Here is a 55,280-nt window from a genome sequence, read left to right on the forward strand (position 1 = left end):
GGTGTAGAACCTGTCCCATAGCGCATCCTTTGATTCGGACGGCAATGATGCGCCATTAAAGTCCGGGATCAAACACCTAGGATCCATGCGGTAACATCAGCCGAAGAGCGCAACGGCGCTTTACGAAGCGGACCGGCAAAGCGCGCGAAGGCCTCCGGAATCTTTCTACCATTGGCAGTAGACTCAACCCCTCCGACAGGGTCTTCTAGGCACATCCAACGCCCCTCGGAGAACGGCCATGCACCACACCCGCCGAACGTTGATCGCCGTCAGTCTTTCCCTCACCTTGACCTTTGCGCCGCTGGTGGCCGCATTCGCCGCCTCGCCACAGCCGGCGAAGGGCGAGCATGGCATGGTGGTGACCGCCCAGCATCTTGCGTCGGAAGTCGGCGTCGAGGTGCTGAAGAAAGGCGGCAACGCCGTCGATGCGGCGGTCGCCGTCGGCTACGCACTGGCCGTGGTCTACCCGAACGCCGGCAATATCGGCGGCGGCGGCTTCATGACCGTCCGCTTCAAGGACGGCCGCTCGACGTTCCTCGATTTCCGCGAGCGTGCGCCGCTCGCCTCGACGAAGACCATGTATCTCGACAATGATGGCAAGCCGGTGAAGGGCGCCAGCCTGGACGGCTATCTCGCGGTCGGCGTGCCGGGCTCGGTGGCCGGCTTCGAGATGGCACGGGAGAAGTACGGCACGCTGACGCGGCAGGACCTGATGGCGCCGGCGATCGGCTATGCCAAGGACGGCTTCGTGCTAGAGCAGGGCGATGTCGCCTCGCTCGAAGGCGGCGCCGAGCGGCTGGCCAAGGACCCAGCGGCCGCTGCCATCTTCCTGAAGCCGGACGGCAAGCCGTATGCCATCGGCGAGCGCCTTGTTCAGGCCGACCTCGCCGCGTCGCTTTCAGCCATTTCGGAGCAAGGTCGCGATGCCTTCTACAAAGGACCGATCGCCGACGGCATCGTTAGGGCGAGCGCGGAGAAGGGCGGCATTCTGGCCAAGGCGGATTTCGAAACCTACGCGGTCCGCGAGCTCGAGCCGGTGACCTGCAACTACCGTGGCTACGAGATCACCTCCTCGCCGCCGCCGAGCTCGGGCGGCGTCATCATCTGCGAGATCCTCAACGTGCTGGAAGGTTACCCGCTGTCCTATCTCGGCGCCGGTTCCGCCGAAACCGTCAAAGTCATGGTCGAGGCGATGCGCTATGCCTATGTCGATCGCAACTCGGCGCTCGGCGACCCCGACTTCGTCGACAATCCGGTCGAAAAGCTGCTCGACAAGAACTATGCGAAAGAAATCCGCGAAAAGATCGATCCGTTCCGGGCTGGCGTGTCGCAGGAATTGATGCCGGAGGGTTTTGGCGAGAGCCAGGAAACGACGCATTATTCGATCGTCGACAATGACGGCAACGCCGTCGCGGTGACCTATACGCTGAACGGCTCGTTCGGCGCCGCCGTTGTCGCCGACGGCACCGGCATCCTGCTCAACAACGAGATGGACGACTTTACCCAGAAACCGGGCGTGCCCAACCTCTACGGCCTCGTCCAGGGTGAGGCGAATGCGATCGAGCCGAGAAAGACGCCGTTGTCGTCGATGAGCCCGACCATCGTCGCCAAAGACGGCAAGCCGTTCATGGTCATCGGCAGCCCCGGCGGCTCGCGCATCATCACCATCACGCTAGAAGCGATCGTCAATGTCGTCGATCATGGCATGAACATCCAGGAGGCGATCGACGCGCCGCGCATCCACCACCAGTGGCTGCCCGACACGGTCTACATCGAGCCGTTTGGCCTGTCGCCGGACACCGAAAAAATGCTTGCCGGCATGGGCTACCACCTCGATGTCACCGAGGCGACCTGGGGCCAGGCGGCCGGCATCCTGGTCGGCGGCAAGAGCCTAGCCGAGATCGAAAAGGGCGGCGGCGCCCGCTACAATGGCGCTATCGATAGCCGCGCCGCATCCGGCGAGGCAATCGGATATTAGGTTTCGTGCGCCCCGGGGTCTGTTGAGATTCAGGTCAGGCCGGCATCACCTGAATATCGGCAGACCCGTCAGATGACCAAGGTGACGGTGGACGCAATCAGCATCACCGCCGCCACGCCGACGAACAAGGCATAGATACGCGGCCGATCGAGCAGAAGCGCATTTCCGGATATCCACGCCGCGGTGGCGCCGCCAAGCGCGTACAGGAAGCCGTTGCGGTGCCCCAAGGCCAGGGATGCGGCCATCAGCCCACCGATGATAAGGGCGCCGAACACGATGATCACGGCGACCGCGTATTTCTCGAAATCGTTGCTGGCCACACCCGGACCCATTGCGTTCAACGTCGACAGGTCGTCCGGGTCGAAGGGGTTGGCCGACCCATATTCGTCTTGACCGACAGGCTCGCGCATCATTCATTCTCCTTGAAGCGGCAACAAATCATCAAGCCTTGCCGAGCGCAACTGGATCGCGCCGCGTGGAATACGATCGGCACGGTCTTCAACACTTTCTGGCGGCGGCTTGCTACCGGTTTTTTGGATTTATGTCGGGTCGTCCTGCCGTTCCAGGCGATCTGCCCGGCTGGAATCGCAGGTCGGAGCCGTTTCAGCATGCAATGCGTTCATGGAGGAAAAATGATGCTGGAGGCCGCCGCCGCTGCCCCTAGAACCTCATGCTGAGGCTGCCCTTGATGACGCGGCCTTCGCCATAGATGCAGCTGAGGTCTTCATTGCTGCCGGCCCTATAGCAAGTCGAGTAGTAGGTCTTGTCGAACAGGTTGGAGACATTGATCGCGGCCTGCCAGCCGTTCTTCTGGTAGCGCAGTGCCGCATCGACCAGCGTGTGGCCGGGCACGTTGGTTGCGTTCGCGTTGTCGCCGAAGCTTGCGCCGATGTAACGCACGCCGGCGCCGACGCTCAAGCCCTCAAGCATACCGTTGCCGACCTCGTAATTGGCCCACAGCGACGCCTGATGTTCAGGCACCAGCGACGGGCGGTTGCCGACGACGGCGGGGGCATCCTTGGTTATCTCGGCGTCGAGATAGGTGTAGGCCGCAGTCATGCTCAGGCCGGACGCGAGGTCGGCATTGGCCTCGATCTCGAGGCCGCGATGCCGGACTTCTCCGGTTTGAACTTGAAACTGACCGATAGAGGTCACAACATTGGTCTTGCGCAGGTCGAACAGCGAAGCAGTGATGAAACCAGGGAAGAAGCTCGGTTCGTACTTCACGCCGACTTCGTATTGCTTTCCCAACGAAGGCTGGAACGCGTCTCCGGACTGGGACTGGCCGATATTGGTTGTGAAGGATTCGGCATAACTGGCATAGGGCGTCAGGCCATTGTCGAAAAGATAACCGACGCCGGCATTGCCGGTGAAGGCATGGTCGTTCTGGTCGTAGCTGCCCCCGTTGCCGCTGCGGTCCTCATTGGTGTGGTCTATCCAGGCCTGTCGGCCGCCGAAAGTCAGCACCCAGTGGTCGGCGATCCTGGACTGGTTCTGCGCATAGAGGCCGACCTGGCCGATCGTCTCCACGCGATCCACAAGGATGCCGGCGGGTGGCGTGATCGGGATCGAGTAATCCGGGTTCAGGATGTCGAGGACTGGCCCTTGCCCATAGTGGTTTATACCATCGACGGACTGCCTGTTGTAATCGAGACCGAACAGCAGCTTGTTTTCGACCAGCCCGAAGTCAGCCTTGTATTCGGCCTGGTTGTCGACGCTGAACAGCCGTGCCGTCTCGTCCACCGTGAACAGGGTGCGCGCCATCGTGTGGTCGTCGATCATCGCCGGGCCGCCGAGCCAGTCTCCAAAATAGAGCTGCCGGTAGTCGGTATCCTGCTGGGAGTAGCGCAGGTTCTGCCGCACCGTCCAATGGTCGTCGAACTCGTGACTGAACTGGTAGCCGATCGAGCCGTGGTTGGCGTCGAAGCGGTCGAAGTCAGGCGAGCCGGTGAAGAAGCTCCGCGGCAGGCCATAGCCCACGGGAAGGAACTGACCGGGCGCCAGCCTGTCCCACTGGTAGTTGGCGAGGATGGTGAGCGAGGTCTGCGCGTCCGGCTGCCATGTCAGCGCCGGTGCGACGAAGATGCGGTCGTTGCGCGAATAGTCGGTTTCGATCGCGCCGTTGCGCACCAGCCCGGTCAGCCGGTAGGACCACACGCCGGCGTCGTCGACCGGCCCGCCGATGTCGAGCCCGGCCTCGACCGTGTCGAAGCTGCCATAGCTGAGGAAGCCGTCATAGATCGGCGTGTCCGTCGGTCGCTTGCTGATGGCGTTGACCATGCCGCCGGCTTCGTTCTCGCCATAGAGCACCGAGGACGGTCCCTTCAGCACCTCGACACGCTCCAGCCCGTAGGGCTCGATCTTGAAGCCGGAGAAGTCGATCACCTTCTGCGGCAGCCCGTCGCGGTAGATCGCCGAGGTGCAGAGGTCGAAACCGCGGATCAGGCACTGGTCGAAGCGGTTGTCGACGCCCCAAGGCGAGGTGGTGACGCCGGCAAGATAGGATAGCGCGTCCTCAAGCTGCCCGGGCTGGCGGTCGTCGAGTTGCTTGCGGGTCACCACCGACACCGACTGCAGAATTTCCCTCAGCGGCGTGTCGGTCTTCGAGCCGGTGGTGGTGTTCTTGGCGATATAGCCGTCATCCGGGCCGATCGGGCTGTCGGTCTGTCCCTCGATATTGATAGGGTTGAGCTCGACCGTATTTTCCTGCGCGAAGGCCTGGGTGCAGAGCAGGGTCAAGAGGCATGTCGCAGCGATCAGGGAGCCTTGGCTTGGAATGCCGTTTCGCCGACCTGCCGCACGATATGCGCTCAACCTCATCTCGATCACCCTCACTGTCTGCGAAGCGCGGCATCGATTCGGCCGGCCAATAAATGTTGACTCTTTTAGTCATCTTCAATGTTGACTATTAAAATCATGTTTCATAGTCAACCGGTATCGACCGCCGGCAGCCAAATTCCGGAAATGCCCACACCTCGATTGAGGAGAGACCAGGGACCGTGCCTGAGCGTCACATCCAGACGGCCATCCGCTCTCGCAACCGAATGACCCGGCGCGCGGCGCTCGGACTTTTCGCGCTGCCCTTCGCCGGCATTGTGCCCTCGACGGTCGAGGCGAAGCCGCTGCGCATCGTCTGCCTGGATGACGGGCTGGCCGAGACCTTGCTCACGCTCGGCGTCAACCCGGTGGCCATTGCCGGTCGCGATGTCTGGGAGAACTGGGTGGTCGAACCGCCGCTGCCGCCGGAGATCGCCGATGTCGGCACGTTGCTGGAACCTAATCTCGAACTACTGCAGCAGCTTGCCCCGGACATCATCCTGTCCATGCCGTATCTCGACGGCATCAAGCCGCTGCTCGAACGCGTGGCGCCGGTAACGACGATCGGGCTCTATACCGAAGCGGGACAGCCCTATCAGCGCGCCATAGAGGCAACCCGCCAGCTGGCCAAGCTTGTCGGCAAGGAAACGGAAGGCGAAGCGCTGATCACAGCGACGGACGCCTATTTTTCAGAAGTTCGCCGGGAGCTGGCGCCGCTTTCGGCGCGGCCGATCTATATCGTCAGCTTCTTGGATCCGCGCAATGTGCGCGTCTACGGCAGGAAAAGCCTGTTTCAAGAGGTGTTCGACCGTATCGGACTGCGCAATGCCTGGGCGGGCGAGACCAATTATTGGGGGTTTTCGACCGTCGGCATCGACGGCTTGGCGACGTCGAGCGACGCGCGCCTTGCCTATCTCGAACCCTTGCCCGAGGGCGCCGGCGGCACGCTGACCGAAAGCCCGGTCTGGAATGCGATGCCCTTCGTGCGCAACCGCTCGATCATACGTCTTCCCGCCGTCCTGATGTTCGGCGCGCTGCCGTCCGCCACCCGTTTTGCCCGCGTCCTGGCCAAGGCGATGACTGGGGAAGCTGCCCGTGGCTGAGGACGCAACAGCCTTGGCGGAAGACGGCAGCCTGACTGGCCGGAGAGGGTCGCGCCGCATGTTGGGCAAACAGCCGGCGGCCGCGATCCTGCTCTGTGCGGTGCTGTCAGCGGCAGCGGCGGCGGCAACTGCCTCCAATCTCACCGTGCAGCTGCCTTCGGCACTTTGGCTGCAATCGCTCACCGCCCCTGATATCGACGACATGCGGCAGGTTCTCGTTCACTATGCCTTCCTGCCCAGGCTTACGGTCAGCCTTTTGTGCGGTGCCGCCCTTGGCCTTGCCGGAACCGTTCTGCAGCAGGTCTTGCGCAACCCGCTGGCCTCGCCGGAAACCGTCGGCGTCTCGGCCGGCGCCTATCTGGCTCTGGCATTGGCGACGCTTCTGGCACCCTCCCTGCTTGCCTACGGCCGCGAATGGGTGGCGCTTGCCGGCGCTTTTGTCGCCATATCGGCCGTCTTCGCCCTGTCCTGGCATAAGGGCCTGTCGCCGCTTTCCGTCGTGTTGGCAGGGCTGGTCGTCAGCCTCTATGCCGGCGCGGTTGGAGCAGCCCTCATCGTGCTCCGGCACGAATGGCTGACCAGCCTGTTCATCTGGGGCGCCGGGTCGCTCGGCCAGCAGGACTGGACGACGACGCTTTGGCTGTTGCCGCGCATCGGCGCTGCGGCTTTGGTGATCGGCCTCATGGTGCGGCCGCTCACCCTGCTTGGCCTCGACGATGAAGGCGCGCGCAGCCTCGGCGTTCCGCTTGGCGTGTATCGTTTCGCCGGGCTGGCTGCTTCCGTCGCGCTCATCGCTTTCGTCGTCGCTGCCGTCGGCGTGGTCGGCTTCGTCGGCCTGGCGGCGGCGTCCCTTGCCCGCATCGGCGGTGCGCGCCGGCTTAGCCAGCGGCTGGTCATGGCGCCGCTCATAGGTGCAGCGCTTCTGTGGGCCGCCGACCAGGCGGTGCAATTGGCGACCAGGGCGCAGGGCGACCTGCTGCCGACCGGCGCGATCACAGCCCTTCTCGGCGCACCGCTGCTGCTGTGGCTGCTGCCACGCCTGGCGCTTGGCCTGGAGATTCCGGCGCTCACCGAGGAGCGCCTGCCCAGAACAGGCCGGCCCGGCCTAGTGCTGGCGACGATTGGCCTGTCCCTGCTTCTGTTGCTTGGGCTGGCCTTGCTCTATGGACCGGGGCCGGACGGTTGGACGTTCGCCTTCGGCGACCAGTTGCAGCCCTTGTTGTCGTGGCGCTGGCCCCGCGTGTCCGCCGCGCTGGCAGCCGGCGCTATGCTGGCGCTTGCCGGGCTGATGATGCAGCGGCTGACCGGCAATCCGATGGCCAGTCCCGAGGTGCTCGGCATCAGCGCCGGTGCGGCGCTCGGCATGATGGTGGCGCTGTTTTCGCTCGACGATGCGGGCCGCCCGGCCCAGACCGCGGCGGCGACCGTAGGCGCATTTGCCGCTCTGCTGGTGACGCTGGCGATGGGGCGACGCGCCGCCTATGCGCCGGAGCGCCTTCTGCTCGCCGGCGTGGCCTTGACGGCGCTGTTCGACGCGCTGATCTTGGTGCTGACCGCCACAGGCGATCCGCGCGCCGTGAAGCTCCTCAACTGGCTCACCGGCTCGACCTATGGCGTCGATGCCGGTGCCGCGCTTCTGACCGGCGCCATCGCTTTTTGCCTGTTGCTGCTCGCGCCGCTTTTCCTGCGCTGGCTGGATATGCTGCCGCTTGGGTCCTCCGCCGTCCAGTCGCTTGGCGTCGATGTGCCCAAGACCCGGCTTCTCGTGCTGCTGATGGTTGCTGCTCTCACCGCCGCATCGACGCTGATCGTCGGCCCGCTGACCTTCATCGGCCTGATGGCGCCGCATCTCACCCGCCGCCTTGGGCTCGCCCGTGCGCTGCCGCAAGCCGCCGGCGCGGTGCTGGTCGGGGCTTTGATCATGGTCGCCGCCGACTGGATCGGCCGCACCGTCATCTTCCCGCGCCAGGTTCCGGCCGGGCTCGTCGCCACGCTGATCGGCGGCCCGATGCTGATGTGGTTGCTGCGCCGCCGCTGATCCCGATGCAAGAGGCACCCATGTCCGAACGACTGATTTCGACACCCGCATTGATCGCCGACACCACAGTCCACGATCTGGCTCCCGCGCATGGCGGCGATCCCTACCGGATATTCCTGCACGTGCCGGCAAAGCCAGAACCGCCGACCGGCTGGCCGGTTCTCTACATGACCGACGGCAACGCCGTGATCGGCACCGCCGTCGACGCCATGCGCGCCCAGGCGGGTTACCCGCTCGGCACCAATGTCGAGGACGGCGTGATCGTCGCCATCGGCTATCCCGTGGCAGGCGCCTACGACCCGCTCAGGCGCTCATGGGATCTCGGTCCGCCGCCGGGCAAGACCTACCCGCCATTCCATGATGGCGGCCCAGAGGTCAGGACCGGCGGGGCGGAAGAGTTCCTTGCCTTCATAGAGGACGAATTGAAGCCATGGGTGGCGAGCCGCGCCAGGATCGACAGCGACCGGCAGGCGCTTTACGGCCACTCCTTTGGTGGGCTGTTCGCGCTCTATGCCCTGTTCACTCGCCCGCTCGCCTTCCAGACCTGGATTGCTGCCAGCCCGGCCATCTATTGGGAGGATCGCCTCATCGACCGCTTTCTGCAGACGTTCGAAGCCGCCGTGCCGGATGGCTTGAGGATGCAGGTGATCCTGTCGGCCGGCGAATACGAGACGGAAAAGCTGGCGCCGTTCCAGATCGGTGCTGCGGACGAAGCAAAGCGCCTGGAGCACAAGAAACTGACGCGCACCGACGAATTCGCGCGGCAGATGGCGGAGCGTCTCGGCACGATCCCTGGCCTGAGCGCCGGTTTCGAACTGCATGCCGGCGAAAACCACATGTCCATCCTGCCGGTCACGGTCAACCGTGCCGTTCAGGCGGCGTTCGCGGTGCATCATCCCTGAACACAAGTGCTCAGGCGCGCCAATGCGGCGCCGAGGGCGCCTCTGCCGATCACAGATCCAGTCAGCTTGAGGTGACCATCGGACCTGGCGCGGGTAAGCTTCGCGGGGTTTGCTAGAGATGTCGGTCGAGAAGATTGGCCGGCGCCACTTGGGGGGGCGTTGGGGTAGATTGCCTGATGGGCGCCGGCCAGGCGGAAATCAGGTCCACCGCAAGGAAATATAGCAGGCGTGGCGAGCAATGGCAGTGGTGTGATCGCGGAAGGTCGTTCGCGCTTCCCGAATGCGTTGACCCATTATGGGTCAACACGTCTGGCACCTGAATTGCACCGCAGGCAATGCCGGGTAGCACCCCGGCATCGTCCCCGAGTATGGGGCCTCGCCGCTTCGCAAATGGAGCGGCGGGCCTTTTCGGCTAAGGCAACAGCTGCGAATTGCAAAATCACACTTCAGTTGGATTCAACCATCCGCGCGCCGCTGTGAGCGCGTCGCCACCGGATCTCCAAGGTAGCGTTTGTTATTCGGCGCGAGCCGGCGGTAGTTCGAACAGGTTGGCGCCATTCTCCTGGCCTCGCTCGACATAGCCGATTATTCGAAACCATTTTGCGACATCCGGTCTCTGGAGCCAGCTGCGCGAGTGAATGGGGAGGTTACCGGCGAGCGCCTGGATATGGCGAATGTGCCGCTTACAGAAGCGAACCGTTGCGGCGCTGAAGAAATCCTCCTGTGCGGCGAATAGCGTATCGGCGGCGTCGCTATGCTCGTGCCACGCGATGATCGCCACGGTCTTTTCACCCTGGACAAGCGCATGAGCACGGCCCTCTTTCAAATTCATCATCAGATTGTCGTACGCGATCTTGCTGTCCTTGCCGGCCGCGGCGTACTCGTCCGATATCCGCTTGGACAGATCACGGAAAAGAGCTTCCAGATCTCCAACCGTTGCTGCGCGTGCTCTCATTTCTCCTCCTAGAGCCCAGAGGTAGTTTGCCCTAAGGATAGGGGATCACCAAGCAAATCAAATCCGTCATCGGCCCAAAGCGAGCAAAGATGTTTCGTCGGGCGAGGCCGGCTGTGTTGGAAAATGGTGCCCTGAGGTGGAATCGAACCACCTCCGGGGTCAAATTTCTCCAGGCAGCGAGGGATATGACGCGCCAGGGGCCAGCTTGGGATCCGTCACGCACGCCGCGGTTCGTCCTTTGCACGCGGGGCGTTGCCCTCAGCCTTTGCGCCGCTTGGACTTATCTTCTTCCGACATGGGCTTTCCTTGTTCGGTGCTCTCGCCAATCCCGGACTTGGCTGCCAAACTATAAAGAAGGCCTGCCACGACAAGCACCAAAAGCGTGCCGAGGGCCGCCACCTGCCACAGACCGAGCCCGCACGCCACGCCAATTGCGCCGGACAGCCACATGCCTGCACCGGTCGTCAGCCCGTGGATCTCGCCTCTCGAAAACAAAATCGATCCGGCGGCAAGGAACGCGACGCCAGCGGTAACCGCTTCGACAACACGAATCGGATCCACCTTCACCGATTCCTGCAGAAACATCGGCGCGTGAACGATTTCAATCGTCAGAATACCGAAAGTAGCCGCTGCCACGCAGATCAGGATATGGGTGCGAAGGCCAGCAGGCCGATTTCGCCATTCGCGTTCGAAACCGATCGCAGCACCGAAGATCGACGCCAGTAGAAGCCTGGCCGCAATAACCGGAAACGGGACGTATGTCGGATGGCCGAATTCTTGGAGGAGTTGTTGCATGAGTAACCCGGGCTGACCGGACACAACGTGCTCGGACCGGCCAGGTTCCCCAAGGTTTGCCGGAGGGAGCGCCGGCCTCCACCTTATGGCGCACGAACCGATCGACACGCTGGGAAAGGCCCGGCACAATATGCTCATCAAGGCGGAATGCAGTTGCGGCAATGTCCGCTATTGCCGTTCGGCCGACCTGACGATGGTGTATGGCGGCGGGTTCGGTCCGCTAAAGCTGGAGTTCGATTGCAGCCGGTGCAAGCCGGAGATCAAAGTCACGCTGCTCGAAGTTCATCCCGAACCACAGCTTTTTCATAAGTTTCTGAATTTATTTGGGAAAAATTGGTGCCCAGAGGCGGATTCGAACCACCGACACGCGGATTTTCAGTCCGCTGCTCTACCAACTGAGCTATCTGGGCCTGTTCCGGCACGCGGGCAGTGTTGCACACCGGATTTCTTGAAAGCGCCGCAGGCGCCCCTTGAAAGCGCGTGGGTTATAGCACGGGAATCCGGCCTGTCCAGCGCTTAAGCGTTGATTTCGAGCGGGAGACCAGCAGTTGTTCGACAGGCTGATTCATGGGCCACGGTCGGGACCAGCGGACTGCTCTGAACGGGCCTCATTTGGGAGGGTCACCGTCCGTTTCGTCCTCGTCGTCGCGGGCCGAAATGACGTAGGCGCCCTTGAGCCAGCGGTTGAGGTCGATGTCCTTGCAGCGTGTCGAGCAGAATGGATAGGTCTCGCGCGCCGACGGCTTGCCGCATTCGGGGCAGGGCCGCTTGGGGCGCAGCGGTGTGACCTTGTCGTCCGAGCTCATGGTCGCCTCGAAATCATGGCCGAGCTGATAGCCAGTTGGCGTGCACCTTGAACCCCTCGCCGGTCAGAAGCGCCACCGTCTCATAGAGCGGCAGGCCGACGACGTTGGTGTAGGAGCCGACAAGCTTGACGACGAAGGCGCCGGCCAGTCCCTGGACGGCATAGCCGCCGGCCTTGCCGCGCCATTCGCCCGAGGCCACATAGGCGTCGATCTCGGCGCGCGGCAGCCGCTTGAAACGCACCCTGGTCTCGACCAGCCGCTGGCGCAGCTTGCCGGCCGGCGTGATCAGGCAGATGCCGGAATAGACCCGATGCGAACGGCCGGACAGCAGCCCGAGGCAATTGGCGACGTCGTCGAACGTTTCGGCCTTGGGCAGGATGCGCCGGCCGACGGCGACCACCGTGTCGGCGGCCAGCACGAAGCTGGGCGCATAGTCCTCTTCCGTCTGCAGTGAGGCCAGCGCCTTCTCGGCCTTTTCCTTCGACAGGCGCTTGGCCAGCGAGCGCGGATGCTCGGCGCGCAGCGGCGTCTCGTCGACACCGGCCGGCAGCACGCGATCCGGCTCGATGCCGGCCTGCTGCAATAGCTCGATCCGGCGCAGCGAACCCGAGGCAAGCACGAGCTTCTGCAAAATGCTCATCGCGATCCCGGCCGAACTCTGACGATCTTACTTGAAACGGTAGGTGATACGGCCCTTGGTCAGGTCGTATGGTGTCATCTCGACCAAGACCTTGTCGCCGGTCAGCACGCGGATGCGGTTCTTGCGCATGCGGCCGGCCGTGTGGGCGATGATCTCGTGTTCGTTTTCAAGCTTCACCCTGAACATCGCGTTGGGCAACAATTCCGTGACGACACCTGGAAACTCGAGGACTTCTTCCTTCGGCATTCGATACCTTTGCTTGGATGGGGATTCCCAGCGCCCCGGCCGGAATTTGGGCGGAACCTATATGATAATCGTGCGCTTGTGAACATGCTTAATCAGCGCGGTTTTTTTGCTTCCGGCGCCAGAAAACGGCCGCCGATCCGCGCCTTCAGCCGTTCGCGCACTTCGCGATAGGCTGCCATGATTTGCTCACGCGTGCCGCCCACGCCGGTCGGGTCGGGCATCGGCCAGTATTCGACGTCGACGGCAAGCGATCGGGTAAGCTCGAGCGCGGTGTGATGCGCCTCCGGCGACAGCGTGACGATCAGGTCGAAATAGTTGTCCTCGAGATCGTCCAATGTCCTCGGGTGCCGTTCACCCAGCGAAAGCCCGTCCTCGGCCAGCACGGCGTCGACGAATGGGTCGCGTTCGCCGCCGCGCACCCCGGCCGACGCCACGAAAGTGGTCGCCGGAAGCACCTGGCGCGCCAGCAGTTCGGCCATCGGCGAGCGCACGGCGTTCATGCCGCAGACAAACAGGATCGAGCGGGGCAGGATCGAGCGGGGCAGAGGGGCTGGCAGTTTCAGCCTCGCCAGTGCAGCACGCATACCAGCGTGAACAGCCGGCGCGCCGTGTCGAAATCGATCTCGATCTTGCCAGCCAGCCGGTCCATCAAGGTCTGTGAGCCCTCATTGTGCAGACCGCGCCGGCCCATATCGATCGCCTCGATCTGGCTGGGGGTCGAGGTGCGGATGGCGTCGTAGTAGCTTTCGCAGATCATGTAATAGTCCTTGACGATGCGCCGCAGCGGCGTCAGCGAAAGGATGTGGGTGACGACCGCCGCGCCGTCCTCGCGCGTCACCGCGAAGACCAGGCGGGATTCGGCCAGCGACAGTTTTAGCCGGTAAGGCCCGGCGCCGTCGTCATTGACCGGCTGGAAGCGGTTTTCCTCGATCAGATCGAAGATCGCCACCGCCCGCTCATGCTCGACATCGGGCGTCGAACGGCCGATCGACTCGTCGAGTTCGACATCGATCAGCCTGGCATGGGTTCGATCGTAGTCGGACATGTCAGTCTACATGTTCAGCCGTATGGCGACCGAGCGTCCATGCGCGTCGAGGCCTTCCGCCTTGGCCAGCGCGATGGCCGCCGGCGCCAGCGCCCGCAACTGCTCCGGCCCGAGCTTCAGGATCGAGGTGCGCTTGACGAAATCGAGCACCGACAGCCCGGATGAGAAGCGCGCCGAGCGCGCCGTCGGCAGCACGTGGTTGGAGCCGCCGACATAGTCGCCGATGGCTTCCGGCGTGTGGCGGCCGAGAAAAACGGCACCTGCATTGCGCATCCGCGCCAGGAAGGCTTCCGGCTCGTCGATCGCAAGCTCGACATGTTCGGCCGCGATGCGGTCGACCAGCGGCAGTGCTGCCCCGATTCGGGGAACGAGGATGACCGCGCCGAAGTCGCGCCAGCTCGCGGCCGCCGTCGCGGCGCGCGGCAGGCTTTTCAACTGGCGCTCGACCGCCTGTTCGACCGCCGCGCCAAAGGCGGGATCGTCGGTGATCAGGATCGACTGCGCCGACACGTCATGCTCGGCCTGGGCAAGCAGGTCGGCGGCGATCCAGTCCGGATCGTTGCTGCCGTCGGCCACAACAAGCACTTCCGAAGGCCCGGCGATCATGTCGATGCCGACCGTGCCGAATACCTGGCGCTTGGCCGCGGCGACATAGGCATTGCCAGGGCCGACGATCTTGGCGACCGGCTTTATCGTCTCGGTGCCATAGGCCAGCGCCGCGATCGCCTGCGCGCCGCCGACGCGGTAGATTTCGGAGACGCCGGCGAGGTCGGCGGCCACCAGCACCAGCGGCGGCACCCCGCCGCCGGAGGCAGGCACAACCATGGCGATGCGCTCGACGCCGGCGACCTTGGCTGGGATGGCGTTCATCAGCACCGAGCTCGGGTAGCTCGCTGTGCCGCCCGGCACATAGAGCCCGACCGCTTCGACCGCCGTCCAGCGCGAGCCGAGCTCGACGCCGGCGGCGTCCGTATAGCGGTCATCCTGCGGCAGTTGCCGCTGGTGATGGGCGCGGATGCGCTCGCGCGCGAATTTCAGCGCTTCGATCGTCTGCGGATCCGCTGCGTCGTACGCCTTGGCAATGTCATCCTCGGAGACGGCAATGCCGAGCTTGATCAGGTCGCCGCCGCCGAATTTTTGCGTGTAGTCGACCAGCGCCGCGTCGCCCTCGGCGCGCACTCGTGCGATGATCTCGCGCACCACGGCATCGACATCAGCCGAGACTTCCCGCTTGGTCAAAAGGAACGCGGCAAAACGCTGCTCGAAATCGGCATCGGACAGGCGAAGGGTGATGGCCATCTTGCGCTGCTCAGGCTCTGTGGAAGGGGCGCGAGGTCGCTTCCCAGGCACCACCGATGTCGGCGAGCCGCGCCTCGATGCACTCGACATCGAGCATGATCGCGCCACCGCCTGAAAAGATCAGCTCGACAATGCCGGCCGGCTTGTCGAGGGCGAGAAAGCTGATCGCCAGCAGCGACAGCACCTCATCAGGCTTGTCGCGGGCAATGCCGCTGGTCTTGGCGCCCAGCACCCGGTCGAAATGCAGCACACTTTGCCGCCGCTCATTGTGCTGACGGAACAGGCCCGATTTCGCCTCCCAGACGAAGCGGTTCATGGTCACCACGAAGCGCTTGGCCGCGGGCATGTATTCGAGGTCGCCGACCTTCAGCACGGCGTCCTGGACATGGGCCGAGACGATGCTCAGATCCTGATCGTCGAGCGCGACAAGCTTGAGAGCCATGCGGATTTCACACCTGAAAGTTGACAATTCAACCTTCTGTTAGGCGGTCTTTTCGGTCCGCGCAACCGCGCCGCAAACCTTGCGAAATCGCCTAGCCGGAAATCCGCTCGATCACCGCGCCGCAGCCGGACAGCTTTTCTTCCAGCCGCTCGAAGCCGCGGTCGAGATGGTAGACGCGGTTGACCGTGGTCTCGCCTTCGGCCGCCAGGCCGGCGATGACCAGCGACACCGAGGCGCGGAGGTCGGTCGCCATGACCGGGGCGCCCTTCAGCTTCGAGACGCCGTCGACGATCGCCGTCTGGCCGGAAAGCGTGATGTGGGCGCCGAGCCGGGCAAGCTCCTGCACGTGCATGAAGCGGTTCTCGAAGATCGTCTCGGTGATGCGCGATTTGCCCTTGGCCATGGTCATCAGGCCCATGAACTGCGCCTGCAAATCGGTCGGGAACGCCGGGAAGGGCGCCGTCGCCACGTCGACCGGCGCAATGCCGGCGCCGTTGCGCCTGACGCGGATGCCGGAATTGGTCTGCGTGATCTCGGCACCCGTCTGGGAAATCACGTCGAGCGCGGTCTGCAACAGGTCGGCGCGTGCGCCTTCGAGCACGACGTCGCCGCCGGTCATCGCGACGGCCATCGCATAGGTGCCGGTCTCGATGCGGTCGGGTATCACCCGGACGCGCGCACCCGACAGCGCTTCAACGCCGTCGATGGTGATGGTCGCGGTGCCGGCGCCGGAAATCCTGGCGCCCATGGCGTTGAGGCAATCGGCGAGGTTGACGATCTCGGGCTCGCGGGCGGCGTTTTCGAGCACCGTCTCGCCTTTGGCCAGCGAAGCCGCCATCATCAGCACATGGGTGGCACCGACCGATACTTTCGGGAAGACGTAGCGGTTGCCGACAAGACGGCCGTTCCTGGTCTTGGCGATGACATAGCCGGTGTCGACGTCGATATCGGCGCCAAGCACCTGAAGGCCTTCCAGGAAAAGATCGACTGGGCGCGTGCCGATGGCGCAGCCGCCGGGCAGCGAGACCTTGGCCTCGCCCATACGGGCAAGCAGCGGCCCGATCACCCAGAAAGACGCGCGCATCTTCGACACCAGCTCGTAGGGTGCCGTGGTGTCGACAATGTTGCGGGCGGAAAAATTGATGGTGCGCGAATAGCCTTCTTGCTGCTTTTCGCGGCGGCCGTTGACCGAATAGTCGACGCCATGATTGCCGAGGATGCGGATAAGCTGCTCGACATCGGCCAGGTGCGGCACGTTTTCCAGGGTCAGCGTGTCGTCGGTCAAAAGCGAGGCGATCATCAGCGGCAGCGCGGCATTTTTCGCGCCCGAGATCGGAATGCTTCCGGCAAGCTTGTTGCCGCCGACAATTCTGATGCGATCCATGGAAGAAACGTCCCCTCGGCCGAAAGGCCGGTTTTCAATCGGTTGAGTCTGTTGTGGCCGGTCTAGACCATTGGCCGGCTTGGTTCAAGAAACAGGATTTCGGGCTTGGGCCCAGCCTGTTGATATAGGTCAATCCTTTTGCGTTTCCCTTAAGGCATCGAGCCCGTCCGGCCGCTTGTCGGCGTCGCCAGTGCGCCGCGAGCGCGACTGCGCCTTGCGCTTCTGCAGATTGGCGCGCAACTGCTCCGCGAGCCGGGTCTTGCGGTCGGTCTTTTTCGATGGACCGCTTTTGTCAGGTGGAATTATCGTGTCGTTCATGGTTCCGTCCCGGCTGACGCTTAAAGCGACGTGCGTCCGCCTGGACGCACAAAGTACGCTTTAATACTTTTTATCTCGCCAATCCGTTCTCAAGGGATAGCCAACATTGTGGCGCCGCCATGTCCGGAAAACCCGCCGGAGCGGGCTTTCACAGATGACTTGCGCTTGGCCTTGCGCTTGCCGGTTCGATATGGCAGAAGCCCCGCCATCAGCGGCTGCGGTAGCTCAGTGGTAGAGCACTCCCTTGGTAAGGGAGAGGTCGAGAGTTCAATCCTCTCTCGCAGCACCAGTTTTCCTGAAGACTCTCAATAGTGTGCTTCGCCTGGTCATTTCTTCTTTCCGGCACCAGCAGGCGAACGAAGGCGCAACACGGCACCAGTATCCGTGGATTTTCCGTGGACTTTATCCCCGTTGCATTTACGAGTCGTGCGGAAATTCAAGCCGTCGACGAGGAGTGACGATGTGTCTCCCGTCGGCTAAAAGACGCGATGCCTGTTGTGGTCTTAATCGGATTGTTTGCGCTCTTGGCGATCGGCAAATTGTTTGAGCCGCTGATCGGTGGGATCGGTTTCTTTTTGTTGATTGGTATCGGGCTGCCCTGCATTATGGCCGCCTACTATTATGCTTGGGACCTTCGGAACCGAGACAAGTTTCGCAGAAAGTGACGGGCAGCCTGCCGAGCGCAAGCTGATGCTGGGTCAAACCTAAGCTGGATCCTGCTACAATCCCCTATGGCCGCTCGATTAGTGGTTATCCTGGTGCTGCTTTTCGCCTTCGCCTACGGATTCGCAAAACTCGTGGAACGTTATGGCGACGCTGGCGACAAACCCTCTCCGTGTGAACAATGGCCGCATCCTGATTGTCCAGTCCCAAGCGCGCCTCCTCAGGAAGAAACTAAGCCTTGAGCGGGCGCGACCTCAAACGTCAGCGTTGATATGCCGTGGCAGCGGGTTCGCGCCGCGCCACCGGAACAGGAATTGCTCCGCCCCGTTTTAGATAAGTAAGCAACCCGTGGCGGCAGCAATCAAGCACCGCAGCTGAAGGTTGCTCGGAGGCTAATATGGGTAAGCAACTTACATCGGCTGCGGCAGGCATCCTTCTGCTCGTTGGTGTCAGCGCCGCCGCTGCTCAGGACGTCATCATTCAACCCGAGCAGGACACTGTGATCCGGGAATACGTGAAAAAGAAACCGTTGGCATCCCTCAGCCTTCCCGGCGTGGAGCTCAACATCGGCACTGCTCTGCCCGAGACAGTCGAGCTCTACGAGGTGCCGGACGTTCAGTACCGCTACGTAGTCATCGACGGCCGAACCGTCCTGGTCGATCCAGGTACCCGCAAGATTGTGAAGGTCTACGATTGACTTGACCCCTCCCGCTGAAGCCCGTCATGCCGAAAGGTGCGGCGGGCTGGCGCCTTCTCAGGCTCGGCTTGGACTTCTTCTGTGATGACTTCGAAGCGAGTAAGCCGGGAAAGACCGAAGCTCGTTGAGATGGCGACGTCATTCGCATCGCATCCCGTCGCCATCAGGATTCTGCCGATACGAGGCTGGTTATGCCGTGCATCAAAGGTGAACCAATGGCCGCTGAGATAGGCTTGGAACCATGCGTTGAAATCCATGGGATACGGCATCGGCGGTATCCCGATGTCGCCGAGGTAGCCGGTGCAATATCGCGCCGGAATGTGCATGCAACGGCACAGCGTGATTGCCAGATGCGCAAAATCACGACAAACGCCGGCCCGATCGGTTAGCGCGCCGTAGGCGGTCCGCAGCGTGTCCGCGGCCTGGTAGTTGAAGGCGATGTGTTCGTGAACGAAATCACAGATCGCCTGGACGCGCGCCCATCCGGGTGCGGTGTTGCCGAAATTGGCCCAAGCGAAGTCGCCAAGCCGATCGGTATCGCAATAGCGACTGCCGAGAAGAAACCTGAGCACGTAGTCGGGCAGCTCTTTGATATCGTGCTGGATGGCGTCGGCGACCACAATTTCTGGCTTACCGGTGTCATAGATTTCGAAGTTCGTTGATATCGTCGTCAGCCCGGCGGGCGCTTCTATTCTCGTGCATAGATTGCCGAAAGCGTCGATATAGCCGCGGGCCTCGCTCGGGCGATCGAAGCCGATGATTTGTTCTGTCAAAAGATCGATGCGACGTGAAGGATGGATCTCAAGGACGAGCAGCATCGGTGTCGGCTGCGGACATTCGTAGGCAAGCTTGAAACCGGCGCGGATACGCATGGCAGCTCCAACGCGTTGATTTCAGCAAACTCCAGACTGTCCGAACAGTTCCGCAAAACATTAGGGTTCTCTAATTTCCATTGGTGCCGGCTTCCTTCACCACCTTGACCTCCACCGTCATGCCGAGAAAACTCGACGTGCTGCCGGAGTAGCTTCCAGAAAGAGGGATGGCTTGCTGCGGGTGCCTGGCGACGGCCACCCTGATCAGATCCCGGTTGCCGACAATGCCATTGGTGGGATCGAACTCGACCCAGCCCGCGCCAGGCAAATAGACCTGGCACCAGGCATGCGTCGAACCGCCGCCGAGGACAGAAGCACTATCGCGGTTCGGCACATAGACATAGCCAGTCACAAAACGCGCGGCAAAACCCAGCGAACGAACTGCTTCCATCATAAACAGCGCAAAGTCCCGGCATGTGCCTCGACGCAGGTGCAACGTCATGAGCGGCGGTTGCGTCCCTGGTTCAGTTCGACGGGAATACACAAAGCTCTCGTGGATGGCATAGCAAAGCGTCATCAACAATTTGCCCGTCTCGGTATGCCCTCTGGCACTCACGAACTGTCGTGCCCATTTGCCGATCTCGTCGCCGTCATCGAGATGATGGCGCTCCATGGTTTGAGTGAGGTCGGTTGCCTCGTCGGGATCATAGGAGAAGGGATAGCTGAGTGCCGCTTCATCGATCCGGAAATCAGGCGCATGCTGCGGTGTGTGATCGAGCCGAATGTCTGTCACGAAACGCAGTTCGTCTTCGGAGCCCTTGAAGTCGACTACCGCAACGCAGTTTCCGAAAACGTCGTGGATCCAGCGAATCTCTTTGGGCTCGGGGTTCACAAACAGCGCGTGATCGAGAAGTCGCTGATCGAAACTATCGCGCGGCCTGAACATCAGCCGGTGCTCGCCAAACGTCACCGGTTGCGTGTAGCGATAGACGGTCGTGTGCTTGACTGAAAAAATCGGCATTGGCTTGCGTCGACCACCTGCGATATCAGCGCAATCATATAATCTTTTTCGATGTGCAGCGGACAAAATGGAGTCCTCCGCCTCGACCGGATCGCATCAGGCGCCGTAGGCCTAAGCCTTTTGCAATCTCCAATTGGTAGACTCTCTCAATGCCCCGGAACTTAATCTTTGCGCCAAGGAGGGGCCAAGGCGAGGAACGTCGCAAACGGGAGGAAGTAATGAACGAAGACTACGATCTGGCCATAGGTCACGACAAGCCCTACGAAATAGCTGCTTTCGCTGAAAAGCATGGCCTTACGATAGGGGCTGCCGAGCTGATCCTTTTCGCCTATAGCCCGTCCCGAGCGGCGTGCGATACTGCCGCAACCGCTTTCCTCACGGCAGTCGCCGCACAAGCCAACAGACAATCGGCGCGCTAGCTCTCGTTCCGAACATCCTGAAAGCGACGGTGGCGTAGATCACCTCGCCACCGTCGCATACACGTCGCCCGCCGCTCATTTCGGAGCGGCAGGCTTTGGACGGTGCCGAAGGCTGCGCCGATCGACGGCGCAGCCTTCTGAACGCTCAGGTGAGGCTTCTGGACCAGTCGTCTATCTGGCGCTCTGCCTCTTCCTTGGCAATTCCATACCGCTCCTGAATACGTCCTGCGAGTTGGTCACGATTGCCCTCGATGCGATCAAGGTCATCGTCCGTGAGGTCGCCCCATTGCTCCTTGGCCTTGCCTTTGAACTGCATCCATTTTCCCTTGATTTGATCCCAGTTCATGGATTCCTCCTTTGTTGTCTGGAGGAAATGCAAATGGACACCACACGTTCCCGAACGGCGGATCGCCCATGACGATTATTATGGGCGACGCAGCAAAAGCCGCCGGCCGGAGCCAGCGGGGCGGAGAAGGGGATTGAATGGAACCGTCCGCGTCTTGAAATCACGCTCGACAGAAAGGTTCCCCAGCGGGATCAGCTGGCGCGCGCCAATGCGATCGATATGACGTTGTCTGCATCCGCCCCCGGTAGATCGAACAACATCGGAAGTTGGCGGGTCATGGCCATTTCAACGATCAACTCTTCAATGGAAGCTGTCGGCAGGTCGGTCTCGACACTATTCGAGATCATCGAGGCAAGCTTGTGGACTGGCACTGGTGCCGACTTCGCACGGTCGTCGAGCAACCTGCTGATTTCGATTACAACGTCTGCGTCAATGCTCTTTGGCAATTCGCGCATGGCTTTTCCTCCCTGCCCGTATCATGCGCGTGCCAGAGGGCTGAGTCTCGAAAAATCGACGTATGGAACCGAAGGCGTGCGTCGGTCCGATTGCTTTGCTGCGTCAGGGCTGAGGCGAAAAAGCGAAGTGCACTGGTGTCGCATGCGGCAACGAAATCGCCCCTTTTGCGTTGGCCAATCATACATCGTTCAGCAAACGTGACCAAAAAGGAGAGTAAGCATGACAGCCGACGCGGCGAAGCTCTATCCCCGCCACCGGGATCGGATCTCCGGCAGCGAGGACTACATAGTAGCGCATTTTGCCCGGCAAAACGGTATCACCCCGGCGCAAGTCCATCAGTTGATCAAGAGATATGGAAGCAACCGCGCCAAGCTGGTGGCGGCGGCGAAGGAACTTCGCACGTCGCTTCGATCAGATGTCCCCAAGCCCCTGCTAGGCTCGGGCCGCCGCGCCGGACGTCTCAGCGCCGGTGTTGATGCCAGAAATGGCTTAGAAACGCGGTGAGGAGACTGCTGAAAACAATCCAGCCAAGGATTTCGTTTTCAGACTTTTCAATCCTGGCCGCCGTCGCCAGCTTCTGTTCGCGATCACTTGCTTTGATGGTCGCCTCCAGATCGGATCGGCTGCCATATCGAACCGAGTAGGCTCGTGTAAACTCGGCGCCCAGCAGAAAGATCTCGGACGAATAAAAGACCCACAACAGCACGACGAGCAGCGCACCGGCTGCGCCGTATGACGATGCGGTTGCGCTTGCTCCGATATACCAGCCGATCAGCGACTTGCCGATCGTGAAGAGAAACGCCGTCACCACGGCGCCGATGCCAACGTCGCGCCATCGCAGCGCGCGATCGGGCAGGACCTTGTAGATTGCCGCGAACAAAAGCGCGATCAGGGCAAACGAGACGATCCCGTTGATTGTGCTCAGGATAATGGTGCCGAAGGGTAGATATGCGTTGATGATTTCGCCAAGCGCAGAAATTGCAGCGCTCGCGACCAGGGACACCAGGAGCAGGAAGCCAAGCGCGGCGACGAGCCCAAGGCTTGCGGCGCGGGCCCGCACAAGCCCGGAAATCGATGTCTTAACCGGTTTGACTTTCCAGATTTCGTTCAGCGCAAGCTGCATTTCGCCGAACACGCCGGATGCGGTGACGAACAGCGTGACGAGCCCCAGGATGGCCGCAAGAGTGCCCGCCGTCCGATGGGAGGCATTTTCGATTGTCGCTTGCAAAAGCTCCGCGCTCTGCGCCCCCATCAGACCCGCGAGCTGGGCCGAAAGGGCAAGTTGCGCCGCATCATTTCCGAAGGCCAGGCCAGCGATAGCGACAACGATGAGCAGGATCGGCGCAAGCGAGGTTGTGGCATAAAACGCCATTGCTGCCCCGTGACTCAGGGCGTTGTCATTGATGAAGCCGACAATGCTCTCCGTAAGGAGTGCCCAGCCCTCTTTCGCCAGATTCCACATACTAGCCTCACCTGCCTCTCAGCAAGCAATTAGAGGCAGCACGGCAGCGGACCAGAGCAGCAAATGGGGAAGTCCGTTTGGATCCGGAGTTTAGGTGATGGATCTTGAGTTGTTTGGCGAGGTGCCACCACTTGCCATGTCCCGATACGGCATTTCCCGGACAAGCGTTGCCAGGACGATCAGATAGCCGGCGGCTGAGATTCCAGACCTGGGAGCGGGCGTGGCGGTCCGCTTCGCGGCAATACGGGCCAGGGTTCGACGTGTTGAATGTTTCCACAGCGTTGCAGTTCAGCAACAGACTTAGAGGAGATAGCCGGCTACTGTGGGGGATATTTCTAGAGCCGAGGAGGGGTGCCATGTTTTCCATCAGACGGACTGCTTTCACCGCCACGATACTGCTTGCCTGGGGCGGATGCGCTCTCGCGGCAGACCCAGTGTATGAGGAGCCCGTGGTCGCTTCAGTCTATGACTGGAGCGGTGTCTATCTTGGCCTGCAAGCCGGATATGGCTGGGCTGATGCGGATGTGACGATTTTCACCAATCCACCACTTGTTGGAACGGCCGATCTGGATGGAGCATTTGCTGGAGCGCTTGCCGGCTATAATTTCCAGTCCGGAAATTTCGTGTTCGGTGTCGAGGGTGACATAAACAAGAGCTGGATCGAGCTCGACGATGACGGAGACGCCGAGATCGACTGGTTCGGGTCCGTGCGCGGACGCGTGGGCTACGCTTGGGATCGCACCTTACTTTTTGGCACCGCCGGTATTGCCTTTGCGCATGGCGAAGTGTCTACGGTTGTGGAAGATGACGATATGAGCTTCACCGGCTGGACGGCGGGGCTCGGCGCGGAACACGCTTTCACCGACAACTGGCTTGGGCGGGCCGAATATCGCTATTACGATTTCGGCACGGAAGACATCACGCGCGGGGAAGTCGACCTGACGATGCACACCGTCTCTGTAGGCATTGCGTACAAGTTCTAGTCTAAACGAAGCCAGCAGACGGAGCCGACTGCCGAGGGGCGGTCCCGGACGATCCAAGCCGGGCCTCAGGTATTGAGCGCAGGCTCCGGCACCGTCGTCGCTCTCACGGCATGACTGCTTGCGGTGCGGGCGTGAACTCATTTTGTCATGCCAACCTCGCCTGAAATCCTGTCGGGGCGCGCCGCGCCCGACAGGGGCGTTCCTCGTCTCTGAACAGTATCCAGGCTGAACCTTATCCGCTCGCGACGTGAGAGCCAGCCACAAGAAATTGCCTACGGCGGCCGGTTTCGTTGGCAAAAGGTGGGCGTTCCCTGCTATTCCCCCCTCAAATCAAAAGCAGTGGACTTGCGCATGACCAATGTCGCCCTGACCGGGCTTGCCCGCGATCTCGCCAAGCGCGCCGCGGAAGGCCGTCCGGTGCGCATCGGCGTCATCGGCTCCGGCGAGATGGGCACCGACCTGGTGACGCAAGGCATGCTTATGCCTGGCATTTCGGTGTGCGCCGTTTCGACCCGGCGCCCGCACACGGCACGTGACGCCATCCGCATCGCCTACGGCGACGAGGCGATGGCACGGGAGGCCGATACGCCGTCGAAGGTCAGCGAGGCGATCGAAAGCGGCAAGATCGCCATCACCTCGAACGAGATGCTGGTGACCAATCCGCTGATCGACGTGGTGATCGACGCTACCGGCAAGCCGGGCGTCGCCGCCGATTTCGACCTGATGGCGATGGAGCACGGCAAGCATCTGGTGATGATGAACGTCGAGGCCGACGTCACCATCGGCTGCTATCTGAAGCAGCAGGCCGACCGGCTCGGCGTTGTCTATTCGGTCGGCGCCGGCGATGAGCCGTCGAGCTGCATGGAACTGATCGAGTTCGCCTCGGCACTCGGCTACACCATCGTCTCGGCCGGCAAGGGCAAGAACAACCCGCTCAACCACGACGCCGTCCCCGATGACTATCGCGCGGAAGCACTGCGGCGCAATATGAACCCGCGCATGCTGGTCGAGTTCGTCGACGGATCCAAGACCATGGTCGAGATGTGCGCCATCGCCAACGCCACCGGGCTGGTGCCTGATATTGCCGGCATGCACGGCCCCAAAGCCGATCGCGATGAATTGGCCAAGGTGCTCATCCCGCGCGCGGATGGCGGCATCCTGTCGAAGAAGGGCGTCGTCGACTACACGATCGGCAAGGGCGTGGCGCCCGGCGTCTTCGTCATCGTCGAGGCGACGCATCCGCGCATCATCGAGCGTATGGACGATCTGCATATCGGCCACGGTCCCTATTACAGCTTCTTCCGGCCGTATCATCTGACCTCGCTGGAAGTGCCGCTCACCGCCGCGCGTATCGCGCTCTACGGCAAGCCGGACATGGTGCCGCTGCCGAGGCCGGTTGCCGAGGTCTGCGCCGTGGCCAAGCGCGATCTGGCGGCAGGAGAGACGTTCGATGCGATCGGCGAGACCTGCTACCGTTCGTGGACCATGACTGTCGAAGAGGCTCGCGCCAACCGCGCCGTGCCGGTCGGCCTGCTCGAAAGCGGCAAGGTGCTGAAACCGGTCAGGAAGGGCGAGCTGCTGACATCAGGCAATTCCGCACCCGACCCGACGACCAAGCTGTTCGCCTTGCGCCGGCTGCAGGACGAAATGCTGTATGGGGCTTGATGCCGTCGAGAGTGGGAGCTGTCGGACGGCTTTCGTCCGAGCACGCTGGTATTGTCATGACAAACTCTCTATATTGTAGTGACAGCGAGGCGGAGGCCGATTACATGAATCTTCAGATCAGGGACCCGCGCGCACGCGAACTGGCGCGAGAGCTTGCTGCCAAACGAAAGATTTCGATGACCGAAGCGGTCATCGAAGCGCTTGAATCCGAATTGAAGCGGGAAAGCGGACGCATTCCCCTGGCGGAGCGGCTCGCTGCCATTGCCAACGACTTCAAGGCCAAGGCAGGCCAGGGCGGTCGGGCTGTCAACAAGGATGAGATCGACGAAATGTGGGGACATTCCTAATGTTCGTCGACACCTCCGTGGTTGTCGCGATTCTTTCAGGAGAAGAGGATGCCGGCGAGTGGAGCAACCGCATCGAGGCAGCGCCAGCAAGGATAACTTCGGCGCTGGTCGTGCTTGAAGCGGCGATGCGGCTTTCAACGATGCTCGCCGTCCAGCCGGTTGTCGCCGGGGACGCGATAGAGGCGTTTCTTCGCGAGGCTGAAATCGAAATCGTGCCGATCGACGCCGGCGATGCCGCGCTCGCGATCCAGGCGTTTTCAGACTATGGAAAGGGGCGTGGGCATCCCGCCCAGCTCAACTTAGCCGACTGCCTTTCTTATGCCTGCGCAAAAAGTCATGGCTCCGCACTGCTCTACAAGGGTAACGATTTTTCGCATACCGATCTCGCGTAATCCGCGAAGCCGAACCTACTTCCCCAACTCGATCGACTTTAGCCGCGCCGCTTCCACCGCTTCGGTGAGCAGGTGGGTCAGCCGGTCCTCGCCCATCAGCACGGCCAGCGCGGCGGCCGTGGTGCCGTTCGGGCTGGTCACCTGCTGGCGCAGCACGCCCGGATCTTCGCCGCTTTCGGCGGCGAGCGAGGCGGCGCCATAGACCGTCTGCATGGCCAGCAGCCTGGCCGTCTTGGTCGGCAAGCCGGCCTTCTCGGCCGCCACGGTCAACGCTTCGATGAAATGGAAGATATAGGCGGGTCCCGACCCGGACACCGCCGTCACCGCATCCATCAGGCCTTCGTCGTCGATATCGGTCACTTCCCCACTCGCCGAAAGCAGATCGGCGACGAAACGCTTGGTGTCGTCGGAAACCAGCCTGTTGGAAAACACCACCATCATGCCCTTGCCAATCGCCGCCGGCGTGTTGGGCATGCAGCGCACGATCGGCGCGCGATCGCCCAGAATGGCCTCGAACGTGGCGACCGGCGTTCCGGCGGCGATGCTGACGAAGGTGGTGCGGCCATCATTGAAGCGCTTGTAGGCGGCGGTCACGTCGCGGATCACCTGCGGCTTCACCGCGATGACGACGAGGGCCGGCACCGCGTCCGCCGGAATGCCGCCGGCATCTGCGGCGGCACCGCAGCCCAGCGCTTCGGCGCGCTTGCGCAGATCGGCATTGGGCTCGACCACGAAAACCGCCGCCGGGGGGAGCTTGCCCGATTTCAGCCAGCCCGAGAGCATGGCGTAACCCATATTGCCGCAGCCGGCGAGAACGAGCCTGATCGTCATGGAAAACCTCCGCTAAAAGGTTCTCCCATAGACGCTCGCGACTAGGCGGGAAAGTCCTCTTGGGATGGATGGCGTCAGGACAGGCCCCGAACTGCCATCGGCCGCAGCGACACCTGCCTCAGGCCGAACATGCCGAACACGAAGAACAACCAGACCGGATCGGCGCGATGGAAGAAGAAGCTTTCGAGGAAGGCGTTCAGCGCTGCGAACAGCGCCACCATCATGAAGAAGTCGCCGAGATAGATGTTTTCCTTGCGCAAGGGGATGCGCATGTAGTCGCGCAGCGGTGCGATCAGGAAAGTGTAGACCGCCACGCAGAGCGCCGGGATGCCCATCAGCACCGCGATGTCGAGATAGCCATTATGGCCATGCACGATGGTTCTGATATCCCAGGCCCGGTCGAAGGGCTGGTCCTGGTTGAGCAGCAGCGGCGTGCCCCAGAAGCTCTCGTAGCCGTAGCCGGTCCACGGCCGCTTCGCCAGCATCTCGCCGGCGAACTCCCACAGCGTCGTCCGCCCGGTGTAGGTCAGGTCGGGGAAATAGAGTGCCGCCAGATGCTTCACCGGCGGCAGGAAGACAATACCCAGCGTGGCGATCGCCGCGGCGATGATCGCCAGCGCAAACAGGATCGGCGTGCCGAGCCGCATGCCGATCAGGCTCGGCAGCACGACGATCAGGATCGAGAACGGCACCAGTCCCGCGGTCGTCTTGGAACCGGTGTGCAACATGAAGATCATCGCCGCGCAGAAGATCGACGCGCCCCATAGCCGCTGTCCGCGCCGGTAGAGGTACAGCCCGGCGAAGCTGAAGCAGGCCATGACAGGTCCGGCGATATTCTTGTGGGTGAACACGCCGCGCCACAGGCCGGCATGTTCCGGCTCCAGCGAAGCGGTGGTGTGCAGTGCCTCGTGCGGAAAGACGATGAGGCCGACATAGGAAAGGCCCATGACGACGACGGTGGTAAAGATGATGACTTTCGAGAAAGCCTCGGCGTCACGGGTCAGCGCCAGGATCGTCGCCATTGTCAAAATGCCGATCAGCGTGAACGAAGCGGCGCGCATGGCCGTCGGCGGGTCGGTTGCCATCACCACCGACAGCACGAGGAAAGCCAGCATCAGCAGCCAGGACGGGCTGAGCAGCGAGCGCACCACGCGCGGGTCGGCGAAAGCCATCAGCGAGAAGATCGAGATCGCGCCAAGCGAGCCGAAGCCGAGCTGGTTGACGATGTCGCCGCCGTCGCCGGTCATTTCGGCGCCGGCCGGCTGGAAGGGGCGGAACGACACCAGGATGACGGTAAACAGCAGCGCCGCGATCGCGGTCGCGACGCCGTCGCGCGTGAACGCCGCGCTGAGCGGCGCGCGCTCAGTTCTTCTCAGGCTGCCGGTATTGCTCATTGGCATATCCGAATTCGGCAAGCACGCGGCCGAGGGCGACATGAATGGGGTATAAGGCGGCCGCCGATGATCCCGTCCGCATCAGCCTGGCCGCACCGCGAAACGGCGAGGCGGCAAGCAGCGCCAGGCTCTTTAGAAAGACCTTGGTGCCGGCAAACGGCGTGCCAGCCCGTTTCTTCTTCTCGACCAGTGTCGAGATGACGCCATTGCGCAGGCTGCGGGCGCGGATCCAGTCGGCTTCGACGCGTCGGGCCGGGACGCTTTCCCGCACTTGCGCCTCGGCGCACCAGCCAAGCACAAAGCCTCTTTGCGCGGCGCGGCTCAGGAAATCGGAATCGCCGCCGCCTATGAAGTTGAATTTCAGGTCGAGGAAGGGCGGCCCCATGGCGGTGAGCACGTAACGCCCAACCAGCAGATTGCCGGAGGAATAGAGCGCAGGCACACGCCTGGTCTCCCGGTAGGGTGGAGCAAAGACCGGGTGCTCGGCCCATCCAGCATGGGCGGCGTCGGCAAACACAGGCCTTTGCGGGCCACCGACGATGTCGGCACTGAGTGTCTCAGCCGCCGTGCACATGCGCTCGAGCCATTGCGGATCGGCGATCTCGTCATCGTCGATGACCAGCAAGTGCCTGAAATTTGGAAAGTGCAGGATCGCCGTCTGCCAGCCGGCATTATAGGCGCTGCAATTGCCGCGCTCATGCGCAATGATGACCATGCCTGATATCTCGCCGCGCTCGAACAGCGGCAGCGCCGCCCTGGCGCCGGCGCGCGCCTCGGCCTCGTTCTCAATGACGATGATTGCGAAGCGTCTGCCGGTTTGCTGGGCCTTGAGCGATGCCAGCGTCGCCAGCAGCTGCTCGGGCCGTTTGAAGGTCGGCAGCGTCACGACCGCCTCGACGGCCGTCGTGACAAGCCCCGGAGAGCGCCCCGCGATCGATACCGAATCGTCCGATGGCAATGGGATCATCCGTGTTCAGCCCGGGATGGTGAGTTTGGTCCTTGATAGCATCGCGACGATAACGTTTCGTTAATCACCTTTCGCGGACAAGCCCGCAAATCCGCGACTCCAGGCCGCCAAATACCTTCACTTAATCAAGGCTTCACCGCGCTTTGCTAGCTGTATCCGCTCAGGATAGGTGAGATGCATCTGCTGTTCGCCACATCGATTGTGCCCGACGGCGCTCTTGCCTCGGGCTATGAGATCGCCAATGCCGCGATCATCGCCGCATTGCGGCGCGCCGGCGCGCGCGTCACGGTGATCGGCTTCACCTGGCCCGGCAAGCCTGCGAGCGATCCGCAAAACACCATCGTGCTCGGTGCCGTCGATGTGCGCACCGAAAGCGCGTCATCGCTGCAAAAGCTCGCTTGGGTTGCAAAGGCGCTGCTCTCCGGCCTCACTTTCGCGTCGGTCAAGCTGCGCGTGGTCTCCGACAGCGAGGTCCAAGCCGCCGTCGAGCGTGCCGGCCCTTTCGACGGCTACGTCTTGAATTCGGTGCAGTTCGCCGGCGCCTTCGAAAGCCTCTTCGGCGACCGGCCGTCGATCTTCGTCGCCCACAATGTCGAGCACAGTTCGGCGCTGCAGAACGCCGCTGCTGCCGGCGGTCTCTTCCAGCGCATGTTGTTTCGCCGTGAGGCCAAGCTGCTCAAGGTCATTGAAGCACGACTTTGCCGCCGGGCACGCTTCGTCTTCACGCTGGCCGAGGAAGATCGCTCAGCGCTCGGCGTCGGCTCCGACGATCGTTCGGCGATGCTGCCGCTGGTGACTCGCGCCGAGCCGCCCGCGCAAAAAACCCTGCGCCGTATCGATTGCGACGCGGCGTTGATCGGCACCTGGACCTGGCAGCCGAACCGCATCGGCCTCGATTGGTTCCTGGACAAAGTGGTGCCGCATCTCAGGCCGGATTTCCGGGTCAGGATCGCCGGCAGCGTGCCGCCGGGCGTCATTTCCACGCATCCCGGTGTCGAATTCGTCGGCCGCGTGCCGGACGCGCAGGCCTTCGTGCGCAGTGCCGCCGTCATTCCGCTGATCAGCACCTCCGGCAGCGGCGTGCAGCTCAAGACCATCGAGACTTTCGAACTCGGCCTGCCTTCCGTCGCCACCAGCCATTCGCTGCGCGGCATCGATCATCGCCCGGTCAATTGCGTCGTGGCCGACGATCCGGTCGCCTTCGCCGGCGCCCTGGAAGCCGCGACGGCCAATGTCAGGGACGTCGACGGAAGCGCTTTCCACCGCCGGCAGGTGAAAGCGCTCGATGCCGCAATCAGGCTCGGCCTGAAAAAGCTCGATCCCATCAGGCAGGAGGTGTTCGCGTGAACATGCACACCGCCCGCGCCGCATTCGGGGTCGACAGTTTGAAATCGATCCTCGGCATATCCGTCCTCGCCATCCGCTGGGACGATGCGGTCGCCCTGCTGACCCGGTTGATTGCAGAGCGGCGCTTCACCAAGGTCAGCTTTCTCAACGCCCACAACGCCAATGTCGCCTATACGGAGCCGGTCTTTGCCAAGGCACTCGACGATTTTCTCATCCTGCCCGACGGTGTCGGCGTCGATCTGGCGGCGAAACTGCTCTACGGAACTTGGTTTCCGGACAATCTCAACGGCACCGATTTCATCCCTGCTTTCCTGCAGGCGTCCGCCAAGCCGCTGACCGTGGGGCTGCTCGGCGCGACGCAGGCCAACGCCGAGGCGGCATCGAAGAAGCTGGCAGCGCTCGCGTTGCAGCACAGATTCGTGGTCATCCACGACGGCTATTTCTCCCCCGCAGAGGAGCCGGCAATCGTCGATCGCATCGCCAGATTGCGGCCGGACGTGCTGCTTGTCGCCATGGGCGTGCCGCGCCAGGAATTGTGGATCGCGCGCCACATCGATGCGCGCCACTGCACACTGCCGATCGCCGTCGGCGCGCTGCTCGATTTCCTGAGCGGCGCGGTGCCGCGGGCGCCGCTGTGGATGCGCCGGCTCAGGCTCGAATGGCTGTTTCGGCTGTGGATCGAGCCGGGCCGCCTCTGGCGCCGCTATGTCGTCGGTAATCCTGTGTTTCTGTGGCGCGTCATTGGCCAGAAATTCTTGCGCAGGCCCGCCCCTGCCAGATCAGGCCGCGGGGCAGGCTCCGGAGCGGGCCATTGAACAGCCGGTTCGTGCCGAGCCCTGCCGCCGGACCCGATGTCCTTCGCCGGACGCCGACGGCGGCGGTCGTTACGGCAAGCTATGCGCCGGATTTGGAGCGTTGCCGCCTGCTGTGCGAAACCCTCGACCGCTACGTTTCCGGCGTGGCGCACCACTATATCCTTGTCGAGCATCGCGATGTGGCGCTGTTTCGCCAGCTGGAGAACAGCCGCCGCACCATCGTCGACGAGTGGGACCTGTTGCCGCGCTGGCTGCATGCCTTCGACGATCCGCTCAGCCTGTTCCGTCGGCGCATCTGGCTAAGCCTGAAGACCATGCCGCTGCGCGGCTGGCATGTGCAGCAGCTTCGCCGCATCGCGATATCGGCGCACGCCGGGGAAGATGTGCTGATCTTCTGCGATTCCGACGTGGCGTTCCTAAAACCTTTCGACTGCAGCGCCTTCTGGCGCGATGGCAAGGTGCGGCTGTTCCGCCGCGACGGCGTGCTATCCGGTGATGGTCATGAGGACCATCGCATCTGGTCGCGCAATGCGGGCTCGGCGCTCGGCATCGATCCATCAGAGGTTTCCACCCACGATTACATTTCGACGCTGATTGCATGGCGCCGCGAAACCGTGACGGCGATGTGCGCCCGGATCGAGAAGATCCATGGCCGCAACTGGGTCGAGGCCGTCGGCGCTGTGCGCAAATTTTCCGAATGCATGATCTACGGCCGCTATGTCGACGACGTGCTCGACGGTGCCGGCCATTTCCACGGCTCGGAGGAGTTCTGCCGCGTCCACTGGACGGGCGAAGCGCTGTCGGATGACGAGTTCCGCCGCTTCGTCGCCGCCATGGCACCGGAACAGGTAGCCATCGGCATGCAGTCCTTCATCGGCACGGATATCGGTCGCATCCGCCGCCTGATCGGGCTCGATTAGTCCTTGGGTCAGACCCTGAACGACCGGTTGAGCCCACCGCCCCTTGCCGTTTTCCCGGTAGGGGTGATGAAAGGGTGGAAGTCGCCTGTTACAGACGGAAGCGCAGGTTCCGTCGCGTGAGCTCGTTGACCGAGGTGCAGCCCATCAGCTTCATGCCACGCTCGATCTCGATGTGCATCAATTCCAGTGCGCGTTCGACGCCGGCCTGCCCGGCGGCCGCCAGCGGGAAAAGGTAGTAGCGGCCCAATCCGACGGCTTTTGCGCCCAGCGAGAGGGCCTTGAGCACGTGCGTGCCGCGCTGAACGCCACCATCCATCATCACGTCGATTCGGTCTCCTACCGCATCGACGATCTCGGCAAGCTGGTCGAACGCGGTACGCGAGCCGTCGAGTTGGCGACCGCCGTGATTGGAGAGGACAATTCCGGTGCAGCCAATCTCGACCGCGCGCCTGGCATCCTCGACCGACATGACGCCTTTCAGGCAGAACTGTCCGCCCCAGTGCTGCACCATCTCGGCAACGTCGTCCCACGCCATGGAGGGGTCCAACATCTCCGTGAAGTAGCGGCTGATCGACATCGCGCCGCCGCCCATGTCGACATGACCGTCGAGCTGCGGCAGCTTGAACCGCTCATGCGTGTAGTAGTTGATCGCCCATGACGGTTTGACCGCGAACTGCGCGATGCCAGCGAGGTTGAGCTTGAAGGGAATGGCGAACCCCGTTCGCTTGTCACGCTCGCGGTTGCCGCCGGTGATGCTGTCTACCGTCAGCATCATCACCTCTACCCCCGCCTGCTTGGCCCGAGCCATCATCTCACGGTTCAATCCACGGTCCTTGTGGAAGTAGAATTGGTAGACTTGCGGCCCATTGCTGATTTGGCGCGCCTCTTCGAGGCTGACGGTGCCGAGCGAGGAGACGCCGAACATCGTGCCATATTTCGCCGCCGCTGCCGCCACCGCACGTTCGCCCTGATGGTGGAACAGGCGCTGGAGCGCTGTTGGCGAGCAGTAGACCGGCATCGCCAGCTTCTGGCCCATGACGGTCACCGACATGTCCACATTGGTCACGCCGCGCAGGACATTCGGCACCAGGTCGCAGTCATCGAAGGCAGCCCTGTTGCGCCGATAGGTGTCTTCGTCATCTGCCGCGCCGTCAATGTAGTTGAAGATCGGTCGGGGAAGGCGCTGTTTGGCCATGCTGCGGAAGTCATGGAAGTCGTGGCAGTTGCTCAGACGCATCTCATCACTCTGTTGGCCCGGGCTCAACTCCGTTGGCCTGGGCCCACCTGCCCGATAGCACACTGCTGCGCAATGCCTAAACTGAGGCGGGCTGAACGAGGGACGGCCGCAACGGGCCGGGCGTCGGCGGCCAGCTGATCGACCCTACACCGGCTTCGCCGGTTTGCGCATCGCCGAATAGGTGAGCAGCGTCGAGGCGAGGTAGAGCAGCAGGAAGACGACATTGAGCGACAACACCAGTTCCGGCATGTCCAGGATGGTGGTCAGCACATAGGTCAGCAGGACCGCCTTCAGCCCGGCAAGCAGGGCCAGGTTGATCGCCCGCACCAGCGTCTGGCCGCGCGCGAACAGAAGCTCGGCCTGATATTCGACCAGGTTGCGCAGGCCTGGCACGCAGATCGCCAGCGCCACCAGAGGGGCGGCCTCGGCAACATTCTTGCCCAGCGCGTTGGGAAAGAAATGCAGCACGATGGCGAGCGCCGCCAGCGCCAGCGTCGAGACCAGGAACACGCCGCCTTCGATGCCGCTCTTGACCGAAAGGCGCGACAGCAGTTCCGGCGCGCGCATCATGCGCTGCACCAGCATCATCGAGAAGGTGCGGATCGGGATCGCGGTCAGGTCGACAAGCCGCATGATGATGGCATAGATGCCGGCGAGGTGCGGACCGCCGATCGCCAGCACCAGCAGCTTGTCGAATTCCATCTGCAGGTAGAACAGCACCTCCGCGCCGGCCACGTAGATGGAATCGGCGAGCCGCCGCAGATAGAGTTCCAGTCGCAGCCGCAGCCTCTGGCGCGGATAGAAAAATCCGAAGGCGATGAGCAGCGAGGCGGCGTTGGCGCCGATATAATACCAGGACCAGACCCCTATGGTCGGCTGCGCAGCGAACATGAACAGCACGGCGCCGAGCGCCCGCAAGGCCGTTGCCAGGATCGTCAGCAGCGCGGCGCGGCCGAACTTGCCGAGGCCGTTGTTGACGATCAGCGCGACCTCGACCGGCCGCCATAACAGCGCCTCGGCAAAGACGATCGCCGCAAAGACCGACAGCGGCACGGTGCTGGCAAAGAAGATCAGGTAGACGCCGTAGGAGGCGGCAGCCAGCAACGGCAGCGATATCACTCCGAGCAGAAGGAAGCCGGCGGTGAAGGTGCCTATCAGATTGGGGCGGATGGTGGCGGTTCGGTAAAGCGCCGAGATGAAGCCGAAGCCCAGGATGCGCGACAGCATCACGCCGGCCGCCGAAGCGGTCGCGAACATGCCGAACTCGGCGATGGACAGCGTGTTGGCCAGCGCGATGAAATAGGCGAGCGAAAACACCAGCCGCCCGCCTGCGCCGCTGATCGCCGAGAGATAGTCGCGAACCAGTCCCCGTCGCTCGGCCACGAAAGCGCCGATCCGGGCGAGGGGCCGCCTTTGCGGGATGTTGCCAGCCTGAGTCATGTGTCGGAGACAGCATAGGTTGGAAAGTTTAACGCGCCGTTCTGAACGCTTTTTGTTGCTTCAAGAAGGACACAACCGAAGAGGGAAACCTCATCTTCAAGGCAGAGAAATTAACCGTTTGTTTCCTATGCTTGTTTAGCGTGGCTTAACGAATGGCTGACCGCGCGTCCAAGCCGCCAGGGGCAAGCTCCACGACAATGGTCGACAGGCAAAACCGTGAAGATTGGAAGCGCGAGCGATCCTTGCTGGCGCTCGGCCAGGCGATGCGCGGCGAAGACGACGCTGAACCATCGCTGGTTTCGATCGGGGACCGGGCGGACCCGTCATGGCGCGAGGATGCCGCCACGCGCCATCGTTTCGCGCGCTCACGCCGGGAGGCGCGAGCGCATCCGGAACTCTCCGCAGCTCCGGAGCCCTCGGCACCCCAGGAACGCCCGGTAGCTTCGGAATTCTCGGCAGACGATGAAACAAGCCAGCCTCGAGCCGGCTATGCATCCGCTTCGGCCGCCCGGATACCGCTTGAGGCGGACGAGGCCGTTGAAGCGGACTATGCGGAAGCCAGGCCGCGGGAGGAGCCGGTTGCTGCGGGTGTTTCCGGGGACCGCCGTTTCGATGCCGATCCCCGACATGCCGCGTTCGAGCCTCGATACACCGGTGACGATCCTCGATACGCCGCGTTCGATCCGCGATACGCAGGCGACGAGCCTCGATATGCCGCATTCGAGTCCCGATATAATGCCGGTGCCGAGCAGCGGTCTTCCCGCGACGACGGACAAGAATGGAGGCCGTTGATCGATCCGATGCGGGTCGTCCGCGGCATTGCCCGGTCGAAGCTGCTGATCGTCGCCATGACCATACTGGGCGCCACGCTTGGCGTCGCGATCGCGCTGTCGACGCCGAAGAAATACGAAGCCACCGCAGAGCTGATCGTCGACCCGCGCGACCTGAAGCTCACCGACCGCGATCTCACCCAATCGGTGCTTGCATCCGACGCCACGCTGGCCATCGTCGAAAACCAGGTTCGCGTGCTCACCTCCGGTACTGTACTCAACAAGGTCGTGGACAAGCTCAATCTCGTCAACGATCCGGAGTTCAATGGGCAAGGTTCTGATGGCTTGGGTGTGATGACGCTCATCCGGTCGATCCTGTCGCGCAATGACGAGCCGGGTGCCGATGCGGACCGCCGCCGTGCGCTGGCCGTCGGCAATCTGGCCGAAAGCCTTTCGGTCGAGCGCGGCGGCAAGACCTTCGTCATCTCCGTCAGCGCCACCACGCAAAATGGCGAGAAGTCGGCTCTCATTGCCAACACGATGACGGACGTTTTCCTGCAGACGTTCGGTCAGATCCAGTCCGACACCGCTGGCCGCGCGACCAACGAGCTGACCGGCAGGCTCGACGAGCTGCGCAAGGGCGTGGAAGTGGCCGAGCGCAAGGTCGAGGATTTCAGGGCCACGCATGACCTCGTCGACGCGCAAGGTCACCTAATCAGCGACGACGAGATGCTCAAGCTCAACCAGCAGCTTGCCATCGCCCGCGCGCGCACGCTGGAACTCAACGCCCGTGCGGCGTCGGCGCGCTCGATCGACGTGAATTCTGTTCTGAGCGGCACCTTGCCGGAGGAAATCAACTCCAACACCATGAGCGAATTGCGCTCGCAATATGCGACGCTCAAGCAGGAGGCCGACCGCGCCGCGATCCGGTTCGGGCCGCGCCATCCCGAGCTCCAGGCGCTTAATGCCCAGCTTGCCGGCTCGCGCGATCGTATCGACGGGGAACTGCGCCGCATCGCCTCTTCGCTGCAGGTCGACCTGAAGCGCGCCGTGCAGCTCGAACAGGATCTGGCCTCCCGGCTGGCGCAGTTGAAGGTCCGCAGCGGCGACGTCAACAGCGACCTGGTCACCCTGCGCGAACTGGAGCGCGAGGCCGCCGCCAAACGCTCCGTCTATGAGCAATATCTTCTGCGCGCCAAGGAAACCGGCGAGCAGAAGGACATCAACACCGCCAACATCAACGTGATCTCCAAGGCCTTCGCCCCGCTCGAGCCAAACGGACCGTCGCGCGCCGTGACGGTGCTTGCCGGCCTGCTGGCGGGCCTCGCCTCTGGTGTCGGTCTTGGCGCCATGCGCGGTGCCTATGCGAGCCTGCGCGAAACCGCCAATGCGCGGCCGCGTCGCAGGACGGCCGAGCGCCCGACACCCATTGAAGACAAGGGATACCAGGCGTCACCGCCGCCCGCTCCGCCAGTCGAGGCCACCAGGCGTTCAGGTCCGATCAGCGCGCTGCTGTCGGCGGTGAGCAACATCGCGCCGGGCAAGGCACGCAGGGAAGACTCTGCCAACACGCATTCCGGTGGTTCAGCCAGTGGCTCACCGGCAGTCGCCGAAAGCGCGAAGCGGAATCCGATCTATTCCGCTCGCCCGGAACCGGCGTCTCCCTTCGCGCCGCGTCAGCCGGCGCCGGCCGGCTACGAGCAGCCGCAAGCCGAGCAGGGCGCCTATGCTTCGCACCCGCAACAGATGTATCCGGCCCCGCCAATGCAGGCGTACCCCTATACGCAGCCGCCGAAGCCCGATGCCGGGCAAGTGCCTTATCCGCAGCAGCAGTCGATCTATCCCCGAGCCCCATGGGACAAGGCAAATCAGGCTTCGGAAGCCGCTGCACAGCAAGCCTCTATCGAGGAAATCCGAGCCAGCCTGCGCGAATTCCGCGAAGCGGTTCGCGAACTCACCGAAAGCCGATCGGGCCGCCGCTATTTCTGAGCGCCGAATAAAAGCCATCGGTTTCGAGTTAACGGCATAAGACGGCGCTTTGACGGGATTGCTCAGCCGCATTTTCGTGAAAATGCCGCCCGAAGAAGAATGATGTTTAAGGGTGCTTCATGGCCGAGTTGATTGACGGAAAACGCGTCGCCGAAGACGTGGTGCGGCGCGTCAAGGCCCTGACGGCCGAACTGTTGGAAAGGGGCACGCAGAAGCCCGGTCTCGCCGTAGTCATCGTCGGCGAGGATCCGGCGAGCCAGGTTTACGTCGCCTCCAAATCCCGCACCGCCAAGGAATGCGGCTTTCATTCGGTCCAGCACACGCTGCCGGCCGAGATCTCCGAACAGGAGCTGCTTGATATCATCGGCGAACTCAACGCCGATCCGGCCATCAACGGCATCCTGGTGCAGCTGCCGCTGCCTGGCCATGTCGATGCCGGCAAGGTTATCCAGACCATCGCGCCGCAAAAGGATGTCGACGGCTTCCACTTCATCAATGTCGGCAAGCTCGGCACCGGCGAACTGGAGACGGCGTTCGTGCCTTGCACACCGGCCGGCTCGATGCTGCTGATCGAGCGCGTGCGCGGCAAGGATCTTTCCGGACTCAATGCGGTGGTCGTCGGCCGCTCCAACATCGTCGGCAAGCCGATGGCCAATCTTTTGCTCGCCGCCAACTGCACCGTCACCATCGCGCACAGCCGCACGAAGGACTTGGCTGCACTGGCGCGCACCGCCGACATTCTCGTTGCCGCTGTCGGAAGACCTGAAATGGTCAGGGGTGATTGGGTCAAATCCGGTGCTACCGTCATCGACGTCGGCATCAATCGCATCGCGGCGCCCGAAAAAGGCGAGGGCAAGACCCGCCTGGTCGGTGACGTCGCCTATGCGGAAGCGGCGAAGACGGCCGGCGCCATCACGCCGGTGCCTGGCGGCGTCGGACCGATGACCATTGCCATGCTGATGGCCAACACGCTAGCTTCTGCCTATCTCGCGGCCGGGTTGAAACGGCCCTCCTTCTGATCCTGGAAAGCGCAGCTTTGCCGAACCTCACTGTTCCCTCAGAGCGGCCGGTCACGAACGATCCCGTTCAAGGCGGCCGGCAGTTCGGATTCCTGCTGGTCGACAAGTTTTCCATGTTCTCGCTGGCCGCGGCAATCGACACGTTCCGGTCGGCGAACCGGCTGCTCGGCCGCGACTTCTATGGCTGGACGACGGTGTCGGCCGATGGCGATGCCGTCATGGCCTCCAACGGCCTGCCGCTCAAGATCGACTACGCTGTCGCCGATCTGCCGCCGGTCGATATCCTTTTCGTCTCGGTCGGGCTGACGACGGAGTTTCCCGGCAAGAGCAAGGTGCTGGCAGCGCTGCGCAGCTGGGGCCGGCGCGGCAACGCGCTCGGCGCACTCTCGGTCGGCTCCTATCTGCTCGCCGAGGCAGGCCAGCTCGAAGGCTATCGCTGCACCATACACTGGGAAAACCGCGCCGGCTTCGTCGAGCGGTTTCCCGACATCAACTGCACCGGCAATGTCTTCGAGATCGACCGCAAGCGCTACACCTGCGCCGGCGGCACCACCTCCATCGACCTGATGCTGGAGATCGTGCGCGGCGATTTCGGCTCGAGCCTCGCCAACGGCGTCGCCAACCAGTTCCAGCACGAGCGCATCCGCTCCGCCGGAGATCGCCAGCGCGTCGGCCCTGAGCGCGACCTGACCGGCAAATCGGAAAAGCTGCGGCGCATCGTCGAGCTGATGGCCGATCATCTCGACGAGCCGCTGTCGGCGGTGCAACTCGCCAAGTCGGCGGGTCTGTCGGTGCGCCAGGTCGAGCGCCTGTTCCTGCGTCACCTCACAGTGACGCCCGGTCGCTATTATATGCGGCTCAGGCTTGAGCGCGCGCGCGAATTGCTGCGCCAGACCAACATGCCGATCCTCGACGTGGCGATCGCCACCGGCTTCACCTCACACTCATATTTTGCCCAGAGCTATCGGCTGCAGTTCGGCCGGCCGCCTTCCGAAGAGCGGCGCACGACGTATTGAGGGGTTTGGCTCAAGGGCCGACCCTCCCACACCCTGCGTCCGGGCTTGTGTCCTAGTGCCGCGTCAAATAGCTTCCCGGAACTGACGGTGACTGACTGGGGGAGATTTTCATGGCGGGACTTGCACGGAGCCTCGCCGCGGCGATCCTCCTGTTGTGGATGACGACGCCCGGCCTTGCCGCCGACCGTGTCGTCATCGTTCTCGACGCTTCCGGCTCCATGTGGGCGCAGATCGACGGCAAGCCCAAGCTCGAAATCGCCCGCGAATCGCTCCGAAGCGTGCTGCAGTCGGTCCCCGCCGACAAGGAAATCGGCTTCATGGCCTATGGTCATCGCGAGAAGGGCAGTTGCGAGGACATCGAGCTCATCGTGCCGCCGCAGGCCGGCTCGGCAGGTGCTGTTTCCGCTGCCGCCGACAGCCTGAAATTTATCGGCAAGACGCCGCTGACATCAGCCGTCAAGCAGGCGGCCGAGGCGCTGAAATACGCCGAGGACAAGGCCACCGTCATCCTGATCACCGACGGGCTTGAGACCTGCAATGGCGACCCGTGCGCGCTCGGCAAGGAGCTGAAGGCTGCCGGTGTCGACTTCACCGTCGACGTCGTCGGCTTCGGCCTGACCGCGGACGAGGGCAGGCAGGTCGCTTGCCTCGCCGACAACACCGGCGGCAAATACATCCAGGCGTCCGACGAGCAAGCGCTACAGAACGCATTGGTCGAAACTATCGCCGCCGCGCCTGCACCGGCGCCCGAACCAGCGCCTGCGCCGCAACCGGCGCCGGCTCTCGAGCCGGAAAAGCCAGAGTTCAACTTCGTGCCGACCGTGGTGCTAGCCGAGGGTGGCGATCCCGTCACCGACGGCAATTCCTGGGAGATCTACAAGGCGAGCTCCGACGGCACGCGCGGCGATTACGTCACCACCGAATACGGCGCCTACAAGGGCAATCTGGAACCCGACGACTACATAATTGTCGCACGCGATGGCGAGGCCAGGACCGAACAGAAGCTCAAGGTCGAGGCGGGGCAGGTCTATAAGCCTCTCTTCGCGCTGAATGCCGGCACGCTCATCATTCACCCGCGGCCAAGTGAGGGAGCGGATGTGGCCGATGGCGCAGCTGTCGTGATCGCCTATCCGGGCGTCGATACGCCCCCGACTTATTATGGCGACACGAAAGTCGTGTTGCCGGCCGGCGACCAGAAAGTGACGGTCACGATTGGGCAGGGCGAGGTTACCGAAACCATCTCGCTCACGGCCGGCAGGGTCATCGACAAGGATATCATCGTCGGCGTCGGCCACGTCGTCGCCAACGCCTACTATGTCGCCGGCGGCGACAAGGCCGACGGTTCGGGCATCGGCTTCAAGGTGTTCAAGGCAAAAAAGAAGATCGACGGAACGAGGGAAGAGGTGACTTATGCCTATGGTCCCGACAGCAAGTTCGATCTGCCGCCCGATGACTATGTGTTGATGGCGACGGTCGACCTCGCCGTCGCCGAGCAGCCGTTCAGCGTCAAGCTCGGTGAGCATCAGGATCTGAAAATCGCCATCAATGCGGGCGTACTGGCGATCACCGCGCCAGGGGCCTCGAAGATCGAGATTTTCGATCCGAAGAAGGACGTCAACGGCAACCGCAAATCGCTCGGTTACGCCTATGACGAGAAGTATCAGGCGGCGCTGCCGGCCGGCGACTACGCTGTCGTCTCGGAGAAGTTGGACAACAGCTCAAGGGAAAGCACAGTGACGATCAAGGCCGGCGAGCGAGCCCAGCTGACGGTGCAGTAGGGACGTAATTCGACGCCGGCAAAAGGGCGGCCCGCCAGCCACGGCATTGCGCCGCCCTTTTTTCACTGCAGTGCGAGTTCCGCCACGTTGTTTCCGAAGGCGCTGGCGCCGTGATCGGCACGGCCGACCATTTGCCGGAACCCAGCGAAAAGCTCGCGGCCGAAGCCGAATTCATTGGCGATAAGATCGCTGTCCGCCGCCCGTCGCAGTGCGAAATCGCCGGCCGGCACCAGCACTTCCAGCGTTCCGGCCTCGGCGTCGAGCCTGATGATATCGCCCTCATGGATCCTGGCGATCGGCCCGTCCTCGACCGCTTCCGGCGTCACGTGGATGGCCGCCGGCACCTTGCCGCTCGCGCCCGACATGCGCCCGTCGGTGACCAGCGCCACATGCTGGCCGCGATCCTGCAGGACGCCGAGCACGGTGGTCAGCCTGTGCAGCTCCGGCATGCCATTGGCTTTCGGCCCCTGGAAGCGGATGACGGCGATGAAATCGCCGGTCAATGTGCCTGCCTTGAACGCCTCGTTGAGCCCTTGCTGGCTGTCGAAAACCTTTGCCGGCGCCTCGATGATGCGCCGCTCCGGTTTCACGGCGGAAGTCTTGATGACGGCGTGGCCGAGATTGCCCGAGAGCATTTTCAGTCCGCCCGTCGGCTGGAACGCCTTCTTGAACGGCGCCAGCACCTTCTCGTCGCCGCTTTCGCGGGGTGAGGCCTCGCGCACCACGCCGCCATCGGCGCCGAGCTTTGCTTCGACCGCATAAGGACGCAGCCCTTCGCCCCAGACCGTCTGGACGTCCTCGTGCAGGATGCCTTCGTCGAGCAGTTCGCGGATCAGGAAGCCGAGCCCGCCGGCCGCATGGAAATGGTTCACGTCGGCAAGGCCGTTCGGATAGACCCGCGCCAGCAGCGGCACGGCTTCCGAAAGGTCCGAAATATCCTGCCAGGTGATGGCGATGCCGGCCGCGGCCGCCATGGCGATCAGATGGATGGTGTGATTGGTCGATCCGCCGGTGGCGTGCAGGCCGACGATGCCGTTGACGATCGAGCGCTCGTCGATCATCCGGCCGACCGGCGTGTAGGCGTTGCCGAGCGCGGTGATCGCCAGCGCCCGCTTCGTCGCCTCTCGGGTCAGCGCGTCGCGCAACGGCGTGCCGGGGTTGACGAAGGAGGCGCCTGGCGTGTGCAGGCCCATGATCTCCATCAGCATCTGGTTGGAGTTCGCCGTGCCGTAGAAGGTGCAGGTGCCTGGTCCGTGATAGGATTTGGACTCGGCCTCGAGCAGTTCGGCCCTTCCTGCCTTGCCTTCGGCATAGAGCTGGCGGACCTTGGCCTTCTCGTCATTGGGCAGGCCCGTCGTCATCGGCCCGGCTGGGATGAACACCGCCGGCAGATGGCCGAAAGTCAGGGCTGCGATTACCAGCCCCGGCACGATCTTGTCGCAGACGCCTAGATAGACGGCCGCGTCGAACATGTTGTGCGACAGGCCGATCGCCGTGGCCATGGCGATCACGTCGCGCGAGAACAGCGACAGCTCCATGCCGGGCTGGCCCTGCGTGACGCCGTCGCACATCGCCGGCACGCCGCCGGCGACCTGGGCAATGCCGCCGGCCTCGCGCGCCGCGTCCTTGATCAGCGCCGGAAAGGTCTCGAAAGGCTGATGCGCCGACAGCATGTCGTTATAGGAGGTGATGATGCCGAGGTTCGGCACTCGGTCGCCGCCAAGTGCCACCTTCTCCGAAGGGCTGCAGACGGCAAAGCCATGGGCGAGGTTGCCGCAGGAAAGCACGGCCCGGTTGGCAGTGCGGTTCGAGGCCTCGGCGATGCGGCCGAGATAGGCCTCGCGACCAGGTCTGGAGCGTTGGCGGATGCGCTCGGTGATGGCTTCGATGTCGCGTCTCGCGGTCATGACGTCGGTCCTTTCAGGCGAGGTCCCGCAAACACCTTCCGGCTATCTGCCGGGACCCTCGGCAAGTTGAAATCAGGGTGCCCAGAAAACCTCTACGGGCCTCTCGGCTGCGTCGAGCACGGCGCGAATGGGCTTTTGTGTTGCCGATGCCATCGCGCTCTCGAATGTCTTGCGCTTGTCCTCGCCCTCGATATGCAGCGCGATGAAGCCGGCTTCGACGATCCGCGCCAGCGACAGCGTCAGGCGCGGCTCGTCGGCGCTTGCCGCGTGAACCGGGAGCACGACCCTTTCCGAGGACGGATCGAGCAGTTTTTCCAGATTGTCGGCGTCAGGAAAGAACGATGCGGTATGGCCATCGGTTCCCATGCCAAGCACGACTACATCGAGCGGCCAGGGCAGCGACCGCAACATCCTGCTATCGGACTCCGACGTATCGCCAACGCTTGCTACCTCTTCGTAGAGCGGCACGAAACGTGCGGCTGCAGCCGCGTTTTGCAAGAGATTAGCGGCGACCAGCCCGGCGTTGGAGCGCGGAGAGGAGGCCGGCACGCAACGCTCGTCGACCAGCGTCACCGTCACCTTGTTCCAGGCGATCGGGATATTCGAAAGCGATGCGAAAAATCTCGCCGGCGTCGTGCCGCCGGAAACAGCGAGCAGCCCTGTGCCGCGCTCAGCGATTGCATTGGTCAGGCGGCCTGCGACATGGCCGGCAAGTGCTGCCGCCAGGTCCTGGCGTCCGGCAAACGCGTGCCAGTTGTAGGCGGCGCTGTTCAATTGCTCTCGTGCCATGTCCGCCCGTCGCGTTCGATCAGCGCAATCGAGGCCGAGGGGCCCCATGTGCCGGCCGTGTAGCCCTGTGCCTCTTGCCTTCCGCTTTCCCAGGCATCCTGGATCGGGTCGATCCATTTCCACGCCGCCTCGACCTCGTCGCGGCGCATGAACAGCGTCTGGTTGCCGCGGATGACATCCATGATCAGGCGCTCATAGGCATCGGGCGCGCGGCCATCGAAGGATTGCGCGAAGCTCATGTCGAGCGGGATCTGGCGCAGCCGCATGCCGCCCGGCCCCGGATCCTTGATCATGATGAACTGCTTGACGCCTTCGTCGGGCTGCAGCCTGATGACCAGCTGGTTGGCGGAGATCGGTCCGGCGCTGTCGCCGAAGATCGAGTGCGGGATCGGCTTGAATTCGATGACGATCTCCGAGACGCGGGTCGCCAGCCGCTTGCCCGTCCTGAGGTAGAACGGCACGCCCGCCCAGCGCCAGTTGCCGATTTCGGCCTTGAGCGCAACGAAGGTCTCGGTGTTGCTGTTCTTGCCGAGCTCCTCGACATAGCCTTTCACCGGCCCGCCGGCCGAGGCCCCGGCACGGTACTGCCCGCGCACCGTGTGCTTGGGCGCTTCGTTGCCGTTGATGCGTTTCAGCGCGCGCAACACTTTCAGCTTTTCGTCGCGCACGGCATCGGCATCCATCGACGACGGTGCCTCCATGGCGACGAGACAGAGAAGCTGCAGCATGTGGTTCTGCACCATGTCGCGCAACGCGCCGGCCTTGTCGTAATAGGTGACGCGATCCTCGAGGCCGACCGTCTCGGCGACGGTGATCTGGACATGGTCGACATTGGCGGAATTCCACAGCGGCTCGTAGAGCGCGTTGGCAAAGCGCAGCGCCATCAGATTCTGCACCGTCTCCTTGCCGAGATAGTGGTCGATGCGGAAGATCTGGCTTTCATGGAAATCATCGCCGACCAGATCGTTGAGCGCGCGCGCCGAGGCGAGATCGCGCCCGATTGGTTTCTCCAGCACGATGCGCGAGTTCGGCGTGATCAGCCCGTTCTCTTTCAGCTTGTGCGAGATGTCGCCGAACAGCGCCGGCGCGACTGCCAGGTAGAAGGCGCGGATGCATTCGCTTTCGCCGATCGCCTTCTTCAATTTGTCGAAGCCCGCGCCAGTGGTCGCATCGGCCGAGACGTAGGAAAGCCGGGCAAGGAACGTCTTCAGCTCCGCGGCGTCGATATCGGCCGGTCTCACATGGTCGGAAATCGCCTGCCTGGCGAAATCCCGAAATTCCTCGTCGGTCATTTTCGAGCGCGACGTGCCGATGATGCGCGTCGGTTCGGAAAACTGATGGTCGCGCTGGCGATGGTAGAGCGACGGCAAAAGCTTGCGTTCCGACAGATCGCCGGTGCCGCCGAAAATGATGAAGTCGAACGGGTCGACGGGAATGATCTGGCTGGTCATGGTCTGTCCGCTTTGACGCCGGTCGCTGTGACGCGGCTGATATAATCTAATCGATTTAGATTTTCCAGTGCCACGGCGTCACACCCCAGGACCAATCGGCCTTTGCCGAGTGGTCATGATGTGTGCCCTTGACACTGGCGCAACCCGGACGCTTGTCGGCGAGGTGGTTCCGGGAGGCCTTCGCAGATGCAGCATAGAGTGGGATCGAGGCGAAAGCCAAAGGAGAAATCGAGCGTATATTGATCTTTCGGCGGCCATCGCCGGCGGCCGGCCGAGCGACCGTCTTCAATTATGAGTGAGAAAGCCATGCGCCTGGAAAACAAAGTTGCCATCATCACCGGTGCCGCGTCAGGTTTCGGCGAAGGCATGGCCAAGCGTTTTGCCGAAGAGGGCGCCAAGGTCGTTGTCGCCGACCTCAACGCCAAGGGCGCCGAACGCGTCGCCAACGAGATCGGCCGCGCGGCGATCTGGACCCAGACCGACGTCTCGTCGCGTTCCGAGTTCGACGAGATGGTCCATGCGGCAAAGAGTGCCTTCGGCCGCATCGACATCATGGTCAACAATGCCGGCTACACCCATCGCAACGGCGACATGCTGGATGTCGACGAGACGACCTTCGACCTGATCACGGCTGTCAACATGAAGGCGATCTACCACGCCGCTCTGGCGGTCGTGCCGATCATGGATCGGCAGGGCGGCGGCGTCATCCTGACCACGGCCTCGACGGCCGGCATCAGGCCGCGGCCCGGCCTTACCTGGTACAACGCGTCGAAGGGCTGGGCGATCACCGCGACCAAGTCGATGGCGGTGGAGCTCGCGCCCAAGAACATCCGCGTCAACTGCCTGTGTCCGGTCGCCGGCGAGACCGGCATGCTGGGAAAATTCATGGGCGCCGACACGCCGGAAATCCGCGAGAAATTTCGCGCGTCGATCCCGCTTGGCCGGCTTTCGACGCCGCTCGACATAGCCAACGCGGCGCTCTGGCTGGCGTCGGACGAGGCGGCTTTCATCACCGGCGTGGCGTTGGAGGTCGATGGTGGACGTTGCATCTGAGCCCTCCGGCCATATCGGGCTTCAACATGCCTGGCTTCAATTGACTTGACCATCCAGCGAAAGGCATAAGACGGCAATAGGGTGGGGGTTTGGTGGCGCGATGAACGCTAGATTGCGGAAAGTTCGCGAAGACCTGGGGCAACGTCTCAGAGTCTATAAAGCAAGACGCGCTCGGGCAAAAAGCAGCGCGACTTTCATCGGCATTACCGGCAGTTCGGGTAAGTCGACGGCAGCGAGTTTGCTCGGACACATACTGGCCAGCCATGGCTCAGTCTATGCACAGGTTCTCGCCAACACGATCAAGTCGCTGGTAAGCACGCTTTACAAGCGCATGAAGACTGATGGTGAGGTCGACTACGTCGTTTTCGAAGCCGGAGCCCATGGGCCCGATACGCTCAAGCCGATGGCGGATATGTTGCAGCCGCATGTGGCTGTGGTCACCATGGTTCGCCTCGAACATTTTACAGCTTTCAGGACCCTGGAGAACGTCGCCGGGGAAAAGCGCGCATTGGTCGATGCGCTGCAGCCGGGCGGCTTCGCTCTGCTCAATGCGGATGATCCCCATGTGATCGGCATGGCTTCCGCCACTCCGCATCGCGTCGTCACTTTCGGCCTGTCGGAACAGGCCGACTACCGCGTGACTAATGTCCATGCCGCCTATCCGGATAGGCTGGCGCTGGCCGTCCATTGGCGTGGCGGCGTGCTAGAGCTGAAGACGCCGTTCCCAGCCGAACATTTTTGGCTGCCGACCGCCGCAGCAGTCAGCGTAGCGCTGGAGCTTGGCGTTCCTCCCGAAAAAGTGGCGGCAAGGGTGGCGACATTCCAGCCGCTGCCAAATCGATGCCAGGTGCTCATCACCAATGGCGGTCCGCAATTCATCGTCGACGCCGCCAAGTCGCCCTGGCATTCGATCAATCTTGCGTTCGACATGATGGCCAAGGCCACTGTCGAGCGGAAGCGCATCGTTCTGGGGCAGATTTCAGACTATGCGGGCTCGACCAGAAAATACCATTACGCCTACAAGACGGCGCGAGAAATCGCAGACCAGGTCATCTATGTCGGCGACAATGCGCATCGCTCTGGAGCCGGGCAAGACGATCGTGACGCCGGCCGCTTTCACGAATTGCGTATGCCCAAGGAGGTCTCGGACCACATCAAGCGGACGGCCGTCGCCGGTGAGCTCATTTTACTCAAGAGCTCGTCCCGTCTTCACCTAGAGAGGATCGCGCTGGCCTGGAAGCACGACGTCAAATGCTGGGTTCCCGTCTGCGGCAAGCGGGAAGGCTGCGATACGTGCGGTCTGTTCGAAGTGCCGTTCGAAGAGCATCGCAGCCATGTCAGGGAACGCAGGCATGCCAGACGATGGCAACGCTTTCGGCGTCTGCTCGGCCGCCAACCATAGTACGGAAGCCATCTGAGCCCGACCAGCCCTACGCGCCAGTCTTGATAAAGCTCTTGTAGATCCAGCCGCGTTTGCCGTTGTAGACGATCTGGCACCATTTCTTGCAGCCCATCACCTGAACCGACGTCTTGGCGGGAACGGTGACTATGGGGGCCGCATTCTTCTTCGGTCCGGTGCGCATGGTGACGGCCCTTAGGATGCGTCCGGTGTCTGCCGCGCTCACTTTCTTGGCCTCGACCTTGGCTTGGGTGCCATCGTTCTGCGTGGCCGCCGGCAATTGCGGCTTAGCAGTGGGAATGGCGGCGGTTTGCGCACCGTCCGGCGCCGTCTTGTTGGGAGCCGCGACTTTGGCAAGCAATGCTGCGGCTTTGTTTTTCGCTGCCGGATCGGCGAATGCCGCCGCAGTGGACGGCTTGTCTGCCGTTGGTTCGACTTGGCCCGCCATCTGGCCGGATGCGGTCTTCTGCCTCGATCCTGTCCAGCGAGGATCATTGGGCGCCAGCGCCGGTATCTCGGCCTCAGCCGCAACCACCGCCGGCGAAACCGCATCGGCCTTGCCCGTGGCCGGCTGCACCGCGGCGACCGTCGAGGCAGCCGCCGGCACGATCTTCGTCGTTTTTACCGGAACGATTGGAACGATCTGCTCGGGGCTCGCGACAGCTTGTCTCTCATTGGCCGGCAATGCCAGCCATAGCGCCACCGCGGCCACGCCAAGCAGCGCTGCTGTGCCAAGCGCGGCGATTACCAGATGCAAGTTCGACCGGACTTTCTGCCAAAACCTGGGCCTCATGTCGTAGCCAAACTGCATCGCAAAGCGCCGTCGTTCCGGCGCGCCGAAACTGAAGGGCTCTCTCACTCTTGCAACCTCCATTTGCGGGCCGACGTTCAATCGGAAAACCGGCGTTAGATCGGTCCCAAAACCAAAAAGCGGGCAGGCCCGCAAATTCCCCCGTTTAACTGCCCACGGCCCTCATCTTTTGCCTGCGATTGTGGCATCACTGCGCCCTTGCACGGGATTCTGCATGTTCGCGAGGGATTCTGCAACCTGTGGTTAGATCCGGTCCCTCAAGGCATACCAATTGAGCGCAAGAAAGAGCAGGGGTGCGCGGAAGCGACGGCCACCGGGAAAGGCCGGGATTTTTAGATCCTCGATCAGCCTCAGCCGGTCCCGGTTGCCGGCAACGGTTTCGGCATAGAGCTTGCCGAAAAAGTTCGACAGCATGACGCCGTGGCCGGAATAGCCTCCCACCGAGATCACATTGGGCATCACCTCGCGCACAAAGGGTTTTCTCGGCATCGTGATGCCGACATAGCCGCCCCAACCATGGGATATCTCGACATCCCTGAGGTCAGGGTAAAGCTCGGCGATCTGCCGGCGGATGTGGACATGGATGTCTTTCGGATCGTTGACGGCGTAGATCTCGCGCCCGCCGAACAGCAGCCGCCCATCCGTCGATTTGCGGAAGTAGCGCACGACGAAGCGGGAATCATCGACCGCCTCACCGCCCGGCAGCACTTTTGTGTCGGCCCCGAGCGGCACCGTCGCGCCGATGAAGGAGCCGATCGGCATGATGTGCGCGGCACTGATCGGCTCGAGCGTGCCGCCATGGGCGTTGACGCCGATCAGACATTTCTCGGCCGATATCGTGCCTTTCGGCGTCGTCACTTTCACCTTGCCGCCAAGGGACGCGATGCCGGTCGCCGGCGTCTGCTCGAACAGCTGCGCGCCCGCCTGCGCCGCCACCTTTGCCGTGCCGATCGCCAGCTTCAGCGGATGGATGTGCCCTGTGCCGGTGTCACGGGTGCCGCCGAAGTAGCGCGTCGAGCCCAACCGCTCCGCCGTCTCCCTCGCGTCCATGAAGGTGATGTGCGGATAGCCGAAGCGGTTCGCCATGATCTCGGCATGCGCCTTATAGTCGTCGACATAGCGCTGCTTGTGCGCCACCGACATCTGGCCGGGCATGTAGTCGATCTCGATCTTGTTGACGGCGGCGAATTCGAAGAGATGCGCCTTGGCCTCTTCGGCGAGGTCGAGCAGCGCCTTGGCGCGGGAAAAGCCGTATTCCGCTTCCAGTTCCTCGGCCCAGGCGCGCTGGCCGGTGCCGAGCTGGCCGCCATTGCGGCCCGATGCGCCGTCGCCGAAACGATGCGCTTCGATCAGCACGACATTGCTGCCGGCCTTAGCGAGGTGCGCCGCCGCCGACAGGCCGGTGAAGCCGCCGCCGACGATGACGACATCGCATGTCCGATCGCCGTCGAGCGCCGGATATTCGGGCCGTGGGCCGGCCGTGTCCTCGTACCAGGAGCGGCCGGGGGAGATTGGGGATTGGTAGGGCATGATGACCGAGTAGGGCAGTAGGGCAGTAGGGCAGTAGGGCAGTAGGGCAGTAGGGCAGTAGGGCAGTAGGGAAGCTATTCGGCTGACAGTTTGCGGATTAGAAGTCGAAGAAGCTTTCCCACACTTTCGGTACTCGACAACAATGAAGTCGCTGTAGCTTTCGGTGCGATACCGATACGCTCAGCGATCATAAGCTGAGTTTCTAGTTCTTTCAGTGATCCTTGAGCAATACGGAGAAATTGTTGATAGGAGCCTCGGATCTCTCTGCCATAGCCTTCCGCTATGTTCGCCGGTACCGAAGTTGCAGCGCGCCGCACTTGGCTGGTCAGTCCATAAAGTTCCTCTTTCGGCCAGGATTTCGTCGCGCCGTAAACCGCCACCGCAAGGTCCATTGCCTGCTGCCAAACAATTAGATCCTTGTAGGAACCCGTTTTCTCAGCCATTTCCCCTACTCCCCTACTCCCCTACTCCCCTACTCCCCTACTCCCCTACTCCCCTACTCCCCTAAACATTTAGCAGCAGATACTCCCGCTCCCACGGGCTGATCACTTCCATGAAGGTCTCGAATTCCGCCCGCTTGATCGCCGCATAGGTCGCGGCAAACGACTTGCCGAGCAGCGCGCAGAGTTCCTCGTCGGCTTCCAATAGGTCGACGGCTTCGAGCAGGCTGCGCGGCAGGTCGATCTCGGCATCGTTGGCGGTGGTGAGGACAGGCGGCTCGGCCTTGATCTTGTTGGTCATGCCGATCAGCCCGCAGGCGAGCGATGCGGCCAGCGCCAGATAGGGATTGGCGTCGGAAGAGGGGATGCGGTTCTCGACGCGCCTGGCCGCCGGGTCGGAACGCGGAACGCGGAAGGCGGTGGTGCGGTTGTCGTAGCCCCATTTGTTGTTGACCGGCGCCGAAGCCGACTGGGTCAGCCGGCGGTAGGAATTGACATAGGGCGCAAACATCACCAGCGCGTTCGGCACGTGTTTCTGCATGCCGCCGATGAAATGAAAGAAGGCCTCGGTTTCCGAGCCGTCCTCGGCAGAAAAGACATTCCTGCCGGTCTTCTTGTCGATGATCGACTGGTGGATATGCATGGCCGACCCAGGCTGCCCCTGGATCGGCTTGGCCATGAAGGTGGCATAGATATCGTGCTTCAGCGCTGCCTCGCGTATGGTGCGCTTGAACATGAACACCTGGTCGGCGAGCTCGATCGGATCGCCATGGCGCAGATTGATCTCGAGCTGGCCGGCGCCTTCCTCGTGGATCAGCGTATCGATTTCCAGGCCCTGGCTTTCGGAGAAATGATAGATGTCGTCGATCAGTTCGTCGAACTCGTTGACGCCGGCGATCGAATAGCCGGCGCCGCCGCCGATCGCTCGTCCCGAACGCCCGACCGGCGGCGTCAGCGGGTAGTCCGGATCGGGATTCTTGCGCACGAGGTAGAACTCGATCTCGGGCGCCACCACCGGCTTCAGCCCGCGCTTGTCGTAAGCGGCAAGCACACGCTTCAGCACGTTGCGCGGCGTGAACTCGACCGAGCGGCCGTCCTGGTGGACGAGGTCGCAGATGACCGCCGCCGTCGGGTCCTCTTCCCACGGCACCACGGTCAATGTCGAAAGATCCGGCATCAGCTTGAGGTCACCGTCGTCCTCCGGATAGTGGAAGCCGTTGCCGTCCTCCGGATAGCCGCCGGAGATCGTCGTCATGAACACCGCCGAGGGCAGCGCCAGCGAGGTGTTTGAGGTGAATTTCTTCGACGGCATCATCTTGCCGCGCGCAACACCCGCCTGATCGGGCGTGATGCACTCGATATCCTCGATGCCGCGCCACTCCAGCCAGGCGCTGACTTCCTTCCAGTTCTTCACGCCGCGCTGATTTTTCACGAAGGCAGGCGTGCGGATACGTCCTCCGCGGCTCGACGGACGGACTTCCTTTTTTGCAGGCGGCATCATTCACCAGATTGGGTTGCGGATTTTGGAGTATAGCCGTGGGCGGTGATGGAAGGGAAGGGGAGCCGGCCCTGCGTTCGTCTGGCAGTTGAAAACCGCTTCGAGCAGCTTAGGTTCGACGCAAATTAAATGACCTCGGTGAAGACGTCGAATGCAGAACAATCATGAATTGACCACGATCGGCTTCGATGCCGACGATACGCTCTGGCAGAATGAGCAGTTCTTCCGCATCACCGAGAGGCGCTTTGCCGCGCTGCTCGCCGATCATGCCGAGGAGGGGCACATCTCGGCAAGATTGTTGGAGGCGGAGAAGCGCAACCTCGCCGTCTACGGCTTCGGCATCAAGGGGTTTACCCTGTCGATGATCGAAACGGCGATCGAGATTACCGGGGGCCGGGCGCCGGCCTCGGTCATCGCCGAAATTCTTGCCGCAGGCCGCGAGATGCTCGGCCATCCGATCGAGCCGCTGCCCCATGCGCGCGAAACCGTGGAAAAGCTGGCGAGCGCATATCGCCTGGTGCTGATCACCAAGGGCGACCTCTTCGATCAGGAGCGCAAGCTGGCGCAATCGGGCCTCGGCGACCTGTTCGACGCCGTCGAGATCGTCAGCGACAAGAGCCCCGCCACTTATACCAGGATATTCAGCCGCCACGGGGACGGCGCCGAAAAAAGCATGATGGTCGGCAATTCGCTCAAGTCGGACGTGGTGCCGGCCATCGAGGCCGGCAGTTGGGGCATCCACGTGCCGCATGAATTGACCTGGGTGCTGGAACATGTCGAGCCGCCGGTCACCGCGCCTCGCTTCCGCCAGATAGCCGATCTCTCGGAACTGCCCCGGCTGATCGAAAACATCGGGAAAGCCGGCTGATCGTCTTGGCGTCGGGCCGGGTGCTGGCTAGTTACGTCCGAGCTCGACCAGGCGGTCGATCACCGGCTGCAGTCGTTCGGTCGTGATCGGTTTGACGACCACCGCATCGACGACGCTCGACAGACCGAGGCTCTCTGGTGTGCCGTTCTTGGTCGAAAGCAGGATCACCGAGGGGAGCGACTTGCCAGAAGTGCGTCGCAGCGCGTCGATACCCGACATCAGCGCTTCGCAGTCCTTGTTGTCCGCGCCGCCGTCGAGGACGACAGCTCCGGGAATGAGCGATCGCAACGTCGTTGCTGCCGTCTCGGGCGATTCCGAGATCGGCTTGAGCCCGGATCGTTCGACGATTTTCGAAACCACCACCCGGTTGACCGGCGACTTTCCGACGACGAGCACGCGGGTGAAGTCCGTGAGCATCTCGGGATCCACATTCCGGCTCACCAAACTCAGGTGGTTTACAGTCTTGGTATCGCGATTCACGGGGCGCATGAGCGGGGCGGGCACTCGACTGGTTTCAATGCAGGGTTGAAACTTTAGAGACAATTGCCGTGAGATCGCTGCCTATGTCAAGCTGAAATGGCGAACATCGAGAATATCGCAAGAAACGTTAAAATTTAAAGCAAGTTCTGTTTTTTGCCCGTATGCAAACTGGCCGTGCAAACGCAAATCACCTGCGCAGAGACTGCGCAGGTGATTCCGGATCCACAATAGGCTTTGCTTGGACTTCGGTCAGCCGTGGCTCCGCTGCGTGACGATCACCGGGATCAGCAGATCGCCCCAGTTGCCGTCGCCGCCATGGTGCCGTGCCGAGCGCACGAGCTCAACCGACACACCGGCCTCGACCGCCTTCATCACCGACTGGTTGAGCCTGTGCAGGTCGTTCGCAAGCATGCGGATGGTTGCTTGCTGGTCGACGCTCATGGTGGTGGCCTGTTCTTCGGCCCGTTCCTTGACGCGGCTTATCGATGCCATTGGTCTTCTCCTTCTGCGTATTTATACCCCTTCGGGGGCGTTCCTCTGTTCGTTGCGTTCCTGCTATTCCGCCGCCGGTTTGAACTGGGCGTGCTCGGTCGATTCATGCATGGCCGTGGTTGAAGACCGGCCACCGGTGATCGCCATCGACACGGCGTCGAAATAGCCGGTGCCGACTTCGCGCTGGTGCTTGGTCGCGGTGTAGCCGTGGGCTTCCGCCGCGAATTCAGCCTCCTGCAACTCGGAATAAGCCGCCATCTGCCGCGCCTTGTAGCCGCGGGCGAGTTCGAACATGCCGAAATTGAGCTGGTGGAAGCCGGCCAGCGTGATGAACTGGAACTTGTAGCCCATGGCGCCGAGCTCCCTCTGGAACTTGGCGATCGTGGCGTCGTCGAGGTTTTTCTTCCAGTTGAACGACGGCGAGCAATTATAGGCGAGAAGTTTGCCGGGATGATGCCTGTGCACGCCCTCGGCGAACTTCTTGGCCTGCGCCAGATCGGGCTTGGAGGTCTCGCACCAGATCAGGTCGGCGTAGGGCGCGTAGGCGACGGCCCGCGCAATGCAAGGCTCGATGCCGTTCCTGACTTGATAGAAGCCCTCCACCGTGCGGCCGGCGCCATAGTCGACGAAGGGCTGGTCGCGCTCGTCGATGTCGGAGGTGAGCAGCTTTGCCGCTTCCGCATCGGTGCGCGCGACGACCAGCGTCGGCGTGCCCATGACGTCGGCAGCAAGCCGCGCGGCGTTGAGGTTGCGGATGTGTGCGGCGGTCGGGATCAGCACCTTGCCGCCGAGATGGCCGCATTTCTTTTCCGACGCCAGTTGGTCCTCGTAGTGGACGCCGGCGGCACCCGCCTCGATGAAGGCTTTCATGATCTCGAAGGCATTGAGCGGCCCGCCGAAACCGGCTTCCGCATCGGCGACAACAGGCGCGAACCAGGTGTCGACCGAAAGCCCCTTGCCTTCGGAGGTCTCGATCTGGTCGGCACGCTGCAGCGTGCGGTTGATGCG

General features: G+C 62.7%; 54 protein-coding genes and 2 tRNA genes (1 of these 56 running past the window's edge). 22 read left to right on the plus strand and 34 right to left on the minus strand.

Annotated features, from left to right (window positions below):
• Positions 1 to 238: 238 nt before the first annotated feature.
• Positions 239 to 1,978, plus strand: a complete 1,740-nt coding sequence (gene ggt / locus CIT25_RS05155) for a gamma-glutamyltransferase (RefSeq protein WP_095483496.1) — start codon at positions 239 to 241, stop codon at positions 1,976 to 1,978.
• Positions 1,979 to 2,046: 68 nt separating this feature from the next.
• Here the strand turns inward: ggt and CIT25_RS05160 are convergent, their stop codons facing one another.
• Positions 2,047 to 2,391 carry a hypothetical protein gene (locus CIT25_RS05160; RefSeq protein ID WP_164547040.1) on the minus strand — a complete coding sequence of 115 codons (345 nt, stop codon included), beginning with the start codon at positions 2,389 to 2,391 and terminating at the stop codon, positions 2,047 to 2,049.
• 247 nt (positions 2,392 to 2,638) lie between these two features.
• Positions 2,639 to 4,717, minus strand: coding sequence for a TonB-dependent siderophore receptor (locus CIT25_RS05165; RefSeq protein ID WP_158302516.1), 2,079 nt, complete (start codon positions 4,715 to 4,717; stop codon positions 2,639 to 2,641).
• 260 nt (positions 4,718 to 4,977) lie between these two features.
• Between CIT25_RS05165 and CIT25_RS05170 the strand changes: the two genes are divergently transcribed.
• The 3 genes from CIT25_RS05170 to CIT25_RS05180 are packed head-to-tail and all read left to right on the plus strand — an operon-like array spanning position 4,978 to position 8,838.
• A complete protein-coding gene (locus CIT25_RS05170) occupies positions 4,978 to 5,898 on the plus strand; it encodes an ABC transporter substrate-binding protein (protein ID WP_245329766.1) in 921 nt (306 codons plus the stop codon).
• Positions 5,891 to 7,936: a Fe(3+)-hydroxamate ABC transporter permease FhuB gene (gene fhuB, locus CIT25_RS05175; RefSeq protein WP_095483499.1), complete on the plus strand. Its 2,046-nt coding sequence runs from the start codon at positions 5,891 to 5,893 to the stop codon at positions 7,934 to 7,936. The genes CIT25_RS05170 and fhuB overlap by 8 nt, the downstream gene beginning before the upstream one ends.
• 20 nt (positions 7,937 to 7,956) lie before the next feature.
• Positions 7,957 to 8,838: an alpha/beta hydrolase gene (locus CIT25_RS05180; protein WP_095483976.1), complete on the plus strand. Its 882-nt coding sequence runs from the start codon at positions 7,957 to 7,959 to the stop codon at positions 8,836 to 8,838.
• 514 nt (positions 8,839 to 9,352) lie between these two features.
• On the opposite strand, the gene CIT25_RS05185 is transcribed toward CIT25_RS05180, so the two are convergent.
• From CIT25_RS05185 to CIT25_RS05240, 12 genes are all read right to left on the minus strand, one after another.
• The gene (locus CIT25_RS05185) at positions 9,353 to 9,793 is read right to left on the minus strand and encodes a hypothetical protein (protein WP_095483500.1); all 441 of its coding nucleotides are present in this window, start codon (positions 9,791 to 9,793) and stop codon (positions 9,353 to 9,355) included.
• A 258-nt stretch (positions 9,794 to 10,051) separates the two neighbouring features.
• Positions 10,052 to 10,588: an MgtC/SapB family protein gene (locus CIT25_RS05190; RefSeq protein WP_095483501.1), complete on the minus strand. Its 537-nt coding sequence runs from the start codon at positions 10,586 to 10,588 to the stop codon at positions 10,052 to 10,054.
• A 334-nt stretch (positions 10,589 to 10,922) separates the two neighbouring features.
• Positions 10,923 to 10,998: transfer RNA gene (locus tag CIT25_RS05195), tRNA-Phe, on the minus strand.
• A 198-nt stretch (positions 10,999 to 11,196) separates the two neighbouring features.
• Positions 11,197 to 11,394, minus strand: a complete 198-nt coding sequence (gene yacG / locus CIT25_RS05200; protein WP_095483502.1) for a DNA gyrase inhibitor YacG — start codon at positions 11,392 to 11,394, stop codon at positions 11,197 to 11,199.
• A 13-nt stretch (positions 11,395 to 11,407) separates the two neighbouring features.
• Complete coding sequence (locus CIT25_RS05205) at positions 11,408 to 12,034, minus strand: Maf-like protein (protein WP_095483503.1); 627 nt, start codon at positions 12,032 to 12,034, stop codon at positions 11,408 to 11,410.
• A 27-nt stretch (positions 12,035 to 12,061) separates the two neighbouring features.
• Positions 12,062 to 12,280 carry a translation initiation factor IF-1 gene (gene infA / locus CIT25_RS05210; RefSeq protein WP_006200926.1) on the minus strand — a complete coding sequence of 73 codons (219 nt, stop codon included), beginning with the start codon at positions 12,278 to 12,280 and terminating at the stop codon, positions 12,062 to 12,064.
• Between the two features lie 92 nt (positions 12,281 to 12,372).
• Positions 12,373 to 12,864, minus strand: a complete 492-nt coding sequence (locus CIT25_RS05215) for an arsenate-mycothiol transferase ArsC (RefSeq protein WP_095483504.1) — start codon at positions 12,862 to 12,864, stop codon at positions 12,373 to 12,375.
• Complete coding sequence (locus tag CIT25_RS05220; protein WP_095483505.1) at positions 12,840 to 13,325, minus strand: UPF0262 family protein; 486 nt, start codon at positions 13,323 to 13,325, stop codon at positions 12,840 to 12,842. The genes CIT25_RS05215 and CIT25_RS05220 overlap by 25 nt, the downstream gene beginning before the upstream one ends.
• A 6-nt stretch (positions 13,326 to 13,331) precedes the next feature.
• Positions 13,332 to 14,624, minus strand: coding sequence for a histidinol dehydrogenase (gene hisD, locus CIT25_RS05225; protein ID WP_095483506.1), 1,293 nt, complete (start codon positions 14,622 to 14,624; stop codon positions 13,332 to 13,334).
• A gap of 10 nt (positions 14,625 to 14,634) precedes the next feature.
• Positions 14,635 to 15,066, minus strand: coding sequence for a DUF2948 family protein (locus CIT25_RS05230; RefSeq protein ID WP_095483507.1), 432 nt, complete (start codon positions 15,064 to 15,066; stop codon positions 14,635 to 14,637).
• A 91-nt stretch (positions 15,067 to 15,157) separates the two neighbouring features.
• Complete coding sequence (gene murA / locus CIT25_RS05235; protein WP_095483508.1) at positions 15,158 to 16,450, minus strand: UDP-N-acetylglucosamine 1-carboxyvinyltransferase; 1,293 nt, start codon at positions 16,448 to 16,450, stop codon at positions 15,158 to 15,160.
• 129 nt (positions 16,451 to 16,579) lie between these two features.
• Positions 16,580 to 16,768, minus strand: coding sequence for a hypothetical protein (locus tag CIT25_RS05240; protein WP_095483509.1), 189 nt, complete (start codon positions 16,766 to 16,768; stop codon positions 16,580 to 16,582).
• A gap of 214 nt (positions 16,769 to 16,982) precedes the next feature.
• Between CIT25_RS05240 and CIT25_RS05245 the strand changes: the two genes are divergently transcribed.
• Together CIT25_RS05245 and CIT25_RS05250 are read left to right on the plus strand one after the other, a co-directional pair.
• A tRNA-Thr gene (locus CIT25_RS05245) sits at positions 16,983 to 17,057 on the plus strand.
• Positions 17,058 to 17,828: 771 nt separating this feature from the next.
• Positions 17,829 to 18,128, plus strand: a complete 300-nt coding sequence (locus CIT25_RS05250; protein ID WP_095483510.1) for a DUF1236 domain-containing protein — start codon at positions 17,829 to 17,831, stop codon at positions 18,126 to 18,128.
• Here the strand turns inward: CIT25_RS05250 and CIT25_RS05255 are convergent.
• Both CIT25_RS05255 and CIT25_RS05260 read right to left on the minus strand, forming a co-directional pair.
• On the minus strand, positions 18,119 to 19,000 hold the full coding sequence (locus CIT25_RS05255; protein ID WP_095483511.1) for a transglutaminase-like domain-containing protein: 882 nt from the start codon (positions 18,998 to 19,000) through the stop codon (positions 18,119 to 18,121). The genes CIT25_RS05250 and CIT25_RS05255 overlap by 10 nt on opposite strands.
• 70 nt (positions 19,001 to 19,070) lie before the next feature.
• Complete coding sequence (locus tag CIT25_RS05260; protein ID WP_095483512.1) at positions 19,071 to 19,961, minus strand: transglutaminase family protein; 891 nt, start codon at positions 19,959 to 19,961, stop codon at positions 19,071 to 19,073.
• Between the two features lie 218 nt (positions 19,962 to 20,179).
• Here CIT25_RS05260 and CIT25_RS05265 point away from each other — a divergent pair, with 218 nt between their 5' ends.
• Positions 20,180 to 20,380 (plus strand): hypothetical protein, encoded by a 201-nt coding sequence (locus tag CIT25_RS05265; RefSeq protein ID WP_095483977.1) that lies wholly within the window; start codon positions 20,180 to 20,182, stop codon positions 20,378 to 20,380.
• Between the two features lie 145 nt (positions 20,381 to 20,525).
• Here the strand turns inward: CIT25_RS05265 and CIT25_RS05270 are convergent, their stop codons facing one another.
• Together CIT25_RS05270 and CIT25_RS05275 are read right to left on the minus strand one after the other, a co-directional pair.
• Positions 20,526 to 20,726 (minus strand): CsbD family protein, encoded by a 201-nt coding sequence (locus tag CIT25_RS05270; protein ID WP_095483513.1) that lies wholly within the window; start codon positions 20,724 to 20,726, stop codon positions 20,526 to 20,528.
• 191 nt (positions 20,727 to 20,917) lie between these two features.
• Positions 20,918 to 21,181 (minus strand): hypothetical protein, encoded by a 264-nt coding sequence (locus CIT25_RS05275; RefSeq protein WP_029348484.1) that lies wholly within the window; start codon positions 21,179 to 21,181, stop codon positions 20,918 to 20,920.
• A 220-nt stretch (positions 21,182 to 21,401) separates the two neighbouring features.
• Between CIT25_RS05275 and CIT25_RS05280 the strand changes: the two genes are divergently transcribed.
• Entirely contained in the window at positions 21,402 to 21,686 is a 285-nt protein-coding gene (locus CIT25_RS05280) for a DUF3606 domain-containing protein (protein ID WP_095483514.1), read from the plus strand.
• On the opposite strand, the gene CIT25_RS05285 is transcribed toward CIT25_RS05280, so the two are convergent.
• Complete coding sequence (locus tag CIT25_RS05285; RefSeq protein WP_095483515.1) at positions 21,643 to 22,644, minus strand: YihY/virulence factor BrkB family protein; 1,002 nt, start codon at positions 22,642 to 22,644, stop codon at positions 21,643 to 21,645. The genes CIT25_RS05280 and CIT25_RS05285 overlap by 44 nt on opposite strands.
• A gap of 356 nt (positions 22,645 to 23,000) precedes the next feature.
• Here CIT25_RS05285 and CIT25_RS05290 point away from each other — a divergent pair, with 356 nt between their 5' ends.
• The 4 genes from CIT25_RS05290 (at position 23,001) to CIT25_RS05305 (ending at position 26,031) form a co-directional block, all read left to right on the plus strand.
• Positions 23,001 to 23,627 carry an outer membrane protein gene (locus CIT25_RS05290; RefSeq protein ID WP_095483516.1) on the plus strand — a complete coding sequence of 209 codons (627 nt, stop codon included), beginning with the start codon at positions 23,001 to 23,003 and terminating at the stop codon, positions 23,625 to 23,627.
• A gap of 351 nt (positions 23,628 to 23,978) precedes the next feature.
• On the plus strand, positions 23,979 to 25,292 hold the full coding sequence (locus tag CIT25_RS05295) for an NAD(P)H-dependent oxidoreductase (protein WP_095483517.1): 1,314 nt from the start codon (positions 23,979 to 23,981) through the stop codon (positions 25,290 to 25,292).
• A 104-nt stretch (positions 25,293 to 25,396) separates the two neighbouring features.
• Positions 25,397 to 25,639, plus strand: coding sequence for a type II toxin-antitoxin system VapB family antitoxin (locus CIT25_RS05300; protein WP_095483518.1), 243 nt, complete (start codon positions 25,397 to 25,399; stop codon positions 25,637 to 25,639).
• The gene (locus CIT25_RS05305; protein ID WP_095483519.1) at positions 25,639 to 26,031 is read left to right on the plus strand and encodes a type II toxin-antitoxin system VapC family toxin; all 393 of its coding nucleotides are present in this window, start codon (positions 25,639 to 25,641) and stop codon (positions 26,029 to 26,031) included. Before CIT25_RS05300 ends, CIT25_RS05305 begins: the two co-directional genes overlap by 1 nt.
• A gap of 15 nt (positions 26,032 to 26,046) precedes the next feature.
• On the opposite strand, the gene proC is transcribed toward CIT25_RS05305, so the two are convergent.
• The 3 genes from proC to CIT25_RS05320 form a co-directional block, all read right to left on the minus strand.
• Positions 26,047 to 26,862: a pyrroline-5-carboxylate reductase gene (gene proC, locus CIT25_RS05310; RefSeq protein WP_095483520.1), complete on the minus strand. Its 816-nt coding sequence runs from the start codon at positions 26,860 to 26,862 to the stop codon at positions 26,047 to 26,049.
• A gap of 74 nt (positions 26,863 to 26,936) precedes the next feature.
• Complete coding sequence (locus CIT25_RS05315; protein ID WP_095483521.1) at positions 26,937 to 28,256, minus strand: O-antigen ligase family protein; 1,320 nt, start codon at positions 28,254 to 28,256, stop codon at positions 26,937 to 26,939.
• The gene (locus CIT25_RS05320) at positions 28,225 to 29,223 is read right to left on the minus strand and encodes a glycosyltransferase family 2 protein (protein WP_095483522.1); all 999 of its coding nucleotides are present in this window, start codon (positions 29,221 to 29,223) and stop codon (positions 28,225 to 28,227) included. The genes CIT25_RS05315 and CIT25_RS05320 overlap by 32 nt, the downstream gene beginning before the upstream one ends.
• Positions 29,224 to 29,397: 174 nt before the next feature.
• Between CIT25_RS05320 and CIT25_RS05325 the strand changes: the two genes are divergently transcribed.
• From CIT25_RS05325 to CIT25_RS05335, 3 genes are read left to right on the plus strand one after another with little or no spacing between them, the layout of a single operon-like run.
• Positions 29,398 to 30,570 (plus strand): glycosyltransferase, encoded by a 1,173-nt coding sequence (locus CIT25_RS05325; protein WP_095483523.1) that lies wholly within the window; start codon positions 29,398 to 29,400, stop codon positions 30,568 to 30,570.
• Positions 30,567 to 31,385, plus strand: a complete 819-nt coding sequence (locus CIT25_RS05330; RefSeq protein ID WP_095483524.1) for a WecB/TagA/CpsF family glycosyltransferase — start codon at positions 30,567 to 30,569, stop codon at positions 31,383 to 31,385. The genes CIT25_RS05325 and CIT25_RS05330 overlap by 4 nt, the downstream gene beginning before the upstream one ends.
• Positions 31,382 to 32,305, plus strand: coding sequence for a DUF6492 family protein (locus CIT25_RS05335; protein ID WP_095483525.1), 924 nt, complete (start codon positions 31,382 to 31,384; stop codon positions 32,303 to 32,305). Before CIT25_RS05330 ends, CIT25_RS05335 begins: the two co-directional genes overlap by 4 nt.
• Before the next feature lie 88 nt (positions 32,306 to 32,393).
• Here the strand turns inward: CIT25_RS05335 and CIT25_RS05340 are convergent, their stop codons facing one another.
• Together CIT25_RS05340 and CIT25_RS05345 are read right to left on the minus strand one after the other, a co-directional pair.
• Positions 32,394 to 33,542 (minus strand): alpha-hydroxy acid oxidase, encoded by a 1,149-nt coding sequence (locus CIT25_RS05340; protein WP_095483526.1) that lies wholly within the window; start codon positions 33,540 to 33,542, stop codon positions 32,394 to 32,396.
• Between the two features lie 144 nt (positions 33,543 to 33,686).
• Entirely contained in the window at positions 33,687 to 34,982 is a 1,296-nt protein-coding gene (locus tag CIT25_RS05345) for a lipopolysaccharide biosynthesis protein (protein WP_095483527.1), read from the minus strand.
• A gap of 197 nt (positions 34,983 to 35,179) precedes the next feature.
• On the opposite strand from CIT25_RS05345, the gene CIT25_RS05350 reads away from it, so the two are divergent.
• The 4 genes from CIT25_RS05350 to CIT25_RS05365 all read left to right on the plus strand — a co-directional run bounded on the left by CIT25_RS05350 (position 35,180) and on the right by CIT25_RS05365 (position 41,554).
• A complete protein-coding gene (locus tag CIT25_RS05350; protein ID WP_095483528.1) occupies positions 35,180 to 37,741 on the plus strand; it encodes a GumC family protein in 2,562 nt (853 codons plus the stop codon).
• 119 nt (positions 37,742 to 37,860) lie between these two features.
• The gene (gene folD, locus CIT25_RS05355; protein ID WP_095483529.1) at positions 37,861 to 38,760 is read left to right on the plus strand and encodes a bifunctional methylenetetrahydrofolate dehydrogenase/methenyltetrahydrofolate cyclohydrolase FolD; all 900 of its coding nucleotides are present in this window, start codon (positions 37,861 to 37,863) and stop codon (positions 38,758 to 38,760) included.
• A gap of 17 nt (positions 38,761 to 38,777) precedes the next feature.
• On the plus strand, positions 38,778 to 39,776 hold the full coding sequence (locus CIT25_RS05360; RefSeq protein ID WP_095483530.1) for a GlxA family transcriptional regulator: 999 nt from the start codon (positions 38,778 to 38,780) through the stop codon (positions 39,774 to 39,776).
• Between the two features lie 110 nt (positions 39,777 to 39,886).
• A complete protein-coding gene (locus CIT25_RS05365; protein ID WP_095483531.1) occupies positions 39,887 to 41,554 on the plus strand; it encodes a vWA domain-containing protein in 1,668 nt (555 codons plus the stop codon).
• A 62-nt stretch (positions 41,555 to 41,616) separates the two neighbouring features.
• Here the strand turns inward: CIT25_RS05365 and edd are convergent, their stop codons facing one another.
• The 3 genes from edd to zwf form a co-directional block, all read right to left on the minus strand.
• Positions 41,617 to 43,461, minus strand: a complete 1,845-nt coding sequence (edd, locus tag CIT25_RS05370; protein ID WP_095483532.1) for a phosphogluconate dehydratase — start codon at positions 43,459 to 43,461, stop codon at positions 41,617 to 41,619.
• 72 nt (positions 43,462 to 43,533) lie between these two features.
• On the minus strand, positions 43,534 to 44,250 hold the full coding sequence (pgl, locus tag CIT25_RS05375; protein ID WP_095483533.1) for a 6-phosphogluconolactonase: 717 nt from the start codon (positions 44,248 to 44,250) through the stop codon (positions 43,534 to 43,536).
• The gene (zwf, locus tag CIT25_RS05380; protein WP_095483534.1) at positions 44,232 to 45,701 is read right to left on the minus strand and encodes a glucose-6-phosphate dehydrogenase; all 1,470 of its coding nucleotides are present in this window, start codon (positions 45,699 to 45,701) and stop codon (positions 44,232 to 44,234) included. Before zwf ends, pgl begins: the two co-directional genes overlap by 19 nt.
• Positions 45,702 to 46,007: 306 nt before the next feature.
• Between zwf and CIT25_RS05390 the strand changes: the two genes are divergently transcribed.
• Complete coding sequence (locus CIT25_RS05390; protein ID WP_095483978.1) at positions 46,008 to 46,754, plus strand: SDR family oxidoreductase; 747 nt, start codon at positions 46,008 to 46,010, stop codon at positions 46,752 to 46,754.
• A gap of 100 nt (positions 46,755 to 46,854) precedes the next feature.
• On the plus strand, positions 46,855 to 48,156 hold the full coding sequence (locus tag CIT25_RS05395) for a Mur ligase family protein (protein ID WP_095483536.1): 1,302 nt from the start codon (positions 46,855 to 46,857) through the stop codon (positions 48,154 to 48,156).
• A gap of 28 nt (positions 48,157 to 48,184) precedes the next feature.
• Here the strand turns inward: CIT25_RS05395 and CIT25_RS05400 are convergent, their stop codons facing one another.
• The 4 genes from CIT25_RS05400 to CIT25_RS05415 all read right to left on the minus strand — a co-directional run bounded on the left by CIT25_RS05400 (position 48,185) and on the right by CIT25_RS05415 (position 52,435).
• Complete coding sequence (locus CIT25_RS05400) at positions 48,185 to 49,012, minus strand: SH3 domain-containing protein (RefSeq protein WP_167391035.1); 828 nt, start codon at positions 49,010 to 49,012, stop codon at positions 48,185 to 48,187.
• 195 nt (positions 49,013 to 49,207) lie between these two features.
• Positions 49,208 to 50,494 (minus strand): NAD(P)/FAD-dependent oxidoreductase, encoded by a 1,287-nt coding sequence (locus CIT25_RS05405; RefSeq protein ID WP_095483538.1) that lies wholly within the window; start codon positions 50,492 to 50,494, stop codon positions 49,208 to 49,210.
• 74 nt (positions 50,495 to 50,568) lie between these two features.
• Positions 50,569 to 50,937: a four helix bundle protein gene (locus tag CIT25_RS05410; RefSeq protein ID WP_095483539.1), complete on the minus strand. Its 369-nt coding sequence runs from the start codon at positions 50,935 to 50,937 to the stop codon at positions 50,569 to 50,571.
• A gap of 61 nt (positions 50,938 to 50,998) precedes the next feature.
• Positions 50,999 to 52,435, minus strand: a complete 1,437-nt coding sequence (locus CIT25_RS05415; protein WP_164547036.1) for a glutamine synthetase family protein — start codon at positions 52,433 to 52,435, stop codon at positions 50,999 to 51,001.
• A 148-nt stretch (positions 52,436 to 52,583) separates the two neighbouring features.
• Between CIT25_RS05415 and CIT25_RS05420 the strand changes: the two genes are divergently transcribed.
• Positions 52,584 to 53,300 carry an HAD family hydrolase gene (locus CIT25_RS05420; protein ID WP_095483540.1) on the plus strand — a complete coding sequence of 239 codons (717 nt, stop codon included), beginning with the start codon at positions 52,584 to 52,586 and terminating at the stop codon, positions 53,298 to 53,300.
• Positions 53,301 to 53,327: 27 nt separating this feature from the next.
• Here the strand turns inward: CIT25_RS05420 and CIT25_RS05425 are convergent, their stop codons facing one another.
• The 3 genes from CIT25_RS05425 to aceA form a co-directional block, all read right to left on the minus strand.
• Positions 53,328 to 53,717 (minus strand): response regulator, encoded by a 390-nt coding sequence (locus CIT25_RS05425; RefSeq protein WP_245329768.1) that lies wholly within the window; start codon positions 53,715 to 53,717, stop codon positions 53,328 to 53,330.
• A 312-nt stretch (positions 53,718 to 54,029) separates the two neighbouring features.
• Positions 54,030 to 54,272, minus strand: a complete 243-nt coding sequence (locus tag CIT25_RS05430) for an SMc00767 family acetate metabolism repressor (protein WP_095483542.1) — start codon at positions 54,270 to 54,272, stop codon at positions 54,030 to 54,032.
• A 63-nt stretch (positions 54,273 to 54,335) separates the two neighbouring features.
• Positions 54,336 to 55,280, minus strand: partial view of an isocitrate lyase gene (aceA, locus tag CIT25_RS05435; protein WP_095483543.1) — the 3' portion only. 345 nt of this gene lie beyond the right edge of the window; 945 of the gene's 1,290 nt are visible here — the last part of the coding sequence; its start codon lies off the right edge, out of view; its stop codon occupies positions 54,336 to 54,338.

Source organism: Mesorhizobium mediterraneum (assembly GCF_002284565.1).
GTDB lineage: Bacteria > Pseudomonadota > Alphaproteobacteria > Rhizobiales > Rhizobiaceae > Mesorhizobium > Mesorhizobium mediterraneum.

What these genes read in the sequence shown, in the direction of transcription:
- ggt (WP_095483496.1), top strand. Translation starts at nt 239, where the DNA reads ATGCACCACACCCGCCGAACGTTGATCGCCGTCAGTCTTTCCCTCACC.
- CIT25_RS05160 (WP_164547040.1), bottom strand. Translation starts at nt 2,391, where the DNA reads ATGATGCGCGAGCCTGTCGGTCAAGACGAATATGGGTCGGCCAACCCC.
- CIT25_RS05180 (WP_095483976.1), top strand. Translation starts at nt 7,957, where the DNA reads ATGTCCGAACGACTGATTTCGACACCCGCATTGATCGCCGACACCACA.
- CIT25_RS05185 (WP_095483500.1), bottom strand. Translation starts at nt 9,793, where the DNA reads ATGAGAGCACGCGCAGCAACGGTTGGAGATCTGGAAGCTCTTTTCCGT.
- CIT25_RS05190 (WP_095483501.1), bottom strand. Translation starts at nt 10,588, where the DNA reads ATGCAACAACTCCTCCAAGAATTCGGCCATCCGACATACGTCCCGTTT.
- yacG (WP_095483502.1), bottom strand. Translation starts at nt 11,394, where the DNA reads ATGAGCTCGGACGACAAGGTCACACCGCTGCGCCCCAAGCGGCCCTGC.
- CIT25_RS05205 (WP_095483503.1), bottom strand. Translation starts at nt 12,034, where the DNA reads ATGAGCATTTTGCAGAAGCTCGTGCTTGCCTCGGGTTCGCTGCGCCGG.
- infA (WP_006200926.1), bottom strand. Translation starts at nt 12,280, where the DNA reads ATGCCGAAGGAAGAAGTCCTCGAGTTTCCAGGTGTCGTCACGGAATTG.
- CIT25_RS05215 (WP_095483504.1), bottom strand. Translation starts at nt 12,864, where the DNA reads ATGCGTGCTGCACTGGCGAGGCTGAAACTGCCAGCCCCTCTGCCCCGC.
- CIT25_RS05220 (WP_095483505.1), bottom strand. Translation starts at nt 13,325, where the DNA reads ATGTCCGACTACGATCGAACCCATGCCAGGCTGATCGATGTCGAACTC.
- hisD (WP_095483506.1), bottom strand. Translation starts at nt 14,624, where the DNA reads ATGGCCATCACCCTTCGCCTGTCCGATGCCGATTTCGAGCAGCGTTTT.
- CIT25_RS05230 (WP_095483507.1), bottom strand. Translation starts at nt 15,066, where the DNA reads ATGGCTCTCAAGCTTGTCGCGCTCGACGATCAGGATCTGAGCATCGTC.
- murA (WP_095483508.1), bottom strand. Translation starts at nt 16,450, where the DNA reads ATGGATCGCATCAGAATTGTCGGCGGCAACAAGCTTGCCGGAAGCATT.
- CIT25_RS05240 (WP_095483509.1), bottom strand. Translation starts at nt 16,768, where the DNA reads ATGAACGACACGATAATTCCACCTGACAAAAGCGGTCCATCGAAAAAG.
- CIT25_RS05250 (WP_095483510.1), top strand. Translation starts at nt 17,829, where the DNA reads ATGGGTAAGCAACTTACATCGGCTGCGGCAGGCATCCTTCTGCTCGTT.
- CIT25_RS05255 (WP_095483511.1), bottom strand. Translation starts at nt 19,000, where the DNA reads ATGCGTATCCGCGCCGGTTTCAAGCTTGCCTACGAATGTCCGCAGCCG.
- CIT25_RS05260 (WP_095483512.1), bottom strand. Translation starts at nt 19,961, where the DNA reads ATGCCGATTTTTTCAGTCAAGCACACGACCGTCTATCGCTACACGCAA.
- CIT25_RS05265 (WP_095483977.1), top strand. Translation starts at nt 20,180, where the DNA reads ATGAACGAAGACTACGATCTGGCCATAGGTCACGACAAGCCCTACGAA.
- CIT25_RS05270 (WP_095483513.1), bottom strand. Translation starts at nt 20,726, where the DNA reads ATGAACTGGGATCAAATCAAGGGAAAATGGATGCAGTTCAAAGGCAAG.
- CIT25_RS05275 (WP_029348484.1), bottom strand. Translation starts at nt 21,181, where the DNA reads ATGCGCGAATTGCCAAAGAGCATTGACGCAGACGTTGTAATCGAAATC.
- CIT25_RS05280 (WP_095483514.1), top strand. Translation starts at nt 21,402, where the DNA reads ATGACAGCCGACGCGGCGAAGCTCTATCCCCGCCACCGGGATCGGATC.
- CIT25_RS05285 (WP_095483515.1), bottom strand. Translation starts at nt 22,644, where the DNA reads ATGTGGAATCTGGCGAAAGAGGGCTGGGCACTCCTTACGGAGAGCATT.
- CIT25_RS05290 (WP_095483516.1), top strand. Translation starts at nt 23,001, where the DNA reads ATGTTTTCCATCAGACGGACTGCTTTCACCGCCACGATACTGCTTGCC.
- CIT25_RS05295 (WP_095483517.1), top strand. Translation starts at nt 23,979, where the DNA reads ATGACCAATGTCGCCCTGACCGGGCTTGCCCGCGATCTCGCCAAGCGC.
- CIT25_RS05300 (WP_095483518.1), top strand. Translation starts at nt 25,397, where the DNA reads ATGAATCTTCAGATCAGGGACCCGCGCGCACGCGAACTGGCGCGAGAG.
- CIT25_RS05305 (WP_095483519.1), top strand. Translation starts at nt 25,639, where the DNA reads ATGTTCGTCGACACCTCCGTGGTTGTCGCGATTCTTTCAGGAGAAGAG.
- proC (WP_095483520.1), bottom strand. Translation starts at nt 26,862, where the DNA reads ATGACGATCAGGCTCGTTCTCGCCGGCTGCGGCAATATGGGTTACGCC.
- CIT25_RS05315 (WP_095483521.1), bottom strand. Translation starts at nt 28,256, where the DNA reads ATGAGCAATACCGGCAGCCTGAGAAGAACTGAGCGCGCGCCGCTCAGC.
- CIT25_RS05320 (WP_095483522.1), bottom strand. Translation starts at nt 29,223, where the DNA reads ATGATCCCATTGCCATCGGACGATTCGGTATCGATCGCGGGGCGCTCT.
- CIT25_RS05325 (WP_095483523.1), top strand. Translation starts at nt 29,398, where the DNA reads ATGCATCTGCTGTTCGCCACATCGATTGTGCCCGACGGCGCTCTTGCC.
- CIT25_RS05340 (WP_095483526.1), bottom strand. Translation starts at nt 33,542, where the DNA reads ATGCGTCTGAGCAACTGCCACGACTTCCATGACTTCCGCAGCATGGCC.
- CIT25_RS05345 (WP_095483527.1), bottom strand. Translation starts at nt 34,982, where the DNA reads ATGACTCAGGCTGGCAACATCCCGCAAAGGCGGCCCCTCGCCCGGATC.
- CIT25_RS05350 (WP_095483528.1), top strand. Translation starts at nt 35,180, where the DNA reads ATGGTCGACAGGCAAAACCGTGAAGATTGGAAGCGCGAGCGATCCTTG.
- folD (WP_095483529.1), top strand. Translation starts at nt 37,861, where the DNA reads ATGGCCGAGTTGATTGACGGAAAACGCGTCGCCGAAGACGTGGTGCGG.
- CIT25_RS05365 (WP_095483531.1), top strand. Translation starts at nt 39,887, where the DNA reads ATGGCGGGACTTGCACGGAGCCTCGCCGCGGCGATCCTCCTGTTGTGG.
- edd (WP_095483532.1), bottom strand. Translation starts at nt 43,461, where the DNA reads ATGACCGCGAGACGCGACATCGAAGCCATCACCGAGCGCATCCGCCAA.
- pgl (WP_095483533.1), bottom strand. Translation starts at nt 44,250, where the DNA reads ATGGCACGAGAGCAATTGAACAGCGCCGCCTACAACTGGCACGCGTTT.
- zwf (WP_095483534.1), bottom strand. Translation starts at nt 45,701, where the DNA reads ATGACCAGCCAGATCATTCCCGTCGACCCGTTCGACTTCATCATTTTC.
- CIT25_RS05390 (WP_095483978.1), top strand. Translation starts at nt 46,008, where the DNA reads ATGCGCCTGGAAAACAAAGTTGCCATCATCACCGGTGCCGCGTCAGGT.
- CIT25_RS05395 (WP_095483536.1), top strand. Translation starts at nt 46,855, where the DNA reads ATGAACGCTAGATTGCGGAAAGTTCGCGAAGACCTGGGGCAACGTCTC.
- CIT25_RS05405 (WP_095483538.1), bottom strand. Translation starts at nt 50,494, where the DNA reads ATGCCCTACCAATCCCCAATCTCCCCCGGCCGCTCCTGGTACGAGGAC.
- CIT25_RS05410 (WP_095483539.1), bottom strand. Translation starts at nt 50,937, where the DNA reads ATGGCTGAGAAAACGGGTTCCTACAAGGATCTAATTGTTTGGCAGCAG.
- CIT25_RS05415 (WP_164547036.1), bottom strand. Translation starts at nt 52,435, where the DNA reads ATGATGCCGCCTGCAAAAAAGGAAGTCCGTCCGTCGAGCCGCGGAGGA.
- CIT25_RS05420 (WP_095483540.1), top strand. Translation starts at nt 52,584, where the DNA reads ATGCAGAACAATCATGAATTGACCACGATCGGCTTCGATGCCGACGAT.
- CIT25_RS05425 (WP_245329768.1), bottom strand. Translation starts at nt 53,717, where the DNA reads ATGCTCACGGACTTCACCCGCGTGCTCGTCGTCGGAAAGTCGCCGGTC.
- CIT25_RS05430 (WP_095483542.1), bottom strand. Translation starts at nt 54,272, where the DNA reads ATGGCATCGATAAGCCGCGTCAAGGAACGGGCCGAAGAACAGGCCACC.